General features: G+C 70.6%; 55 protein-coding genes (1 of these 55 cut by a window edge). 33 read left to right on the top strand and 22 right to left on the bottom strand.

Annotated elements, in window-relative coordinates; genetic code table 11:
- Positions 1-370 precede the first annotated feature (370 nt).
- Positions 371-1360, top strand: a complete 990-nt coding sequence (locus ABFX50_RS41915) for a calcium-binding protein (RefSeq protein ID WP_346154735.1) — start codon at positions 371-373, stop codon at positions 1358-1360.
- Between the two features lie 323 nt (positions 1361-1683).
- Here the strand turns inward: ABFX50_RS41915 and ABFX50_RS41910 are convergent, their stop codons facing one another.
- The 8 genes from ABFX50_RS41910 to ABFX50_RS41875 form a co-directional block, all read right to left on the bottom strand.
- A complete protein-coding gene (locus ABFX50_RS41910) occupies positions 1684-1896 on the bottom strand; it encodes a hypothetical protein (protein ID WP_183659781.1) in 213 nt (70 codons plus the stop codon).
- 10 nt (positions 1897-1906) lie between these two features.
- Positions 1907-2590, bottom strand: a complete 684-nt coding sequence (locus ABFX50_RS41905) for an HAD family hydrolase (protein ID WP_346154733.1) — start codon at positions 2588-2590, stop codon at positions 1907-1909.
- A gap of 333 nt (positions 2591-2923) precedes the next feature.
- On the bottom strand, positions 2924-3475 hold the full coding sequence (locus tag ABFX50_RS41900; protein ID WP_183659783.1) for a hypothetical protein: 552 nt from the start codon (positions 3473-3475) through the stop codon (positions 2924-2926).
- Positions 3472-4281: a hypothetical protein gene (locus ABFX50_RS41895; RefSeq protein ID WP_346154731.1), complete on the bottom strand. Its 810-nt coding sequence runs from the start codon at positions 4279-4281 to the stop codon at positions 3472-3474. The genes ABFX50_RS41900 and ABFX50_RS41895 overlap by 4 nt, the downstream gene beginning before the upstream one ends.
- Before the next feature lie 171 nt (positions 4282-4452).
- A complete protein-coding gene (locus ABFX50_RS41890) occupies positions 4453-4674 on the bottom strand; it encodes a helix-turn-helix domain-containing protein (protein WP_346154729.1) in 222 nt (73 codons plus the stop codon).
- Complete coding sequence (locus ABFX50_RS41885; RefSeq protein WP_346154727.1) at positions 4674-5171, bottom strand: DUF2975 domain-containing protein; 498 nt, start codon at positions 5169-5171, stop codon at positions 4674-4676. Before ABFX50_RS41885 ends, ABFX50_RS41890 begins: the two co-directional genes overlap by 1 nt.
- A gap of 129 nt (positions 5172-5300) precedes the next feature.
- On the bottom strand, positions 5301-6476 hold the full coding sequence (locus ABFX50_RS41880; RefSeq protein WP_346154725.1) for a cytochrome P450: 1176 nt from the start codon (positions 6474-6476) through the stop codon (positions 5301-5303).
- Positions 6477-6535: 59 nt separating this feature from the next.
- On the bottom strand, positions 6536-6697 hold the full coding sequence (locus tag ABFX50_RS41875; protein ID WP_183659787.1) for a hypothetical protein: 162 nt from the start codon (positions 6695-6697) through the stop codon (positions 6536-6538).
- Positions 6698-6784: 87 nt separating this feature from the next.
- Between ABFX50_RS41875 and ABFX50_RS41870 the strand changes: the two genes are divergently transcribed.
- From ABFX50_RS41870 to ABFX50_RS41855, 4 genes are all read left to right on the top strand, one after another.
- A complete protein-coding gene (locus ABFX50_RS41870; protein WP_346154723.1) occupies positions 6785-7030 on the top strand; it encodes a hypothetical protein in 246 nt (81 codons plus the stop codon).
- Between the two features lie 118 nt (positions 7031-7148).
- Positions 7149-7424 (top strand): hypothetical protein, encoded by a 276-nt coding sequence (locus ABFX50_RS41865; RefSeq protein WP_346154721.1) that lies wholly within the window; start codon positions 7149-7151, stop codon positions 7422-7424.
- 134 nt (positions 7425-7558) lie between these two features.
- Positions 7559-8806: a hypothetical protein gene (locus ABFX50_RS41860; RefSeq protein WP_346154719.1), complete on the top strand. Its 1248-nt coding sequence runs from the start codon at positions 7559-7561 to the stop codon at positions 8804-8806.
- Positions 8803-9468, top strand: a complete 666-nt coding sequence (locus tag ABFX50_RS41855; RefSeq protein WP_346121819.1) for a DUF2786 domain-containing protein — start codon at positions 8803-8805, stop codon at positions 9466-9468. Before ABFX50_RS41860 ends, ABFX50_RS41855 begins: the two co-directional genes overlap by 4 nt.
- A gap of 36 nt (positions 9469-9504) precedes the next feature.
- Here the strand turns inward: ABFX50_RS41855 and pgm are convergent, their stop codons facing one another.
- Positions 9505-11112: a phosphoglucomutase (alpha-D-glucose-1,6-bisphosphate-dependent) gene (pgm, locus tag ABFX50_RS41850; protein ID WP_183659791.1), complete on the bottom strand. Its 1608-nt coding sequence runs from the start codon at positions 11110-11112 to the stop codon at positions 9505-9507.
- 59 nt (positions 11113-11171) lie between these two features.
- On the opposite strand from pgm, the gene ABFX50_RS41845 reads away from it, so the two are divergent.
- Genes ABFX50_RS41845 through ABFX50_RS41810 form a run of 8 tightly spaced genes read left to right on the top strand, consistent with a single transcriptional unit; the run spans position 11172 to position 18253 of the window.
- A complete protein-coding gene (locus tag ABFX50_RS41845) occupies positions 11172-12161 on the top strand; it encodes an ABC transporter substrate-binding protein (RefSeq protein WP_346154716.1) in 990 nt (329 codons plus the stop codon).
- On the top strand, positions 12158-12979 hold the full coding sequence (locus ABFX50_RS41840; RefSeq protein ID WP_346154715.1) for an ABC transporter permease: 822 nt from the start codon (positions 12158-12160) through the stop codon (positions 12977-12979). The genes ABFX50_RS41845 and ABFX50_RS41840 overlap by 4 nt, the downstream gene beginning before the upstream one ends.
- Positions 12967-13641, top strand: coding sequence for an ABC transporter ATP-binding protein (locus tag ABFX50_RS41835; protein ID WP_346154714.1), 675 nt, complete (start codon positions 12967-12969; stop codon positions 13639-13641). Before ABFX50_RS41840 ends, ABFX50_RS41835 begins: the two co-directional genes overlap by 13 nt.
- Complete coding sequence (locus ABFX50_RS41830) at positions 13638-14588, top strand: ABC transporter substrate-binding protein (protein WP_346154712.1); 951 nt, start codon at positions 13638-13640, stop codon at positions 14586-14588. The genes ABFX50_RS41835 and ABFX50_RS41830 overlap by 4 nt, the downstream gene beginning before the upstream one ends.
- Positions 14588-15349 carry an LLM class flavin-dependent oxidoreductase gene (locus ABFX50_RS41825; protein ID WP_346154710.1) on the top strand — a complete coding sequence of 254 codons (762 nt, stop codon included), beginning with the start codon at positions 14588-14590 and terminating at the stop codon, positions 15347-15349. Before ABFX50_RS41830 ends, ABFX50_RS41825 begins: the two co-directional genes overlap by 1 nt.
- Positions 15339-16433, top strand: a complete 1095-nt coding sequence (locus ABFX50_RS41820; protein ID WP_346154708.1) for an LLM class flavin-dependent oxidoreductase — start codon at positions 15339-15341, stop codon at positions 16431-16433. The genes ABFX50_RS41825 and ABFX50_RS41820 overlap by 11 nt, the downstream gene beginning before the upstream one ends.
- Positions 16433-17311, top strand: a complete 879-nt coding sequence (locus ABFX50_RS41815; RefSeq protein ID WP_346154706.1) for an ABC transporter substrate-binding protein — start codon at positions 16433-16435, stop codon at positions 17309-17311. The genes ABFX50_RS41820 and ABFX50_RS41815 overlap by 1 nt, the downstream gene beginning before the upstream one ends.
- Before the next feature lie 45 nt (positions 17312-17356).
- The gene (locus ABFX50_RS41810) at positions 17357-18253 is read left to right on the top strand and encodes a TIGR03564 family F420-dependent LLM class oxidoreductase (protein WP_346154704.1); all 897 of its coding nucleotides are present in this window, start codon (positions 17357-17359) and stop codon (positions 18251-18253) included.
- Here the strand turns inward: ABFX50_RS41810 and ABFX50_RS41805 are convergent.
- The 6 genes from ABFX50_RS41805 to ABFX50_RS41780 form a co-directional block, all read right to left on the bottom strand.
- Positions 18250-18657 (bottom strand): VOC family protein, encoded by a 408-nt coding sequence (locus ABFX50_RS41805; RefSeq protein ID WP_346154702.1) that lies wholly within the window; start codon positions 18655-18657, stop codon positions 18250-18252. The genes ABFX50_RS41810 and ABFX50_RS41805 overlap by 4 nt on opposite strands.
- Positions 18654-19130 carry a helix-turn-helix transcriptional regulator gene (locus ABFX50_RS41800; protein ID WP_346154700.1) on the bottom strand — a complete coding sequence of 159 codons (477 nt, stop codon included), beginning with the start codon at positions 19128-19130 and terminating at the stop codon, positions 18654-18656. Before ABFX50_RS41800 ends, ABFX50_RS41805 begins: the two co-directional genes overlap by 4 nt.
- The gene (locus ABFX50_RS41795) at positions 19117-20256 is read right to left on the bottom strand and encodes a 4-hydroxybenzoate 3-monooxygenase (RefSeq protein ID WP_346154698.1); all 1140 of its coding nucleotides are present in this window, start codon (positions 20254-20256) and stop codon (positions 19117-19119) included. The genes ABFX50_RS41800 and ABFX50_RS41795 overlap by 14 nt, the downstream gene beginning before the upstream one ends.
- A gap of 62 nt (positions 20257-20318) precedes the next feature.
- Positions 20319-21059: an IclR family transcriptional regulator gene (locus ABFX50_RS41790; RefSeq protein WP_346154695.1), complete on the bottom strand. Its 741-nt coding sequence runs from the start codon at positions 21057-21059 to the stop codon at positions 20319-20321.
- A 9-nt stretch (positions 21060-21068) separates the two neighbouring features.
- Positions 21069-21704 carry a CoA transferase subunit B gene (locus ABFX50_RS41785; RefSeq protein WP_346154692.1) on the bottom strand — a complete coding sequence of 212 codons (636 nt, stop codon included), beginning with the start codon at positions 21702-21704 and terminating at the stop codon, positions 21069-21071.
- On the bottom strand, positions 21704-22456 hold the full coding sequence (locus ABFX50_RS41780) for a CoA transferase subunit A (RefSeq protein WP_346154690.1): 753 nt from the start codon (positions 22454-22456) through the stop codon (positions 21704-21706). The genes ABFX50_RS41785 and ABFX50_RS41780 overlap by 1 nt, the downstream gene beginning before the upstream one ends.
- A gap of 98 nt (positions 22457-22554) precedes the next feature.
- On the opposite strand from ABFX50_RS41780, the gene ABFX50_RS41775 reads away from it, so the two are divergent.
- Genes ABFX50_RS41775 through thrS form a run of 4 tightly spaced genes read left to right on the top strand, consistent with a single transcriptional unit; the run spans position 22555 to position 27184 of the window.
- Entirely contained in the window at positions 22555-23385 is an 831-nt protein-coding gene (locus tag ABFX50_RS41775) for a sulfotransferase family protein (protein WP_346154687.1), read from the top strand.
- The gene (locus ABFX50_RS41770; RefSeq protein ID WP_346154685.1) at positions 23382-24551 is read left to right on the top strand and encodes a glycosyltransferase; all 1170 of its coding nucleotides are present in this window, start codon (positions 23382-23384) and stop codon (positions 24549-24551) included. Before ABFX50_RS41775 ends, ABFX50_RS41770 begins: the two co-directional genes overlap by 4 nt.
- Positions 24552-24562: 11 nt before the next feature.
- The gene (locus ABFX50_RS41765; RefSeq protein WP_346154684.1) at positions 24563-25168 is read left to right on the top strand and encodes a glycoside hydrolase family 25 protein; all 606 of its coding nucleotides are present in this window, start codon (positions 24563-24565) and stop codon (positions 25166-25168) included.
- A 42-nt stretch (positions 25169-25210) separates the two neighbouring features.
- On the top strand, positions 25211-27184 hold the full coding sequence (gene thrS / locus ABFX50_RS41760) for a threonine--tRNA ligase (RefSeq protein ID WP_346154682.1): 1974 nt from the start codon (positions 25211-25213) through the stop codon (positions 27182-27184).
- A gap of 524 nt (positions 27185-27708) precedes the next feature.
- On the opposite strand, the gene ABFX50_RS41755 is transcribed toward thrS, so the two are convergent.
- Both ABFX50_RS41755 and ABFX50_RS41750 read right to left on the bottom strand, forming a co-directional pair.
- Positions 27709-28431 (bottom strand): PIG-L deacetylase family protein, encoded by a 723-nt coding sequence (locus tag ABFX50_RS41755; RefSeq protein WP_346154680.1) that lies wholly within the window; start codon positions 28429-28431, stop codon positions 27709-27711.
- A gap of 428 nt (positions 28432-28859) precedes the next feature.
- Positions 28860-29246, bottom strand: a complete 387-nt coding sequence (locus ABFX50_RS41750; protein ID WP_346154678.1) for an Asp23/Gls24 family envelope stress response protein — start codon at positions 29244-29246, stop codon at positions 28860-28862.
- A gap of 523 nt (positions 29247-29769) precedes the next feature.
- On the opposite strand from ABFX50_RS41750, the gene ABFX50_RS41745 reads away from it, so the two are divergent.
- Positions 29770-30522, top strand: a complete 753-nt coding sequence (locus ABFX50_RS41745) for a hypothetical protein (RefSeq protein WP_346154676.1) — start codon at positions 29770-29772, stop codon at positions 30520-30522.
- Positions 30523-30524: 2 nt separating this feature from the next.
- Positions 30525-31076, top strand: coding sequence for an HIT family protein (locus ABFX50_RS41740; RefSeq protein WP_183662204.1), 552 nt, complete (start codon positions 30525-30527; stop codon positions 31074-31076).
- 33 nt (positions 31077-31109) lie between these two features.
- Here ABFX50_RS41740 and ABFX50_RS41735 read toward each other — a convergent pair whose 3' ends face one another.
- The 5 genes from ABFX50_RS41735 to ABFX50_RS41715 all read right to left on the bottom strand — a co-directional run bounded on the left by ABFX50_RS41735 (position 31110) and on the right by ABFX50_RS41715 (position 38082).
- Positions 31110-33158 (bottom strand): hypothetical protein, encoded by a 2049-nt coding sequence (locus ABFX50_RS41735; RefSeq protein WP_346154673.1) that lies wholly within the window; start codon positions 33156-33158, stop codon positions 31110-31112.
- A 59-nt stretch (positions 33159-33217) separates the two neighbouring features.
- The gene (locus ABFX50_RS41730; protein ID WP_346154671.1) at positions 33218-33676 is read right to left on the bottom strand and encodes a GNAT family N-acetyltransferase; all 459 of its coding nucleotides are present in this window, start codon (positions 33674-33676) and stop codon (positions 33218-33220) included.
- Positions 33677-33686: 10 nt separating this feature from the next.
- Positions 33687-34190 (bottom strand): class I SAM-dependent methyltransferase, encoded by a 504-nt coding sequence (locus ABFX50_RS41725; RefSeq protein ID WP_346154669.1) that lies wholly within the window; start codon positions 34188-34190, stop codon positions 33687-33689.
- Positions 34191-34272: 82 nt separating this feature from the next.
- Complete coding sequence (locus ABFX50_RS41720; protein ID WP_346154667.1) at positions 34273-35832, bottom strand: glycoside hydrolase family 10-like protein; 1560 nt, start codon at positions 35830-35832, stop codon at positions 34273-34275.
- Positions 35833-35943: 111 nt separating this feature from the next.
- Positions 35944-38082 (bottom strand): elongation factor G-like protein EF-G2, encoded by a 2139-nt coding sequence (locus tag ABFX50_RS41715; RefSeq protein ID WP_346154665.1) that lies wholly within the window; start codon positions 38080-38082, stop codon positions 35944-35946.
- Positions 38083-38274: 192 nt separating this feature from the next.
- On the opposite strand from ABFX50_RS41715, the gene pgsA reads away from it, so the two are divergent.
- From pgsA to ruvB, 14 genes are all read left to right on the top strand, one after another.
- Positions 38275-38898, top strand: a complete 624-nt coding sequence (gene pgsA / locus ABFX50_RS41710) for a phosphatidylinositol phosphate synthase (RefSeq protein WP_346154663.1) — start codon at positions 38275-38277, stop codon at positions 38896-38898.
- Positions 38895-39791, top strand: a complete 897-nt coding sequence (locus ABFX50_RS41705; RefSeq protein WP_346154661.1) for a phosphatidylinositol mannoside acyltransferase — start codon at positions 38895-38897, stop codon at positions 39789-39791. The genes pgsA and ABFX50_RS41705 overlap by 4 nt, the downstream gene beginning before the upstream one ends.
- Positions 39788-40894: a glycosyltransferase family 4 protein gene (locus tag ABFX50_RS41700; protein ID WP_346154659.1), complete on the top strand. Its 1107-nt coding sequence runs from the start codon at positions 39788-39790 to the stop codon at positions 40892-40894. Before ABFX50_RS41705 ends, ABFX50_RS41700 begins: the two co-directional genes overlap by 4 nt.
- Positions 40891-41433 (top strand): hypothetical protein, encoded by a 543-nt coding sequence (locus tag ABFX50_RS41695; RefSeq protein ID WP_183662190.1) that lies wholly within the window; start codon positions 40891-40893, stop codon positions 41431-41433. The genes ABFX50_RS41700 and ABFX50_RS41695 overlap by 4 nt, the downstream gene beginning before the upstream one ends.
- A 63-nt stretch (positions 41434-41496) precedes the next feature.
- Positions 41497-42504 carry a DUF3048 domain-containing protein gene (locus ABFX50_RS41690; RefSeq protein ID WP_312896094.1) on the top strand — a complete coding sequence of 336 codons (1008 nt, stop codon included), beginning with the start codon at positions 41497-41499 and terminating at the stop codon, positions 42502-42504.
- A gap of 66 nt (positions 42505-42570) precedes the next feature.
- Entirely contained in the window at positions 42571-43506 is a 936-nt protein-coding gene (gene pdxS / locus ABFX50_RS41685; RefSeq protein ID WP_183662188.1) for a pyridoxal 5'-phosphate synthase lyase subunit PdxS, read from the top strand.
- 261 nt (positions 43507-43767) lie between these two features.
- The gene (locus tag ABFX50_RS41680; RefSeq protein WP_183662186.1) at positions 43768-45465 is read left to right on the top strand and encodes an alkaline phosphatase D family protein; all 1698 of its coding nucleotides are present in this window, start codon (positions 43768-43770) and stop codon (positions 45463-45465) included.
- A 139-nt stretch (positions 45466-45604) separates the two neighbouring features.
- A complete protein-coding gene (locus ABFX50_RS41675) occupies positions 45605-46357 on the top strand; it encodes an endonuclease/exonuclease/phosphatase family protein (RefSeq protein ID WP_346154656.1) in 753 nt (250 codons plus the stop codon).
- Between the two features lie 118 nt (positions 46358-46475).
- Positions 46476-47000: a pyridoxal 5'-phosphate synthase glutaminase subunit PdxT gene (pdxT, locus tag ABFX50_RS41670; protein WP_246453878.1), complete on the top strand. Its 525-nt coding sequence runs from the start codon at positions 46476-46478 to the stop codon at positions 46998-47000.
- Positions 47001-47003: 3 nt separating this feature from the next.
- Positions 47004-47756 carry a YebC/PmpR family DNA-binding transcriptional regulator gene (locus ABFX50_RS41665; RefSeq protein WP_183662180.1) on the top strand — a complete coding sequence of 251 codons (753 nt, stop codon included), beginning with the start codon at positions 47004-47006 and terminating at the stop codon, positions 47754-47756.
- A 126-nt stretch (positions 47757-47882) separates the two neighbouring features.
- Positions 47883-49028 (top strand): GNAT family N-acetyltransferase, encoded by a 1146-nt coding sequence (locus ABFX50_RS41660; RefSeq protein ID WP_346154653.1) that lies wholly within the window; start codon positions 47883-47885, stop codon positions 49026-49028.
- A gap of 110 nt (positions 49029-49138) precedes the next feature.
- Entirely contained in the window at positions 49139-49666 is a 528-nt protein-coding gene (gene ruvC, locus ABFX50_RS41655) for a crossover junction endodeoxyribonuclease RuvC (protein WP_183662176.1), read from the top strand.
- Positions 49663-50283 carry a Holliday junction branch migration protein RuvA gene (gene ruvA / locus ABFX50_RS41650; protein WP_183662174.1) on the top strand — a complete coding sequence of 207 codons (621 nt, stop codon included), beginning with the start codon at positions 49663-49665 and terminating at the stop codon, positions 50281-50283. Before ruvC ends, ruvA begins: the two co-directional genes overlap by 4 nt.
- 43 nt (positions 50284-50326) lie before the next feature.
- Positions 50327-51281, top strand: partial view of a Holliday junction branch migration DNA helicase RuvB gene (ruvB, locus tag ABFX50_RS41645; RefSeq protein WP_183662173.1) — the 5' portion only. The gene runs 62 nt beyond the window's last position; 955 of the gene's 1017 nt are visible here — the first part of the coding sequence; its start codon is at positions 50327-50329; the stop codon falls past the right edge of the window.

Raw genomic sequence — 51281 nt, 5'->3', positions numbered from 1 at the left:
CCGGAGAGCTACGAGGCCGGACTCCACCTCCGAGGCTCGATCATGTGGTTGAAGCTCCTCACCTCAGCCACATGATCCGAACTCCGAACAGCTCCTAAATGACGCAGTTGGCCGGCAGCTCGTTGAACTTGGGCCGCCATCGGCCTCCTCCAGTAGTTCCCCTGCGGCTGTCACGATTGCCGGTGTGGTGCGAATCCGAATTCGTTTAGCGATGATACGACTACTAACTGTGACTAAAGGGAATGCGGAAACGCCCACGCAACACCACATAGACGGCACCGGCCATCCGAAGGCAGTGGGAACCACCGGACCGAGAAAACCGGCCAGGCGGCTCGCCGCGGCTGGGTCCGTCGGCGTCCTCATGGCGGGGATGATCGCCTCGTCCGGGATCGCCGACGCCAGGACGCAACCACCGACGTGCTTCGGCGTGCCGGCCACGATCATCGCCGCGCCCAACTCACCCACCAACGGGACCGCGGCCCGGGATGTGATCGTCGGAACCGCCGGCCCGGACGTCATCGACGGCCGGCAGGGCAACGACCTGATCTGCGGCCTGGCCGGAGACGACATCCTCGCCGGCGGGCTCGGCAACGACAAGATCGACGGCGGCACCGGGGAGGACGGCCTGCACGGCGACATCTTCAGCCCGAGGGGACACGCCTCCGGTGGCGGCAACGACCAGATGTTCGGCGGCGACGGCAATGACCTCATGACCGGCGACAGCCGGGGACTCAGCGCATCCGGTGGCGGGAACGACCGCATGGACGGCGGCGCCGACGGCGGCACCGGCGAGGAACACCTGGTCGGCGACTCCGGCTCAACCGCCGGCGACGCCGCGGGCGCCGGGGACGACCTGCTCCTGGGTGGGCCCGGCAGCGAACTGCTCATCGGTGACAGCAACGCCGCCCGGAACGCGAGCGGGAACGGCGGTAACGACCTCCTGGACGCGGGCACTGACGGCGGATTCGCGGCGATCGGGGACCATAACATCAATGACCCGGCAGGCGGGAGGGCCACCGGCTCCGGCGGAGACAGGATCATCGGCGGTAGCGCGGACGACTTTCTCGTTGGCGACAGCACCGTGGTGGATGCCACCGTCACCAGCGCCGGCCACGATGTGATCTCCGGCCGTGGGGGCAACGACGCACTGTTCGGCGACAACACCGACTTCGATGTCACCAGGAGCGTCGGCACTGCAGGCGGCAACGACCTCCTCGACGGCGGCGACGGCGGCGACACGCTCAGGGCGGGCCCCCGCAACGACCTTCTCGACGGCGGCCCCGGTACCCCGGACGACTGCGATGGGGAGGCAGGGATCGACGCCGCAGCCCGCTGCGAGATCGTCTCGAACGTGCCGTAGGCGCGGTAGGCCGGGCCTGCGGATCGCTGCCGTTCGGGCGCCGGGGAAACGTCGATCGCCCGACGCCCCACGTGCTTGTTGATCGCGGGGACAGAAAACGCCCGTGCGGTGGCACCCCGACGAGGCTCGCCTGGGCGACGGAGACCGCGCCAGCGGGGGCACGTCCGTCTTGGGCGGCAGGGAATGCTGCTCGGGCGTGGAGAGCAGCCGGCTGTGCGGCACCGGGACATCCCGCCCCGCCGTGGCGGAATGCTCGGGTGCGGCCGAATCGTCACGCGGGTCTGGCGAGGTCGCGGCGGCGGGGACGAGGGGAGCGCGGGGCGTCAGGCGGTGGTGAGTTCGCCGAACAGTTCGAGGGCGGCCCGCCGTACCTCCACGGGGTCGAGGCCGTCCAGGACGCTCCTGGCGTGGTCGGTGTCCCTGGTGGTCGCGAGCGTGATCGCCACCGAGTGGGCGGCCGTACGGCTGAGCGATCCGGCGGGGGCGTTGTCGGCGAGTTCCTGGGCGCGGGCGGCGAGCTCGAGATTGTCGGTCATAGTCCGCACGTTATAGACGAACACGCCCTGTGACGTCCAGCTCCGCGAGATCGGAGATGACCACGTGCGCGCCGAGCTCCTTGAAGGCGAGCCCGGCCCTGTCGACCGCGACGATCAGTCCGAACCCGCCCTGACCCGCGGCCTCGATGCCCGGCAGCGTGTCGCCCACCACCGCGATCTCGGCGGGCGGGACGTCCAGCAGCCTGGCGCCCTCCTCGAAGGAGGCGGGCCCCGGCTGGTCGTGGCGGCCGGCGACGACGACGTCGAACAGGTGCATGAGGCCGGCCGCCGTCACTACCCTGTGGCAGTGCGTGCTGGCGGAGACCGCGGCCGTACGGCTGCCGCGGTGCCGCAGCTCGTGCAGGAGCCGGACGGCGGCGGGGAAGGCGGCCACGCCGTACCGCTCGATCTGGGCGAGGAAGACGCGGTCCTTGGCCTCGCCGAGAGCGGCCACCTCCTCCTCGGAGGGGTCGAGCCCCCGAGAGGCGAGGAAGGTGCGCGCCCCGTCGAGGCGCGTGCGGCCGTCGACGTGGCAGAGGTAGTCCTCACGCACGTCGAAGGGGGCCGAACGCCCGCGCAGGAAGGGGTCGAGGGCGCTCTTCCACGCTGCCGCGTGGACACGGGCCGTGTCCGTGACGACGCCGTCGGTGTCGAACACGACGGCCCTGATCCCGCTCAGGTCGATTGCTGGCACACCATAGACGCTACGCCTTGACATGCCGCGCGGGGAGTGGCCATGTCTTGAAGGTGCGCGTGCTGCTGGCCACCGTGGTCGTGATGACGCTCGGCGTGGTCGCGGTAGCCGTGCTGACCCTGCTCATCCTGACCTAGGGCTGCCTGAATGACCGCCGGCGTCCGCAGCGTGGTGAGGATGAGCGTTCCAGCGCCGCCCACTGCGTCACCGTTGAGGTGTCCACGAGGTCTCCGGTATCCGGTTCGTCCCGGTTGACCGACCATCTACCGGAGACCTCCTGGAACAACCAGCCCAGTCAGGACGTCCTGCAGACGTCACCGCGGGCCTTGGCCCCTACCTGTTGTTGTTCCCGCACCAGTCGACCCAGATGTGGCCGCTGCCGTTGTCGTGGACACGCCTGCCCAAGGGGCTGCGCTGCCAGGCGTCGGCGCCGTCGTTGACCCACGAGAAGACGTAGTCGCCGCGGCGCAGGTCCCAGTAGTCGCCGTTGCCGACGCAGGCGTAGGCGCTGCCCGACCAGGTGGCGTAGTCGTAGACGTTCACGTCGTCGTAGCGGCCAGGGAAGCCGTTGTTCCAGATCACGTCGACCCTGTTGTTCCAGCCTTCGGGCCAGCCGTCGTAGGCGTCACCGGGGTACAACAGGGCCTTGTTCCTGTCGTCGGACCAGACGTAGAAGTTGCCGTCCGCGTTCAGGGTTCGCACGGGCAGCCCCGACTGGATCTTCGCCACGCCGTCCGGGCGCTCAGGCTTCGCCGCAGTGCTGACGGGCTTTTCCGCTTCACTGGTGGGCACGGGTGCGGGGTCGGCATATGCGGCCGCCTGCGTGCCGGTTATCACGGCGGTGGCGGTCATGACGCCGAGCAGGACATCTCTCAGAATCTTCACGTTAAATTTCCCTTTCCCTGTTCACTGACGAGGGCACGCGCCTTGGGCAGCGCCGACTCACGCAGCCGCGCCGCGTTCTCGAATTCCTCCGGATAGCGCTTTTTCAGCGTCGCCGCGTTCGCGGCGTCCAGGTCGCGTGCCGTCTTGGACAATCCGGTGTCCACCGCGCAGCGCGCTTCGGCCGTCGCGGCCTTCTTGTCATGGCTGTCCGCGTCGGCTCCCTGCTGGGCGAGGAGCTGTTTACGGAGGGCGAGCGGAGTGGTGGCGGAGAATCCCGTTCGGCTCATGCACTCCGACCAGCGTTTCAGCGCGGCCCTGTAGGCAGGGTCCGCCTGGGTCTGGCCGATGCGCATGTTGCCGAGCGTCTGGATGACTCTGCTGGCCTTGAACCACCGGCCCTTGTCGCCGTAGAGCTCCTGCCAGGCCTGCGCCGCGCATCCGTTGGCGCTGTGGCCCACCGTGCCGCCGATGGGCAGCTCCGCCTCCAGGGCGGCGGCGCGGTCGCCGTGGAAGGCGGTGAGCCAGGCTCGCCGCCGGTCCTCGGGCAGAGCGCGGAAGTAGTTCTCCGACGGGGCGGCGGTCTTGCCGAGCTCCTGCCTCCGAGCCCTTCCGTACCCGTTCTCCCGCGCCCATTCCACGTCGTCGACGACGTAGGGGAACAATTCCATGTCCGGCGTCCAGCTTTTCGGCTGAGGCCAGTACTTCCAATTCTGCCGCGCCATGCAGGAGCCGATGAGAATCTGCTCCGCACGATGCAGAACATCCGTTTCCACCGGCGCGCCCGCACATCCCGACAGTGCGGCCACGCCTAAGAGGACACAGAATGCCCGTGACATGGACATGTGGAATCCCCCCGAGTTCCCGTTGCTGTGGGAAAGCCTAAACAGGGGGGCGGAGTTTATTAAGCGGAAAAACTGCCAACCATCAGCGGATCGGCGCCATGCCGTGCGCCGCCAGACGCCGGTCCGCTGCCGGCGTCACCCGTCCCGGGCGTCCTCGGCCTCCCAGCGCAGCAGATCTCCCGGCTGGCACTCGAGCACCTCGCAGAGCGCGGCGAGCGTCGTGAAGCGCACCGCCTTGGCGCGGCCGTTCTTGAGCACCGCCAGGTTGGCGGGCGTGATCCCGACGCGGTCGGCGAGCTCGCCCACGGACATCTTCCGCTTGGCCAGCATCACGTCGATGTCGACGGCGATCGGCATCAGATCACCTCTTCGAGCTCGGCCTGCATCTGCGCCGCCTCGACGTCGCGGGCGACGGCCTGGGCGAGCAGCATCCGCAGCACGAGCACGACCAGCGCGACCCCCAGGATCGCCAGGGCGGCCCCGCAGATCAGCAGGACGATGCCGGGGGCGACGGGCTCGCCCGGCGCCAGGAGCACCGCGAGCGCGAACATCAGGAGGGCGGCCGCCACGACCGCGCCGATCACGATGTGCACGTACCGGAAGGCGGCGTGGGAGAAGACGGTTCCGCGCCGCACCATCGTCACCAGCCGCCATACGCACACCAGGACGACCTGGGCCGTCACGACGCCCAGGACCACGATCGCGAGGAACGGGGTGCGCAGGTAGGCGTAGTCCGCGTTGAGCTCCTCCATGTCGATGGCGAGCAGCGGCACCATCACCGTCTGTACGAACACCGAGCCGGCCAGCAGCGCCACGAGCACGGCTCGCAGCGCGAGCACTGTCAGCTTTCCCATCGTCTCTCCTTCGATCGAGCAGCGATGGAAATATATCGACTTTCGATAGATGCAGCAAGCCGTCACCCGACACGACAAGACCGCCACCTCCTGCGAGGCGGCGGTCCGAGATTCGTGCGCGGGCGGAGCCTAGAAGGCGACCGGGAGCTCCTTCACGCCGTAGACGATCGCCAGTTCCCTGAAGGGCACCTCGTCGTACGGCACGGCCAGCCGCAGCGAGGGGAAGCGCCGCAGCAGCGCGGGGTAGGCGATCCGCATCTCCATCTGCGCGAGCGGAGCGCCGATGCAGCGGTGGATGCCGTGCCCGAAGGCCAGGTGGGAGGGGGCGTCACGAAGGGGGTCGACGCGGTCCATGTCGGCGCCGAGCGAGGGGTCGCGGTTGGCCGCGGTCAGCGAGCACAGCACCATCTCGCCCTTGGCGATCCGCTGGCCGCCCAGCTCCAGGTCCTCCCGGGCGAAGCGGGGGAAGGCCACCTGCACCACGGTCATGTAGCGCAGCAGCTCCTCCACCACCTTGGAGACGTGCTCGCCGCCCTCGCGGACCTTCGCCAGCTCGTCGGGGTTCTCCAGCAGCCACAGCGTGCCGAGGGCGAGCATGCTCGTGCTGGTGTCGTGCCCGCCGGTCAGCAGCCCGTCGGCGAACCCGGCCAGCTCCTTGTCGGAGATCTCGTCGCCGTGGTCGCGCACCAGCTGGCCGAGCAGTCCCTCGCCGGGGTTCTTGCGCTCCCTGACGGCCAGCTCGGTCAGGAAGGCCATCGACTCGTTCACCGCGTCCAGCGAGGCCTCGGGCCCTGCGGAGAAGTCGAACCTGTCGGTGCTGAGGCGCAGGAAGTCCGAGCGCTCGTCGTACGGCACGCCGAGCAGTTCGCACACCACGAGCGAGGGGATCGGCAGCGCGAACATCTCGACCAGGTCGACGGGGGAGCCCTTGCGCTCCATCGCGTCGAGGTGCTCCTCCACGATCGCCTCGATGCGCGGCTCCAGCCTGCGCAGCCGCCGCATCGTGAACTCGGGTGTCAGGTAGCGCCGCAGCCTGGTGTGCTCGGGTGGGTCACGGAAGCCGAGCCCGCCTGGGTCGTCCTGCGTGGCGCCCATGCCGATCACGTTGCCGAAGTCGTTGCTGAAGCGTCCCGTGTCGCCGAGGACGGCCCGCACGTCCTCGTAACGGGTGGCCAGCCACACGGTCTGCCCGCCGGGGATCTGCATGGGGAAGACCGGCTGCTCCGTGCGGATGCGGGCAAGCTCGGCGACCGGGTCGAAGCCCTCGCGCATGAACTGCACGAGCGGAAACTCGTTTTCAGACACGAGTGTCAGCGTAGGGGGAGGGGGCGCCGGTTATGAGAGTCGGTGGGATGAGATGTGCCTCATCCTGAGGGCGGAAGATCAGTCGGCCTGTCGAATCCCTCGGAGGCTCCGTACACCTCCTCGTCGTCAGGGTCCTGCTCCGGCTGGTTGGCCGGGTCGGATGCGGAGGGGGTGAACTCCTCCGCGAAGTCGGGCTCTTCCTCTGGCTCTTGTTGCGACATGGCAGGCCCCTACCCCCCGGACGCGGGCTCTCCCCATCCGTCCCATGGTTTTGCCCGCCTTTGGCGTCCGGCCTGTCACGGTGGAGTATGGACACGCCGGGTGAGGAACGGTGGCTCAGCGCGCTGCGCGACCGCGCGGCCGGTCTGGCCTTCCCCGAGTGGCAGCCGCGCGACGACGACTGGACGAGCCTCCACACCTCCTTCGACGAGGAGGGCGCCCCTCTGACGGAGGTGGCCGTCTACCGCGGCCACGAGCGCATCCACTTCCATCGCTACACCGGCGAGGATCTGACCGCCTTCTGGATCAGGCTGGTCAACCAGATCTCCGAGTGAACGGGCCGGCTGGATGCCTTATGGCAAAAGGGATATCGGCGGCGCGGCGGGGCGGTCACCTGCCCTGCTCATCCCCCGTCTTAGGATCGGCTCATCACCGCGCCGACCTGGGGGAACGATGGCTGACTTCGACCCGCCGACCGATCTGCTCGAGCTCAAGAGAGCCTTCAACGTCATAGACGCCCGCTGCGAGGAGATCTCCGCCGCCCTGCCGTCCAACGTCGCCGTCCTCGAGGGGAAGGCCGAGTTCGACATGGAGCGGCAGGCCGAACTGGTGGAGGCAAGGTCCGACCGCCTGCGCCTCGTGGAGGAGATCAACCGCCATCCGTGGTGGTCGGCCGTGGACGACAGGCACGCGGCGTGGAGGGCGCTGCACCAGGCCGCCCAGTCCTGACGAGCGCCGCGCCGTCCGGCCGATTTCTCCGGCCATGACTTTGATGATCCGACCAAAGGGAGGTATGCCCGACTGATAATCTCAACGATCTCGTTGATATACAGTCGGACATCAAGACTGACGGAAAGTGACTGATGCCTCTCTTCGAGCAAGCCGCCACTTTCGCGTCGGAGCACCCGGTCGGCACGGCGTTCATCTGTCTGCTGGCCCTGATCGCCCTGGCGCTTGCCTTCCTCATCCTTCGCGTCGCCCTTCGCGTCTGCACGCGCTTCTACCTGCAGGTCGTGGCTCCTCGTCCGATCGAGGACATCCTCACGATCGTCGCCGCCTCGATCGCCACCGGCGTCTCCGCACAGGGCATGTGGCGTTTCTCCGGCGACGTGCTGGGTCTCGACGGGCCGCTGCGGCTGCTGCTGTTCGCCTTCATCGAGGTCGCGATCGTGACCTCGGCCGTACGGGCGCGGCGCAACATGAGGGAGAACTTCTCGGCGGGCATCGACGGCATCGCCGTCTGGGCGCTGACCTGCCTGACGGCCGTGCTGTCGAGCATGGACGCGCGCAGCCTCGCCGAGGCGATCTTCAGGCTGGCCGCGCCGCTGGTGGCCGCCTGGCTGTGGGAGCGGGGCATGGCGATCGAACGGCACCGCATCCGCGGCACGGGCCGCATCAACTGGCGCTTCACGCCCGAGCGGGTGCTGGTGCGGATGGGGCTCGCCGAGGTGTCGGACCGTACGGCGAGCGAGGTCGACGCGCACCGCAGGCTCACCCGCGTGGCGCTGGCCGCCAAGAAGGCCAGGTCGCTGCGCGAGCAGGGGGCCTCGGAGCGCAAGTTGCGCGTGGCCATGGCGCGCCTCGACCGGGCGATGGACCAGGCCGTCGAGCACACGGGCCTGGCCGTCGACCCGGCCCGCCAGGAGGCCCTGCTGCAGCAGATCGGCGCGCTCTACAACACCGCCAAGCTGATCGACGCCGACCCGCGCGTGCCGTGGGAGAGCGAGGACCAGCTGGCGACGGACCACCACCACGTGCCCGCCAGGCCCGCACTGCCGCCCGCGCTGGCCCGCCTGGTGGAGGACGAGGACGAGGACATCGAGGTCCTCGACACCACCCCGCAGGTCATGGACACCGCCCAGCGCGCCGCGCTGATGCGGGCCGCCCGCGAGTACTGGGACAGGCAGATCGCCAAGCGGATCGTGCCCCGCACCGTCGACATCGCGCAGGAGATCGGCATCTCGCTGGCGACGGCGAGGGAGTACCGCGCGCTGTGGAAGCTCGAACCGCAGGCGCACGCGCTGATCGAGGCCCTCTACCAGGAACACGGCATCGTCGACACCGGCACCTTCCCCATCATCGCGGACGGCGACCGTATCCTCACCGGGTGAGCGACCCGGGGATGAGCCGCACCCTCGACAGGGTGCGGAAGCTGCTGGCCAAGGCCGAGGGCACCGACAACGAGCACGAGCGCGAGACGTTCATGGCGGCGGCCACGGCGCTGATGGCCAAGTACGGCATCTCGGCCGTCGCCGAGCCGTCGCCCAGGGGTCCCGGCAACAGGGTCGTCACGGTCGGAGATCCGTGGGCGAGGGAGAAGGCCCGCCTGGTGTACCTGGTGGCCGAGGCTCTGCGCTGCCGTCCGGTCCTCATCGGCAAGGGGGACGGCGGGCAGCGGGTGCACGTCTTCGGCTTCGCCGCCGACCTGGAGCGCGCCGACCTGCTGGCGACCTCGCTGCTGCTGCAGATGGCCTCGGGCCTGGCCAGGGTGCCCGCACCGCCCGAAGGGGTGCGGGCCTACCGGCGTTCGTGGATGCTCGGCTTCACCGACGAGGTCTACCGGCTGCTGTCGGCGGCCGAGTCGAAGGCGGCGGCCACCGGGACGCCCGGCACCGCGCTGGTGCTGGCCGACCGCAGGGCCGAGGTGGAGCAGGCGGTGGCCGAGGTCTACCCGAAGATCCGGCGCAGCGTGCCGAGGATGAGCGGCGACGGCTACCGCGACGGGGTCTCGGCCGCCCGCCGCGCCGACCTGGCCCGCCCCGCGGTGCGCTAGTCTGCTCCGGCCGTCGGCTCGCCCTTCTCCCGCCTGTCAGCTCAGCGCGGCCGAGACGACCGCCCTGGCCTCCTCCTGGACCTGGGCCAGGTGGTCGGCGCCCTTGAACGACTCGGCGTAGATCTTGTAGACGTCCTCGGTCCCCGAGGGCCTGGCCGCGAACCAGGCGCTCTCGGTGCACACCTTCACCCCGCCCAGGGCCGCCCCGTTGCCTGGAGCGCTGGTCAGCACGTCCGTGATGGGCTCGCCCGCGAGGGTGTCGGCCGTCACCTGCGAGGCCGACAGCTTGGCCAGCACCGCCTTCTCCTCCCGCGTGGCGGGCGCGTCGACGCGCGCGTAGGCGGGGGCGCCGAAGCGCGAGGTCAGCTCCTGGTAGCGGGCGCTGGGTGAGGCGCCGGTGACAGCGAGGATCTCCGAGGCCAGCAGCGCCAGGATGATGCCGTCCTTGTCGGTGCTCCACGCCGAGCCGTCGCGACGCAGGAACGAGGCGCCGGCGCTCTCCTCACCGCCGAACCCGAGAGAGCCGTCGAGCAGGCCGGAGACGAACCACTTGAACCCGACGGGCACCTCGTACAGCGGGCGGCCGAGGTCGGCGGCCACCCTGTCGATCATGCCGCTGCTGACCAGCGTCTTGCCGACGCCCGCTCCCGCCGGCCACGAGGGACGGTGGCCGTAGAGGTAGGAGATGGCCACGGCCAGGTAGTGGTTGGGGTTCATCAGCCCGCCGTCGGGCGTGACGACGCCGTGCCTGTCGGAGTCGGCGTCGTTGCCGGTGGAGATGTCGAAGCGGGCCTTGTTGTCGATCAGCGAGGCCATCGCGTAGGGGGAGGAGCAGTCCATGCGGATCTTGCCGTCCCAGTCGAGCGTCATGAAGCGCCAGGTGGGGTCCACGAGCGGGTTCACGACCGTGAGGTCGAGGCGGTGGCGGTCGGCGATCTCGCCCCAGTAGGCCACGCTGGCCCCGCCGAGCGGGTCGGCGCCGATGCGCACGCCGGCCGACCTGATCGCGTCGAGGTCGACCACGCTGGGCAGGTCGTCGACGTAGTGGCCGAGGAAGTCGTAGCGCTCGCCCATGGCCGGCGTGTAGGGAGCCCTGCGCACCTCCTTGAGCCCGCCCGCGATCAGCGCGTTGGCGCGGTCCTGGATCCAGGAGGTGGCGTCGGTGTCGGCAGGGCCGCCGTTGGGCGGGTTGTACTTGAAGCCGCCGTCGCCGGGCGGGTTGTGCGACGGGGTGACCACGACGCCGTCGGAGCCCGGGTGGGTGAGGATCGCGTGCGAGACGGCGGGCGTGGGGGTGTAGCCGTCGCGGCTGTCGACCAGCACGGTCACGTCGTTGGCGGCGAACACCTCCAGCGCGGAGATCTTCGCGGGCTCCGACAGCGCGTGCGTGTCGGCGCCGAGGAACAGCGGCCCCGTGATGCCCTGCGCGGCGCGGTACTCCACGATCGCCTGGCTCGTGGCCAGGATGTGGTCCTCGTTGAAGGCGGTGTTGAAGGACGAGCCTCGGTGCCCCGAGGTGCCGAACGCCACGCGCTGCGACACCTCGGAGGGGTCGGGGTGCAGCGCGTAGTACGCGGTCACCAGGCGGGCCACGTCGACCAGGTCGGATGGCTGGGCAGGCTGCCCGGCGCGCTCATGCGTCATGAGATCCACTCTACAGATCCGGCTTGACGCAGACTAAACCTACCTGAATTATAGGGAATATGAGTCCTCGCCTGGCGATCCTCGCGGTCGCGACGCTGTGCGCCCTGTCCGCCTGCTCCTCGCCCACCGCGACAGCGCAGGCGGGAGCCGTACTGAAGATCAAGGATCCGGGAAACGCCGGCCCCCTGGCGTACGCGAAGAAGAACGGAATCCTGGAGAAACGGCTGGCCCAGGTCGGTGCGAAGGTCGAGTGGGGCGGCACCTACGCCTCCTTCACCGCCACCGTCGACGCGGTCCGCTCCGGCTCGGTCAACGTGCTGGAGGGGGCGATCTCGCCCGCCCTCGGCTACCTGGCCAACGGCAGGGACATCAAGATCTTCTCCATCACCGACAGGGTCGTCGACCCGGCCGCGCCGAAGACCGACGGCCTGGTCGTGCCGGCCGACAGCCCCGTCAAGGACGTCAAGGAGCTGGTGGGCAAGCGGATCGCCGTCAACAAGGGCGGGCGAGGGGAGTACCTGCTGCTGCTCGCGCTGGAGCGGGCCGGCGTCAGGCCCGACCAGGTGACGCGGGTCTACCTCAACCCCGACCAGGCCGCCTCCGCCTTCGCCACCGGCAAGGTCGACGCCTGGTGGGCCATCGTGCGGGCCTACCCCGAGGCGGTCGCCAAGGGCGCCCGCGTGCTGGTGCACAGCAACGACCTGCCCGACCAGGACCTCAGCATCCAGGCCGCCAGGGTCGAACTGCTCGAGAAGCACCCTGAGGCGGTGCGGGTCTACCTCGACGTGCTGAGGGAGCTCACCGCGCAGGCCAAGACCGAGCCGGACGCGTTCCAGAACGTCTTCCTCGCCCAGGGGCCCACCGCCCTGTCGGGGGCGCGGCTGAAGGAGGAGCTGGACAAGTCGAGGTACGCGCTGCCGCCGCGACCCGCCACCGCCGCCGACCTGACCTACGTGAAGGACGTGGCGGGCGTCTTCCACAGGTACGGCGTGCTGCCCGCCTCGGTGAACCCCTCCGACGTCATCTTCGACCTGCGAGCGTCGTCGTGACGACCCTCACCTCGGCCGAGCTGGTGACGGGCCTGGAGGAGCCGAGGTTCCTCGGTGTCAGGCACCGGCGCCCTGCCCTCAGCGTGGCGATCAGGGCGTCGGTGCCGCTGCTCCTGCTGGCCGCCTGGTGGTACGGCTCGGCGAGCGGCGCCATCCCCTCCGACGTGCTGGCAGCCCCCTCCCAGGTCGTGGGGGCGCTCGGCGAGCTGGCCGCGACGGGACAGCTCACCGACTACCTGCTGGCATCGGCCCACCGAGCGGGTCTCGGGGTCCTGCTCGGCGGCGGGGCCGGCCTGCTCCTCGGCGTGGTCGCGGGGCTGTCCGCGCTCGGCGAGGAGCTGGTCGACCCGACCATGCAGATGAAGCGGGCCGTGCCCTTCCTCGCGCTGGTGCCGCTGTTCATCTCGTGGTTCGGCGTCGAGGAGAGCTTCAAGGTGGTGCTCATCGCGGTGGCCGCGGCAGGCCCGATGTACGCCTACACCTACCTCGGCGTCCGCGGCGTGGACCGCAAGCTGGTCGAGGCCGCCAGGGGCTTCGGGCTCAAAGGGCCCAGGCTGGCGCTCGGCGTCATCATCCCCACCGCGCTGCCGAGCATCCTCATGGCGCTGCGCGTCTCCCTGTCGGTCGCGCTGACCGGCCTCATCGCCGCCGAGCAGATCGGCGCCACCGAGGGCATCGGCTACCTCGTCACGCTCGCCCAGCAGTACTACCGCAGCGACTACATGGTCCTGTGCGTGGTCGTCTACGCCGTGCTCGGCCTGGTCATCGACCTGGCCATCCGCGGCGCGGAGAAGGCGAGCATGCCATGGCGGCGGTAAGCCTCAACGGCCTGACCAAGTCCTACGGCGCCAAGACCGTGCTGAGGGAGCTCGACCTCGACATCGCCAGGGGAGAGTTCTTCGCCTTGCTCGGGCCGAGCGGCACCGGCAAGACGACGCTGCTGAGGGTCCTGGCGGGGCTGGAGCTGCCTGACGCGGGCACCGTGCTGGCGCCGCCGCGCCGTACGACCGTCTACCAGGAGCCGCGCCTCGTGCAGGCCCGCAGGGTGCTGGCGAACGTGACGCTCGGACTGCCGCGCTCGGCCCGCGAGGCGGGCAGGGCGGCGCTGGCCGAGGTGGGCCTCGAAGGCTACGACGAGGCCTGGCCCTCGACGCTGTCGGGCGGCGAGGCGCAGCGGGTCGCGCTGGCCAGGGCGCTGGTCAGGCAGCCCGAGCTGCTCCTGCTCGACGAGCCCTTCGCCGCGCTCGACGCGCTGACCAGGCTCCAGATGCAGGAGCTGGTCGCCGAGCTGTGCGCCCGCCACAGGCCTGCCGTCGTGCTCGTCACCCACGACGTGGACGAGGCCGTACGGCTGGCCGACCGCGTCGCCGTCCTGCGGGAGGGCCGGCTGGCGGTGGACCGCCGCCTCGACCCGCCCGAGCTGCGCGACTACGCGGACTACCGCGCTCTGTTCCTCTCTCACCTTGGAGTGCACGTATGAAGATCTGGTACACCCGCTGCCCCGTGCCCACGGCCTCGGGTCTCGCCTACAACCTCGGCTGGCTGGAACAGGAGCTCGGCGACGTCGGCGTGCTGCAGGAGGCGCCGCCCGAGATCGCCAGGCACCACTTCGACCACGACCTGCTCGGCCTGTTCCGCGAGGGCGGCAACGTGCCCGCGCTGGCCGCCCGCTCGGAGGGCGCCCGCACGCGGCTGATCGGCCTCACCTGGATCGAGGAGTGGCAGTCGATCCTGGTCAGGCCCGACTCCGGCATCAGGGACGCGGCAGGGCTGCGCGGCGCCAGGTTCGCGCTGCCCGGCTGGGCGGCGAGCAGGGCCGAGAGCTTCCCCCGTGCGATGGCGCTGCACGGCGCGAAGGGCGCGCTGTCGCAGGCGGGGCTGACGCTCGACGACGTGCGGTTCGTGGACGTGCCCTCCGACGGCTGGTGGCCGGGGCTGGAGGCGCTCAGGCGGGGCGAGGTGGACGCCGTCTACGTGAAGGGCGCCCGAGCCGCCGAGCAGGCCGCCCAGCTCGGCCTGGCCGTGGCGGTGGCCCTCGACGCGCACCCCGACCCGCGCACCCGCGTGAACAACGGCACGCCGAGGCCCATCACCGTCCACGAGGACCTGCTCGCCGAGCGGCCCGAGGTGGTCATCGGCTTCCTCGTCCAGACCCTGCGCGCCGCCGAGTGGGCCGCCTCCAGCCTGGACGAGGTGCGGGCGATCCTCGGCAGGGAGACGCGCTCGGGAAGCGACGGCGTGGTCACCGCCTACAGGAACGACTTCCACACCGCGCTCCACCCCGACCTGTCCGGCGAGCGGCTCGACCTGCTGCGCGTCCAGAAGGACTTTCTACGCCTGCACGGCTTCCTCGCCTCCGACGTCGACCAGGGCGCGTGGCTGGCCCCAGAACCGCTGGCCGAGGCCCGCAAGAAGGTGGGGCTGTGATGGCGGAGTTCTTCGTCACGCTGCCCAGCAGGGGTGAGCGGCGCGGCAGCGGCGACCATCTCCTGCAGGTGGCGAGGGCGGCCGAGCTGGCCGGCTTCACCGGCGCGTACGCCCCCTTCGACCCCGATGGGGAGGAGACCCTCGTCGTCTCGGCGGGGCTGCTCAGGGCGACCAGGCACCTGCGGTTGCTGGCCGGCTTCCACCCCGCCGTCGCCACCCCCGTCTACGCGGCCAAGCTCAGCGCCTCCCTGCAGCGCTTCTCGGGCGACAGGCTCGACTGGCGGCTCGAGGTGGACCTCGACCCCGCCGTCGCGAGGGCCCACGGCGACTTCGTCGCGGGCAGCGACCGCTACGCCCGCGCGGACGAGTTCCTGACGGTTGCCAAGGGGGTCTGGCACGAGAGCGACCTCACCTTCGAGGGCCGCTTCTACCAGGTGCTGTCCGGCGGTTTCGGCCCTCCGCTCACGGGGCGGGCCTTCCCCCGCGTCCACCTGTCGGGGACCTCGCCCGAGGCGCTGGCGCTGTCGGCCCGGCACGCGGACGTGCACGTCTTCGAGCAGGGCGACGACCTCGCGCTCATGGAGCAGCTACCGGGGCTGGCCTTCGGGGTACGGCTGACCGCGCCCGAGCCCGAGGCGATCAGGGAGTACATCGACAAGGGCGTGGAGGTCTTCCACCTGGAGGCCACGCCGTACCTGGAGGAGACCTACCGTCTGGGCGAGCAGGTCCTCCCGCTGCTGGAGGCCGCACATGCCGGTTGAGCTCTACTGGAGGATCGGCACCCACGGCGACCAGCCGTCACTGCGCCGCCGCACCCCCACGAGAGGTGACTGGGCGCCCCTCGCGCCCGGCAACCTGGCGCCCGGCGTGCGCGACGACTACAGCTACCTCGAGCACATGGGCGACGTGGCGCGGGCCACGGAGGGGGCGGGGTTCGCCGGCGGGCTGCTGCCGTCCTTCCCCAACACCGACGACCCGTGGGCGGCCGCCGCCGCGCTGGGCCGTGAGACCTCCACCTACCGCTTCATGATCGCCTTTCAACCGGGCTTCCTGCACCCTGTGCAGGCCGCGCGGATGACCGCGACGCTGCAGCGGGCCACCGGAGGGCGGGTCGTCTACAACGTGATCTCCGGTGGGGGCGGCCCCGCCCAGCTGTGGTGGGGCGACAAGGTCGACCACGACGACCGCTACGCGCGCACCTCGGAGTTCCTCGACGTGCTCAGGGGCGTGTGGAGCGGGTCGCCGTACTCCTTCGAGGGACGCTTCTACCGGGTGGAGGGCGCGCGGCTGCCGTCCGCGCTGCTCGGCCAGCCCTTCCCCGAGATCTACTTCTCCGGCTCCTCGCCCGCGGCGATCGAGGCGGCGGGACGGCACGCCGACTACTACCTGTCGTGGCTCGAGCCCTTCCACGCGCTGGCGGAGAAGTTCGCGCAGGTGCGCGAGCACAGCGTCACCCCGCCGAAGTTCGCGGTACGGCTCGACGTGCTGGCCAGGCCGACGGAGGAGGAGGCGTGGGCGGAGATCGAGGAGGGCTGGAGCAACAGCTCCGTGCCGGCCGACGCCACCGGCGACTCCATCGGGTGGCAGCGCAGCCGCTCCTTCGTCACAGGGCCGGTCAACGGCCCCCGCGACCTCGAGGTCACCCCGAACGTCTGGGGCGGCTTCCACCTGCTGCGCGGCGGGCCCGCCTTCGGGCTGGTCGGCAGCTACGCCCAGGTCGCCGCCAGGCTCGACGAACTGATCGAGCTCGGCGTCGACTCATTCGTCCTGGCGGGAGTGCCTCACCTGGAAGAGGCCTACCGCGTCGGCGAGAACGTGATTCCCCTGGTGAAAGGACTGTCCTGATGACCGTGCGTGTCGGCTACTTCCCCTCGAACAACTCCCTCTGGGTGCTGCGCCACAGGGGCATCCTCGAAAGGAGCCTGCCCGACGTCGAGTGGGTGGACCTCAGGGACCTGCCCGCGGGCGACAGGCCCTCGCCCACCGAGGGGCTGCCCTCGGCCCATGGCGACCACCTGTTCGACGGCGGCTACGACTTCATCGGCACCGGGTCGACGCCCCCTGTCACCGCGCAGGGCAAGGGTCACGACATCGTCTACGCGGGCATCTCGGGCTCGAGGCACGAGAACGGCCGGCTGGTGGTGCGCTCAGACTCCGACATCCAGAGCGTCGCCGACCTCAAGGGCAGGAAGGTCGCGCTCGGCCACGGCTCCTGGCAGACCACGCTGCTGCTGTTCGCCCTCGACGACGCGGGGCTGGCCTGGAGCGACATCGTCCCTGTCGACGCCGGGGTCGACGCCGCCGGACTCCTCATCGACGGCGACGTCGACGCGTGGGTCGGCTCCTACCCCTCGCTCAGCGCGGTCGAGGAGCACACCAGGACGCTCGTCCAGACCGAGGGCCTGTTCAGCCACCGCTCGCTCTGGTTCACCAGGCGCGACTTCGCCACCGACCACCCCGACCAGCTGAAGGCCATCGTCGCGGCGCTCGACGAGTCCGACACCTGGATCACGCGGAACTATCGCGAGGCGGCGGAGCTGTTCGCCGCAGACGACGGCGGCAACGTCGAGGCGTGGGAGCACGCGCTGCGCAGGCGGCCGTGGGGCGTGCGGCCGGTGAGCCCGGAGTTCGTCGCCGAGCAGCAGCGCGCCGCCGACCTCTTCCACGAGGCGGGACTGATCTCCAAGAAGATCACCGTGGCGGACGCGGTCATCGAGATCTAGCGGGGTTAGACTCGCGGCAGCCAAACAGAATGGAGTTCGGTTGCGATGCGAGTCGGACTGTTCCTCAACGAGCCCCAAGGCCCCGACCCGATCGGGGAGCTGAGGGAGACCATCGCCCGAGCCGCCGATGACGGGTTCGCCTCGGCCTGGCAGTCCCACATCTTCGGCCTCGACGCGCTCACCGCGCTGGCCGTGGCGGGCAGCCAGGTCCCGGGCATCGAGCTCGGCACCGCGGTCGTCCCCACCTATCCCCGGCACCCGGCCGCCCTGGCCCAGCAGGCGCTGACCACCAACGCCGCCCTCGGCGGGCGCCTCGCGCTGGGCATCGGCCTGTCCCACCAGATCGTCATCGAGCACATGTTCGGCTACGACTTCTCGCGCCCCGCCAGGCACATGAAGGAGTACCTGGACATCCTGCTCCCGCTGGCCCGGGGGGAGAAGGCGGAGGTCACGGGCGAGACGCTCAAGGCCAACATCCAGCTCAGCACGCCCGGCACCGGCCTGCCCGTGCTGATCGCCGCCCTCGCCCCCCGGATGCTCGCCCTGGCCGGCGCGGTGGCCGACGGCACCGTCCTGTGGATGACGGGGCCGAGGACGGTGGCCGAGCACGTCGTGCCCGCGCTCACCGCCGCCGCGAGCGGGGCGGGCCGTCCGGCGCCGCCCATCGACTGCGCGCTGCCGGTCTGCGTCACCGACGACCCCGCCGCCGCGAAGGCGCGGGCCGCCGAGGTCTTCTCGGTGTACGGCGAGCTGCCCTCCTACCGGGCCATGCTGGACAGGGAGGGCGCGGCGACCCCCGGCGACGTGGCGATCGTGGGCGACGAGGAGGCGGTGCGGGCCCAGATCGACGGCCTGGCCAAGGCCGGGGTCACCGACTTCGTGGCGGCGGAGTTCTCCGGGAGGGAGCGCACCAGGGCGTTCCTCAAGGGCCTGCTCGGCTAGCTCCTGCGCTGCGTGAGGCTGAACCAGTTGCCCGAGTTGTCGCGGAAGACCGCCTCGATCCCGTAGGGGCGGTCGGCGGGCTCCTGCACGAACTCCACGCCCTTGGCCGACAGCTCCTCGAAGGTCTTGTGGCAGTCGTCGGTCGCCATGACGCCGGGGCCCATCGCCCCCTTCGAGACGACCGCGCGCATCTGCCCGGCGGTCTCCTCGTCGAAGTGCGGCGCGCCGATCGCGGACAGGACGATGGTGACGTCGGGCCGGCCCTTCGGCCCGACGGTCAGCCAGCGGTAGTCGCCGAGGCGCACGTCCTCGCGCTCCTCGAAGCCGAGAGAGCCGGTGTAGAAGGCCTTGGCCTCGTCCTGGTCCAGCACGTAGACGCAGGTGTGGGACATTCCATTGATCATGACGCTGCTCCTCTGTCGTCGTCCTCCTCCACGACAGTAGGGGCCGCTCCCGCGGCTCCGCTTCTTCCAGATTGCTCGAACGGCGGACGGGTGCACATCAGCACGAAGCAGCCGGGGATCGGGGGAGGGCCGCCCAGCCGTACGGACTCTTCCCTGAAGGCGCTCGGCGACATGCCGACCAGCGAGGTGAAGCGGGAGCTGAACGAGCCGAGGCTGGAGAAGCCGACCAGCACGCAGACCTCGGTGACGGTGAGGTTCGTGGCGCGCAGCAGGTCCTTGGCGCGCTCGATGCGACGCGAGGTCAGGTAGCGGGCCGGCGTCTCGCCGTAGACCCGCCTGAAGGAGCGGGCGAAGTGGAAGCGCGAGCAGCCCGCGGCCCCTGCCAGCGCGTCGAGGTCGAGCGGCTCGGCGTAGCGGCGATCGGCCAGGTCGCGGGCGCGGCGCAGGTGGGGCAGCAGATCAGCGGCCGTCATAGGCGAAGCCTACGTAGTTCTCCGCGAGAGTGGTGGATGCGGCGGCGGAGGAGACCACGTACTCCAGGTGCGAGAGCTGGAGCCGCCTGGCGAAGGCGTCGGCCGCGGGATCGGTGTGCAGCAGCGTGGTCATCCAGTAGGAGAAGTGCTCGGCCCTCCACACCTGCCGCAGCCGCGACTGCGAATAGCCGTCGAGCCCCCCGTCGGCGATCGCGCCCGCCAGCGCCGTGACGTCGGAGACGGCCAGGTTGAGCCCCTTGGCGCCGGTGGGAGGGACGATGTGGGCGGCGTCGCCCGCCAGGAACAGCCGCTCGTGCCGCATCGGCTCGGTGACGAAGCTGCGCATCGGCGTGACGGCCTTCTCCCTGATCGGGCCGTCCTTGAGCGTCCAGCCGTCGGTGGTGGCGAACCTGGTGCGCAGCTCGGCCCAGATCCGCTCGTCGGGCCAGTCGGACGGCTGGTCGGTCGGGTCGACCTGCAGGTAGAGGCGGCTGACCTGGGGGGAGCGCAGGCTGTGCAGGGCGAAGCCGCGCTCGTGGTGGCAGTAGATGAGCTCCTCGGTGGAGGGCGGCACGTCGGCCAGCACGCCGAGCCACGCGTACGGGTACTCCCGCTCGAACACCGTCGAGCCCCGCACCGCCGCCCGCGATACGCCGTGGAAGCCGTCGCACCCGGCGATCAGGTCGCAGTCGAGGGTGTGCAGCCGGCCGTTCTCGCGGTAGGTGACGCGCGGCGTGACCGGGTCGACCTCGACCACCTCGGCCCCGAACCGGATCCTGCCCTCCGGCGCGAGCGCGATGAGGTCCTTGACGATCTCGGTCTGGGCGTAGATCGTCACCGCCTTGCCGCCGGTGAGCTCGCTCAGCGCGATGCGGTGCCCCCGCCCGCCGAAGCGCAGCTCGAGCCCGTGGTGGGTGAGGCCCTCGCGGTCAAGCCTGTCGGCCGCGCCGCAGGCCCTCAGCACGTCCACGGTGCCCTGTTCCAGCATGCCCGCGCGCTGCCGCCGCTCGCAGTAGGCCCTGTCGCGGCTCTCCAGCACCACGGCGTCGATGCCGCGCCGCTCCAACAGACGGGACAGCAGCAGGCCCGCGGGGCCGGCGCCGATGATCGCTACCTGGGTACGCATGGCCTGATCCTCGTGCTCGGGCGCGCCGGCTCAGCCGCCGCTCTTCCGGTCAGTGGAACTCATCAGTAGTGACCGCTCACATCGCGCGACAGCGCCCGCGCCGTGGTGATCAGCGTGGGCACGACCGCCCGCAGATCGGCGCGCGGCCTGGTGACGATCGACAGCGCGGCGATCACCTCGCCACCCGCTCCGCGCACCGGCGCCGCCACAGAGCAGGTGCCGAGCGTCATCTCCTCGCGGGTGACCGCCACGCCCGTCCTGCGCACCTCGGCCAGGGCGGCCCTCAGCCTGACGGGATCGGTCACCGTGTGCCTGGTGAGCGCGGGCAGCCCCGAGGAGACCACCTCCTCCGTCACCTGCTCGGGGGCGAAGGCCAGCAGCACCCTGCCCACCCCCGTGGCGTGCAGCGGCAGCTCGCCGCCCACCCTGCTGACGATCGGCACGGAGGAGGGCCCGCGCAGCCGTTCGAGGTAGAGAGCCTTCAGGCCCCGCCGTACGGCCAGCTGCACGTTGGCGTGCGTGACCTCGTACAGGTCCTCCATGTACGGCAGCGCCAGCTCGCGCAGGTCGGCCGCGGCCGCGGCCTGGGCGCCGATGCGCCACAGCCTGATGCCGACCCTGTAGGCGCCGTCGGGCATCCGCTCGACGAAGCCGCCTCTGGTCAGCTCGCCGACCAGCCGGTGGCCCGTGGCCAGCGGCAGGTCGGCCCTGCGGCAGATCTCGGTCAGCGTCAGCCGCATCTCCCCGTGGGAGAAGGCGTCGAGGATCGCCATCACCTTGCCGGCGACGCTGGGAGGCGGCATGTCCGGATACTAACCCTCCAGCAGGAGCTCGGGCTCCGTCGCCGCCCTGACCTCCTCCTCGCTCACCCCCGGCGCGGCCTCCACCAGCACGAGGCCGTCGGGGGTCACGTCGAGCACGGCCAGGTCGGTGATGACCCGGTGCACGCAGGCCGCGCCCGTGAGGGGCAGCGAGCACTCCTTGACGATCTTCGGGGAGCCGTCGCGGGCGAGGTGCTCCATGACCACGATGACCCTGCGCGCGCCGTGGACCAGGTCCATCGCGCCGCCCATGCCTTTGATCATCTTTCCGGGCACCGCCCAGTTGGCCAGGTCGCCGCGGGCCGAGACCTGCATCCCGCCGAGCACCGCCACGTCGATGTGGCCTCCGCGGATCATGCCGAACGACAGGGAGGAGTCGAAGAACGACGCCCCGGGAAGGACGGTCACCGTCTCCTTGCCCGCGTTGATCAGGTCGGGGTCGACCTCGTCCTCGAGCGGGTAGGGGCCCACGCCCAGCACGCCGTTCTCGGAGTGGACGACCACGTGCACGTCCGGGGGGATGAACGCGGGGATCAGCGTGGGCAGCCCGATCCCCAGGTTGACGTAGGCGCCGTCGGTCAGCTCGGCCGCCGCCCTCGCCGCCATCTGCTCCCTGCTCCATGCCATCAGGCGCGCACCGTCCTCTTCTCCACGTGCTTGTCGGCGGCCTGCTCGGGGGTGAGCGCCACGACCCGCCGCACGAACACCCCTGGCAGGTGGACCTCGTCGGGGTCGAGCTCGCACAGCTCCTCGACCTCCGCGATCGTCACCCTTCCCGCCATCGCGGCCAGCGGGTTGAAGTTGCGCGCGCTCCTGTCGAAGACGAGGTTGCCGTACCGGTCGCCCTTGGCCGCCCTGACCAGCGCGAAGTCTGTGGTGATCGACTCCTCGAGCACGTGGGGGACGCCGCCGAACTCCCTCACCTCCTTGGCGGGGGAGGCCACCGCCACGCTCCCGTCGGGCGCGTAACGCCAGGGCAGCCCGCCCTCGGCCACCAGCGTGCCGACCCCTGCGGGCGTGTAGAAGGCGGGGATGCCGCAGCCGCCCGCCCGCAGCCGCTCGGCCAGCGTGCCCTGCGGCACCAGCTCCACCTCGATCTCGCCGCTGAGATAGCGCCTGGCCAGCTCCTTGTTCTCGCCGATGTAGGAGCCCGTCGCCCTGGCGATCCTGCCCTCGGCCAGCAGCAGCCCGAGGCCGCGCCCGTCGACGCCGCAGTTGTTCGACACCACGCGCAGGTCGCGCGAGCCCTTCTCGTGCAACGCGGCGATCAGCACCGAAGGCACCCCGCACAAACCGAACCCGCCTACCGCCAGCGACGCGCCGTCGCCCACGTCGGCGACCGCCTCGGCCGCCGACCCCACCACCTTGCCGACCCTCATGGGCTCACCGTCTCAGCCGCTACCGACAACGCCACTATGTGCTTCCGGTGAGCGGAAGCCCAGCTAATCCTCAGGTCGGGTTGTTAGCCTCCCTCGACATGAACTGGAGACGAAGGGTCAACAAAACCTTCGGAGACCTGACGGGCTTCCAGCTCACCAGGCTGCCCGTCGCCGCGCCCGAGCCGGAGCCCGAGGTGAGAGCGCCCGCCGATCCCGCCTCCGACCGGCTGCTGCGCGCGCCGGTGTTCCTCCTGTGCCCTGTCAGGTCGGGCTCCACGCTCCTGCGGGCCGTGCTCAACGCCCACTCGATGATCCACGCGCCGCACGAGCTGCACGTGCGCAGGCTGACCGTCGGGTACGGCACGACGCTGGCCGAACGGGCCATGGAGGCGCTCGGCCACAACAGAGCCGATCTGGAGCACCTGCTGTGGGACCGGGTCCTGCACCGCGAGCTGGTCAGGAGCGGCAAGCGCGTCGTCGTCGACAAGACGCCCGCCAACGCCTTCGCCTACCAGCGCATCGCCGCCTGCTGGCCCGACGCCCGCTACGTCTTCCTGCTGCGCCACCCCGCCTCCATCGCCCGCTCGTGGCAGGAGACCTCGGGCCGCTCGACCGAGGACGCCGTCACCGACTCGCTGCGCTACATGAAGGCCGTCGAACGCGCCAGGAAGGCGCTGCCGGGGCTGACCGTCCGCTACGAGGACTTCACCGCCGACCCCGCGGGCAAGGCCCGCGAGATCTGCTCCTTCCTCGACGTCCCCTTCGAGCCGGGCATGCTCGAGTACGGCGACGCCCCATGGGTCAAGGGCCTCGGCGACTGGAAGGACAAGATCCGCACGGGAACGGTCCAGAAGGGCCGCCCGCTGCCGCCGATCGACGAGGTGCCCGCCCCGCTGCGGACGCTCACCACCCGGTGGGGCTACACATGAAGATCCGCTACCTGCTCCTCCACGCGTACGGCACGGGCGGCACCATCCGCACCGTCCTGACCCAGGCGGGCTGGATGGCGGAGGCCGGTCACGACGTCGAGGTCGTCAGCGTGGTCAGGCGCCGTACCGCGACGGGCTTCGCGATCCCGAAGGGCGTGAAGCTCAGGGCCCTGGTCGACCAGCGCACGGGCATCGCCGAGCCGCGCCTGCACGCCAGGATGCTGCGCAAGCTGCGCGGCCACGTCGTGCCCAGGGGAGAGCCCGCCGCCGCCTACTTCACCCCCGAGGTCGAGGCCGCGGTCGCCCGCTGGCTGCGCGGCCTGTCGGAGGGCGTGCTCGTCACCACCAGGCCCGCGCTCAACCTGCTGGCCGCCCGGCACGCCTCGGGCAGGGTGGCCACGGTCGCCCAGGAGCACATGAACTTCGCCAGCCACCGGCAGGCTGTGCAGCGGGCGATCAGGCGCGCTTACGGCAGGTTCGACGCGGTCACCGTCCTCACCGAGACCGACAGGGCCGACTACGAGCGGGTCCTGCCGGGCTCGAGGATCGTGCGCGTCCCCAACGCCGTGCACCCCATGGAGCGCGCGCTCGCCGACCACACCTCCGCCACCGCGGTCGCGGCGGGCAGGCTCGTCCCGCAGAAGGGCTTCGACCTGCTCATCCCCGCCTTCCAGCGGGCCACGCAGGCCCATCAGGACTGGCGGCTGCGCATCTTCGGCACCGGGGTCAAACGGGCCGAGCTGGCGGCGATGGCGGAGGCGGCCGCGCCCAGGGTCGAGCTGATGGGCCGCTCCGACGCCTTCCACGAGGAGCTGGCCGCCTCCGCGCTCTACGTGCTCAGCTCCAGGTTCGAGGGGCTGCCCATGGTCATGATCGAGGCCATGGCGCACGGGCTGCCCGTCGTGGCCTTCGACTGCCCGACGGGCCCCGGCGAGGTCATCACCCACGACGTGGACGGCGTGCTGGTCCCGCCGCAGGACCTGGACGCCCTGACCAGGGCGATCACCGAACTGATCGAGGACGAGCCGAGACGCAGGAGGCTGGGGGCGCAGGCGGTGCGGACCGTCGAGGCCTACTCCATGCAGGCGGTTGCCCCGAAGTGGCTCGAGCTGTTCAATGATCTGCAGACGGCGCGGCGAGGGGCCGACCGGACGCCCCTTTCGTAGACTCCGGCAAGGTGGAACGGGTGTTGCACGGCATAGACGTGTCCAACTGGCAGGGAAACGTCGACTGGGGCAACCATGCCGACGACGGCGTCTCCTTCGCGTTCGCCAAGGCGACCGAGGGCGTGACCTACACCGACAAGTGGTTCGACCGCAACTGGCAGCGCATGCGCGAGAACTGGCTGGTGTGCGGGGCCTACCACTTCGCCAAACCCAAGGGCAACCCCGCCGACCAGGCCGGACACTTCCTGCGCACGATCCAGCAGGCGGGCGGGCTGCGCAGGGGCGACCTGGTCGCGCTCGACCTCGAGTCCCACGAAGGACTGCCCGCCGACGAGGTGGCCGCGTTCGCCAGGCGCTGGTGCAGGATCGTCGAGAGGCGCACGGGCATGCGTCCCTTCATCTACACCCACGCGTGGTTCGCCCGCGCGGGCAACTGCGCGGGCCTGGGCGAATACCCGCTCTGGATCGCCTCTCCCAGCAGGCCCAAGGGCGACCCCCTGGTGCCTTCCCCATGGCGCGACTGGAAGATCCACCAGTACGACAACAGCCCGATCGACCGCAACGTCTTCCACGGCAGCCGCGAGGACCTGACCAGGCTGGGTTACGACCCGCGATAGCATCGTTGTCCACCGACCAACGCCGCTATCCAAGGAGTCATCGTGTCAGCCGAGCTGCATATCACCCTCGCCGGAGCCGAGCGTGTGGTCGCGGCCGGCACGACGTACGGCGAGGCGCTGGAGGCCGACGGCCGCACCGTCGTGGCCGCCCGCGTCAACGGCGAACTGCGTGACCTGGCCTCCCACGCCGCCGACGGCGACGTGGTCGAGCCGGTCGAGATCTCCTCGCCCGACGGGCGCGCCATCCTTCGCCACTCCACCGCGCACGTCATGGCGCAGGCGGTGCAGGAGCTGTTCCCCGAGGCCAAGCTGGGCATCGGGCCGCCTGTCGACAACGGCTTCTACTACGACTTCGACGTCGAGCAGGCCTTCCACCCCGACGACCTCAAGCGCGTCGAGAAGCGCATGCGCGAGATCGTCAAGCAGGGTCAGCAGTTCTCCAGGCGCGAGGTCTCCGACGACGAGGCGCGCGCCGAACTGTCCGCCGAGCCGTACAAGTTGGAGCTGATCGGCCTCAAGGGCGGCGCCGCCGCCTCCGACGACGGCGCCGGCGTCGAGGTCGGCGAGGGCCAGCTGACCATCTACGACAACCTCGACCCCAAGAGCGGCGAGCTGTGCTGGAAGGACCTGTGCCGAGGGCCGCACCTGCCCTCCACCAGGGCCATCCCCGCCTTCAAGCTCATGCGCTCGGGCGGCGCCTACTGGCGCGGCAGCGAGAAGAACCCGCAGCTGCAGCGCATCTACGGCACCGCGTGGGAGAGCCGCGACAAGCAGGACGAATACCTCCATCTGCTGGAGGAGGCCGAGAAGCGCGACCACCGCAAGCTCGGCGCCGAGCTCGACCTGTTCAGCTTCCCGCCGGAGCTGGGCAGCGGGCTGCCGGTCTTCCATCCCAAGGGCGGAATCATCCGCAAGGAGATGGAGGACTACATGCGCAGGCGGCAGGGCGAGTCGGGCTACGAGTTCGTCAACACCCCGCACATCACCAAGTCGCAGCTGTTCGAGACCTCGGGTCACCTGCCGTGGTACGGCGAGGACATGTTCCCGCCCTTCGAGCTCGACAACACCGAGTACCGCGTCAAGCCGATGAACTGCCCCATGCACAACCTGATCTTCAGGGCGCGCGGGCGTTCCTACCGCGAGCTGCCCCTGCGGCTGTGCGAGTTCGGCTCGGTGTACCGCTACGAGAAGTCGGGCGTGGTCCACGGCCTGACCAGGGTGCGCGGCATGACGCAGGACGACTCCCACATCTACTGCACCAAGGAGCAGATGGGCGGGGAGATCAAGAGCCTGCTGGCCTTCGTGCTCAGCGTGCTGCGCGACTTCGGCCTGTCGGAGTTCTACCTGGAGCTGTCCAGCCGCGACGACTCCGACAAGTTCATCGGCGAGCAGGCCGACTGGGACGAGGCCACCGCGGCGCTGCGCCAGGCGGCCGAGGAGTCCGGGCTCCAGCTGGTCGACGACCCGGGAGGCGCGGCCTTCTACGGGCCGAAGATCTCGGTCCAGGCCAAGGACGCCATCGGGCGCACCTGGCAGCTGTCCACCATCCAGCTCGACTTCAACCAGCCCAAGCGCTTCGGGCTCGAGTACCAGGCGGCCGACGGCAGCAGGCAGACGCCCGTCATGATCCACAGGGCGCTGTTCGGCTCGATCGAGCGCTTCCTCGGCGTGCTGGTCGAGCACTACGCCGGCGCGTTCCCTCCGTGGCTCTCGCCTGTGCAGGTCGTCGGCATCCCGATCGCCGAGGCGCACACGCCCTACCTGCACGACGTGGCCAAGAAGCTGCGCGAGCGCGGCATCAGGGTCGAGGTCGACACCGCCGACGACCGCATGCAGAAGAAGATCCGCAACGCGCAGAAGGCCAAGGTGCCCTTCATGCTGCTCGCCGGTGACGACGACATCGCCAACGGCGCGGTCTCCTTCCGCTACCGCAGCGGAGAGCAGAAGAACGGCGTCCCCGTCGAGGACGCGATCGCCGAGATCGTCAACGCGGTGGAGCGCCGCGTCCAGGTCTGAGTGAGACGGCGGGCCCCGGCGCTCTTCGGGCGTCCGGGGCCCGCCGCTTTCTCCCGGTCGGCCCTCACCACCCGACCGACCCTGCGCCCGGCATCCGAGGAGCTTTGACGCCTCTGCCCGGCCCTGCTCGCGCGCTGTTCGCCCTGCCGGATCTTCTGTGCGGTGTGCGTTGCGCGCGGTTCGTCCTGCCGGGCCTGTCACGCGGGGTTCCTCTCGCGGTGGTCGCGCTGCCAGGCCTCTTGCGGGAGTGCCTTTCGCGGTGTCCCCCTTGCCGGGCCTTCTGCGCGGTCTTCCTCTCGAGGCCTGCACGTTGCGAGGCCTCTGGGCGGTCCTGCTCTCGCCGCCTGCGCCTCGCCAGCTTCCTGCGAGGTCCTCGCAGGTCGCGACCCCCACTGTCTTCGTCTCGCCGGCTCCTCCCCATGGACGTCGGAGGCCCCGGCCTGGCCTCTTCGCGCCCGGCCGTCCGGGTGGGTTTGGGTGGGGTTCTGGGGTCCCGCCGCACCGGGCGAGGCGGGCGGTGGGGGTCAGCGGGGGTAGAGGCGGAAGGTGACGGCTGGACGGCCGCCGAAGCTCTCCGCGGCGCCTTGGGCGATGGTCTGGAGGAAGTTCCTGCAGTAGGTCTCGGGGTCCTCGTCGGTCAACGCCTCGATGTAGCTGCGGTGCTCCAGGAGGGAGCGCACGCCGTCCTCCAGCGTGTCGGTGACGTCCACGGCGTGCGTGGGGTGCTGGTCGCCCGCCACCGCGACCCACCGCACGCCGTCCCATGGCTCGCCCCCCGCCTCGGGGAAGATCCACCGGTTGCCCGCGTCCCCTGCCGCGTCGACCGCCGCCCTGCCCACCGCGCGGTGATCGGGCGTGTTCCAGTGCACGCCGCCCCAGGTGTCGGCGAAGTTCAGCGTGATCAGCAACTCGGGACGGTGCCTGCGGATGGCCGCCGCCAGGTCGCGGCGCAGGTCGGTGCCGTACTCGATGACCCCGTCGGCGTGGTCGAGGAACTCCACCTCCGACACCCCGACGACGCTCGCGGAGGCGCGCTGCTCCTGCTCGCGCAGCGGCCCCGCCTTGGCGGGTTCGAGCGTGTCGATGCCCGCCTCGCCGCGGGTGACGATCAGGTACGCCACCTCACGGCCCTCGGCGGTCCACCTGGCGACCGCCGAGGCGCAGCCGTACTCCAGGTCGTCGGGATGCGCGACGATCGCCAGCGCCCGTCGCCAGTCCGTGGGCATGGGCTCCAGCTGCTCGGCCATCGTGTCCTCCATGATCTCGGTTCGGTACGGCCAGCGTAACCACTCCCGGACAACGCCTCCCATGGTCATCCGCACCCGCTCACGCCGAAGCGGGCAGCCCTGAGAACCTGCAGCCGCCCAGCTGACCCGCCCCCTTGAACCACCTGGAACCCCTTGGGACGCTGCCCTCGGACGCACCCCGTCTGGCCGGCCCCACCCTCGCGGACCTCCCACCCCTTCTGCCGGACCCACCCCAGGCCGGACTCAACCCCTCGGACCCGCCCTTGGGACCTGCCCTTGGGACCCGCCGCTGGCACCCGCCGGTGGATCCGCCTCCCGCCCCTGAGACGGCCCTTGGGACCCAGCCCTCGGAACCAGCCCTCGGAACTCTCAAGGATGGCCAAGGGTGTGGTCTCGCAGAGGGGGACCGTCTTCTGAGAGGCGCGCGGTTACACGGGCTCGTCTTCGGAGGCGGATTCCAGGTGGGTTTCGCCGGGGAGGCGGACGTCGTCGACGGTGACGTTCACCTCGGTCACCCGCATGCCCAGCATCCGGCTGACGGTCGTGGCGACGTTGGTCTTGACCTCGGCGGCCACCTCCATGACCACGTGCCCGTACTCCACGACGACCGCGACGTCCACCGCGACCTGCCGTTCGTGGATCTGCACGCTGACGCCCTGGTTGCGGTGGCGGGCGCCGCTCCCCGTCCCACCCTGGACGGGCTCGAGGGCCCGAGCCGGGTCCCCTCCCATGTCGGCCACGCCGGGCACGGAGAGGGCGGCGAGCGCGGCCACCTTCTCGACCACCTCGTCGGCGACCTTGATGCGTCCCTTCACGACGGCGGCGGTGGTGGTGGCGTCGGTCGCCTTGACCGGGCGAGAGCTCGACTCCCCACCGGAGCGCGCCGACCGAGCGGACGCCTCCGCGCCGATGCCGGAGGGGGACCTGGAACCGAGGTCGGATCCTGAGCCCCGGTGCGAAGCAGAGCCGGACTCGAGGTCCGAACCGGAGCGGCTACGGGAACGGGAGGCGGAACCGAAGTCCAACCCGGAGCCGAAGCGCGATCGGAAGCCGGAGCCGAGGTCAGAGCCGGAGTCCACCTCCGCGTGGGAGCCCACGCTGAGACCCGAACCCGAGCCCGAGCCCGAACCCGAGCCCGAGCCCGAGCCCGAACCTGAGCCCGAGCCCGAACCTGAGCCCGAGCCCGAGCCTGAGCCCGAACCTGAGCCCGAACCTGAGCCCGAGTCCGAATCTGAACGCGAGCCCGAGCCCGAGTCCGAATCTGAAGGCGAGTCCGAACCCGAGCCCGAACGCGAATCCGAACCGGTACCTGAACCCGCAGAGTCGGAGTCGGTGTCCATGGCCAGGATCGAGCCCGAGCTGAGGTCCGAATCGGAGGTGAAGGCCGAACCCGACCCCGCACCTGAGTCCAAGTCCGAGCCCAAACCTAGGTGCGAAGCCGAACTTGCACCCGAGCCCGACCCCAAGCCCGAGTCCGACCCCAAGCCCGAGGTCAAGCCCGAGCCCGAGTCCGACCTCAAGCCCGATCCCGAGTCCGACCTCAAGCCCGATCCCGAGTCCGATCCCGAGTTCGAGGTCAGGCCCGAGTCCGGGTCCGATTCGGGGTCGGAGTCGGTGGTCACGGCCGGGGTCGAGTCGGCGTCGAGATCCGAGTCGGGGGTGAAGGCCGGGCCGGTGTCCAGGTCCGCTCCGGTGTCGAGGTCGGGGGAGGGCTGCGCGCCTGAGCCGGACTCGAGGCGCGATTCCAGCGTCGAGTCGGAGTTGAGCACCGAGGCCGAGGAGGAGTCCCAACTCGAGGAGGAGTCCCAATTCGAGGACGCGTCCCAGTTCGAGGCAGGGTCCCAGTCCGAGGCCGAGGTGGAGGGTGGGTCGAGGGTGGGGTGGTCTTCCGCCGGTGGAGCTGCGGTCCAGGCCGACCCGAGGGACGGCGTGGCGCGCCACGCCGGGTTCGGCGGCAGGGGTGAGGGCGTCTCGGGAACCGAGGTCTCCTCAGCTATGGCTTCACTCATCGTCGTCTCCTTTGTGGCTGTTTGGGATTGTGCCGGATGTCCTCCCCGTTTGTCCGGTGACTCGGGGTCCTATGCTTGCTGAACATGCAGGAGAGTGAGCCGATGGAGCAGGCTGGGGCGGGGGCGCCGGACAACTTCCAGCGCCTGTGGACACCGCATCGCATGGCCTACATCAAGGGGGAGAACAAGCCGAGCGGCGAGGGAGCGGGCGACGGCTGCCCGTTCTGCGAGATCCCGAAGATGAGCGACGAGGAGGGTCTGATCGTCGCCAGGGGCTCGGCCGTGTTCGCGGTGCTGAACCTCTACCCCTACAACTCGGGGCACCTGATGGTCTGCCCCTACCGCCACGTCTCCGACTACGACGAGCTGGACGACGCCGAGATGGCCGAGCTGGGCGACTTCACCAGGCGGGCGCTGCGCTCGCTGCGCAAGGCCAGCGGCGCCCAGGGCTTCAACGTCGGCATGAACCTCGGCCACGTCGCCGGCGCGGGCATCGCCGCCCACCTCCACCAGCACGTGGTGCCCCGATGGGGCGGCGACACCAACTTCATGCCGGTGGTGGCGCACACCAAGGTCCTGCCGCAGCTCCTGCGCGACACCAGGACGATGCTGGCCGACGCCTGGCCCACGTCCTGACGAACCTGCCGCACAAGCTCGTCAGGGCGTGGATCACACCTTGACGAGCGGGCGCTCCTCGGCAGGGGCGTCGCCTGGGAGCGCGGCGATGCCCGCGGAGAGCACCAGTGGGATGGCCAGCGCCAGGGCCATGGACAGCACCGCGGCGCCCGAGTCGTTGACCAGCGTGCCGACCACGCCGCTGACCAGGGTGCCGATGAGCCCGGCCTTGAGCGCCGGTGAGTAGGTGAAGGCGGCGGGAAGGACCCCTGCGGTCGCCTGCTCGGGACGCATGACCGCGTAGACGAGGAAGGCCACCGCGGCGATCACCACGGGCATGAGGGTCGGGCTGAGCAGCGTGCTGAGCATCGCGACGAGCTTGCGCACGATCACGTCGATCGCCTCGCCGGTGAGCACCTGCCCGACGAACCTGCCCAGGTGCGACTGCTCCGAGGCGGGCCTGAGGTAGTTGGCGACCGCGAAGCCGGTCACGGCGACGCCGCCCGCCACGCAGAACAGGGCCAGCCGTACCAGCGAGATCCGCTTGCCGAGGATCAGCAGCGCCGTCACCGCGATGCCGGGCACGAAGGCGATCACACCGCCGAAGTCGCTGCCCATGCCCGAGCCGCCCAGCACCATCGCGAACGTGCCGAGCACGGCCACCACGGCGGCGCCCCACGGACGTGACAGCCGGTGGGCGATCACCGTGGAGGTCAGCAGCGTGCCGGTGGCCAGCAGCGCGAACGGGATGTTGCCCAGCCCGTAGTAGCGGGCGCCCTGTTCGGCGCTGAAGCCCATGAAGCTGTTGAGCTGCAACGTGGTGCCGGTCAGCAGGTCGGCGGCGAGCGTGGCGGCGCTGGCGCCGGCCACGACCGCGAGGGGGCCGAGGGGGCTGCGCCGCCACGGTCCTGCGAAGGCGAGGGCGGTGAGGACGACCAGCCAGGCCAGCATGCCGCCGAACAGCTCCGCCGCGCTCGACCACGGCAGCAGGTTCACCAGGATCGAGGTGATGGGCAGCGCCGCCAGCGCCACGGCGGCCAGCCGTACGGCACGCAGGCCCCTGCGGCGGCGCAGCAGCAGGAAGGCGACCGCGTAGAACAGGACCTGCAGCACCGCCAGGACGATGAAGAACAGGCCCTTGACCGACCGCATCGTCTGGGCGGTCTCGTCGGACTCGGCCATGCGCTCGAACGTCGCGCCGGGGTCGCCGATCTGCAGCGGCTGGCCGACCATGGCGTCGGGCACCGGCACGCCGAGCCTGGTCAGCACGGTCGTGGTGAGGTCGGGCAGGATCGAGATGTCGTCGCGGCGGGTGGAGGCCGCCCCCAGCTCGCGCCCGTGGGCCCCGGGCTCGCGCAGCGCGGCGACGCGCAGGTGCGGCACCGAGCCGTGGTCGGACATGCCGGCCAGCACGACGGTGGTGCTCTCCGGCAGGATGGCCAGCAGCGCGCCGGCCTTGGCGTCCGCCAGTCGCAGCGCGGCCCTGCGGTCCTGGGCCGACAGCTTGTCGGGCACCGTCGGCAGCTTGCCCTCGGCGGTGAAGTACGGCCTGATCAGGTCGTCGACGTCCATGGCGACGACGCGGCAGCGTTCGAGTTCCTGCTCCCGCATCTGGATGGGGGAGGCGTAGTAGGTGGCGACCGCGCCCCTGCGGTCGGCCAGCCCCAGCGCCGCCCCCGGCCCGATGGCGATCGAGCACTCGCCCGCCTTGGCCAGGGTCTCGCCCAGCAGGCCGGCGTTGCGCTGGTCGGCCACCTTGAGCAGGTAGTCGTAGTCGGGGATGACCGCGCCCTTGCCCTGCGGCTCGGGCAGCGGAGGAGGCCCGCAGCGGTATCCGGCCGCCGAGCGGGTGCCCGCCGAGACCGTCAGCCAGCCGTCGTAGGGGCAGGTGATGTTGCCGACCGTGCGCACCGACATCGATCCGATGGCGCTCGCGCCCGCCAGTTCCCACAGGTTCGGGGTGTCGGCCTGGGTCAGGTCGCTCCAGTGCAGGCCCGAGACGCCGATCAGAGCGATGCGCTCCTTGTCGTCGGCGTGCGCAGGGGCCCAGCCCAGCAGCATCTGGCTGACCAGTACGGCCAGCACCACCAGGGTCCGCCTCACCCGCGACTCCTCCACTAGCTCGACATCGTCGCAGGGCACGCTACACCGCGCCGTCGTCGTCAGGTGACGCGCTTTTGGTAGCAGAGAGAGTTGGGGACCAGGTGGTAGGGCGGATAGGCGGGAATGCGCGTGTAACCCTCGCGCTCGTACAGGCGCACCGCGTCGGGCTGCCTGTCGCCCGTCTGCAGCACCACCCGCTCGGCGCCCGCGCTCGCCGCGGCGCTCTCGGCCGCCTCCAGCAGCGCCACGGCGACGCCGTTGCCGCGGTGCCCCGGGGCGACGTACATGCGCTTGATCTCCAGCTCGCCGCCGAGCCGGCGCAGGGCGATGTGGCCGACCGCCAGGCCCTCCTCGGTGCGCGCGAGGCCGGTGTAGACGACGCTGTCGCGCGCGACGGAGAAGTCCTCGGGGAAGTCGAAGCCGGCCATGTCGGCGTAGCGCTCGTCCATCTCCCGCGACATCGCCGCGCGCAGGGCCTCGGCGGAGGGGTCGTCCCACTCGACGGTCTCGACGTTCACGCCGGCCAGCCTACGAGGCGCGCACGCACACCAGTCGCTCGCCCCCGCGCACGACGGTGGGAGTGAGGCCGTGCGAGGACAGCGTCCGGGTGAGGTCGGCGGCGAGGGCGCTCGCGCGCTCGGCCGAGGGCGGCTCGTAGAACAGCGAGAGCTCTCCGCCGTAGGCCAGCAGCGAGGAGATGAGGGCCAGCTCGCGGGCGGGGTCGCGGGTCCAGAAGAGGTTCACGTTGACCGCGAATATCTTGTCGAACCGCTCGCCGTCCAGCCGCAGCTCCTCCAGGGAGGCGCGCAGGATCCTGGCCCTGCCCGACTCGAGGTGGCGGGCGTTGCGGGCGCCGGCCCGTTCGACGGCGGTGGCCGAGCGGTCCACGGCTGTGATCGTTCCGGTGGTCAGCAGGTCGCAGACCAGGGACACCGCCACTCCGGGACCGCAGCCGATCTCCAGCAGGCGGTCGCAGGGCGCGACGGCCAGGGTCTCGACGGCCCATGACAGGCGCTGAGGTACGGCAGGCATACGTTCAGCCCTATCACGAGACGGGCCCCACGCGCCGACCTTGAGAAGGACGCGCGTGGGGCCGCCTGCCGTACGAAAGGGATCAGACGGGAGAGACGGTCGCCTCGGAGGGCGCGCTCTCGCGGGTGAGCGGGTCGAGCGAGGTGACCAGGTACCGTCCTGGCGCCTTGGTGGCGAAGGACGGACCGGAGACGACGGCCACCAGGTTGCGCGAGTCGGTCGCCGTGCAGGTCTCGCCCGAGGTGGGCACCTTGTAGACGGCGTAGGAGCGGGCGCCGGGGACCGCGTTCCACTTCAGGACCGAGCCCTGGGCCTTCAGGCCCGACGGCTTGGCGGGGGCCTCGCCCTTCTGGCCCTTGGGAAGGGGCAGCAGCGCGGGACGCGCGTAGTGCTCCTTGACCAGGCGGTCCATCACCTTCAGCGGGTTGGCGCCGATCTGCTTGGCGCTGAAGTAGACGTCGCCGTCGACCTGCTTGTAGGAGCGGTTGAGCTTCAGGTGCGCGGGCAGCTCACCGGCCTTGGTCCAGGCGGGCACGTCCGTGGCGCCGACCCGGTAGAGCGCCTGGCCGATGTACAGGCGCACGTCGGTGCCCTTGACCTCGTTGGCCCACCACGGCACCAGCGCCTTGTAGTCGGCGGCCTGGAAGCCGCGCGGCCAGTAGAGCTGCGGCATCACGTAGTCGACGGTGCCCGCCTTGATCCAGGCCCTGGCGTCGGCGTAGATCGAGTCGTAGGCCGACATGCCCGCCGTGGCCGAGCCGGACGGGTCCTGGGCCTTGTTGCGCCAGATGCCGAAGGGGCTGATGCCGAACTTGACGTCCTTCTTGGTGCCGTGGACGGCCTTGTGCACCTGGGCGACGAGCTTGTTGACGTTGGACCTGCGCCAGTCGGCCAGCTTGGCGCCGTCGCCGTAGCGCCTGAAGGCCGCGGTGTCGTTGAAGGCGCCGCCGCCGCCGGGGTAGGGGTAGAAGTAGTCGTCGAAGTGCACGCCGTCGATGTCGTAGCGCTTGACGACGTCGGTGACGACCTTCACCACGTGCTCGCGCACCTGCGGCAGGCCGGGGTTGTAGTAGAGCAGGTCGCCGTACTTCACCAGCCAGTCGGGGTGCTGACGGGCGGGGTGGGAGGCGGGCAGCCGCGCGGTGTTGGTGTCGTAGGCGGCCCTGTAGGGGTTGAACCAGGCGTGGAACTCCAGGTTCCTCTTGTGCGCTTCGGCGGTGAGGAAGGGCAGCGGGTCCCAGCCGGGGTCCTTGCCCGGTGTGCCGGTGAGGTACTGCGACCACGGCTCGTACGGCGACTTGTACAGCGCGTCGGAGGCCGGCCTGATCTGCACGAAGACCGCGTTGAGGTTGCGCTTGACCGCGTTGTCGAGGATGCGGACGTACTCGGCCCGCTGCTTGGCGGGGCTCAGCCCGGTGGCCGAAGGCCAGTCGATGTTCTTCACCGTGGCGATCCAGACCCCGCGCAGCTGGCGCTTGGGGTAGCGGGCGTCGGCCACGCAGTTCTCCGTGGCCTTGACGGGTGCGGCCACCCTGCCCTCGGGAGCGGCGGCTTCGGCTCCGGGGCCGCCGAAGGCGTAGGCGGCGGCGGTGGCGGCGATCGCGACGGCGGAGGCCGCAAGCAGAGGTCGTCCGTTACGCATAGTCCCCCAGTGTGACATCGCCTCTGGGGTGCTTCGACCAAAAAACGAAATGAATTTGTGATTCAAGTGTGACTCAGGGGGAGGGCGTTACCCTCCCCCTGTCGAGGGGCGTCAGTCCTCCGCTGTCACCTTGTCGGTCAGGTGGGAAGGCAGTGGTTCGTAGCGCAGGAACGTCCGCTGGAAGGTTCCCGTGCCGTGCGACATCGACCTGAGGTCTATCGCGTAGCGGGTGATCTCCAGCTGCGGCACCTCGGCCTTCACCAGTGTCCTGCCCGTCCCGACGGGCTCGGTGCCGAGCACCCTGCCTCTCCTGCTGGACAGATCGGACATCACCGCGCCGACGTGGTCGTCGGCCACCAGCACCGCGATCTCGTCGACCGGTTCGAGCAGCAGCGTCGCCACCTTGGCCGCGGCCTCCTTCAGCGCGAGCGAGCCCGCGATCTGGAAGGCCATGTCGGAGGAGTCGACCGAGTGGGCCTTGCCGTCGTAGAGCGTGACCCGCACGTCCACCATCGGGTATCCGGCCAGCACACCCCGCTCCATCTGGGTGCGCACGCCCTTCTCCACCGACGGGATGAACTGCCTGGGCACCACGCCGCCGACGATCTTGTCCACGAACTCGAAACCCCCGCCGGACGGCAGGGGCTCGACCTCCAGATGGCAGATGGCGTACTGGCCGTGACCGCCCGTCTGCTTGACGTTGCGGCCCATCGCCTGGCATCTGCCGCCGAAGGTCTCGCGCAGCGGCACCCTCAGGGGCACCCGCTCCACCTCCACGCCGTGGCGCTTGGCCAGCCGGTCGAGCAGGACGTCGGTGTGGGCCTCGCCCATGCACCACAGCACCAGCTGTCTGGTCTCGGCGTTGTTCTCCAGCCGCAGGGTCGGGTCCTCGGCGACCAGCCGCGCCAGGCCCTGTGACAGCTTGTCCTCGTCGGCCTTCGACCTGGCCCTGATCGCCACGGGCAGCAGCGGCTCGGGCATGGTCCACGCCGTCATGAGCAGCGGGCGTTCGGGCTCCGACAGCGTGTCGCCCGTCTCTGCCCTGGCCAGCTTCGCCACCGCCACGATGTCGCCGGGAGCGCCCTTGGCGATGGCGCGCTGCTGCTTGCCCAGCGGGCAGGTGAGCGTGCCGATGCGCTCGTCGACGTCGTGGTCCTCGTGGCCGCGGTCGGCCAGGCCGTGGCCCGACACATGGACGGTCATGTCGGGACGCAGCGTTCCCGAGAACACGCGCACCAGGCTGATCCTGCCCACGTACGGGTCGCTGGTCGTCTTGACCACCTCGGCCACCAGCGGCCCGTCGGGGTCGCAGGCCTTGACGGTCACCGGCTTGCCGTCGAGCGTGGTGATCTCGGGCAGCGGGTGCTCGAGCGGCGAGGGGAAGCCCTGGGTGATGCCCTCCAGGATCTCCTGCGCGCCCACGCCGAGGCCGCTGGCCAGCACGGGGTAGAAGTTGCCCCGCGCGACCGCCTTCTCCAGGTCGTCGATCAGCACCTTGGTGTCGATCGCCTCGCCCGACAGGTAGCGGTCCATGAGCGACTCGTCTTCGCTCTCCTGGATGATGCCCTCGATGAGGGCGCCCCTGTACTCCTCGATCCTGTCCTCGTACTCGGCGCCGGGCTCCCTCTCCGTGCGGGTGCCCGTGGCGTAGTTGTAGAACTTCTGCGACAGCAGCCCGATCAGCCCCGCCACGTGCCCGTTGGTCACGACGGGAAGGTAGAGGGGCGCGACGCCCTCGCCGAAGACGTCCTGGCACTCGGCGAGCGCCTGGTCGAAGTCGGCCCGCTGATGGTCGATCTTGGTGATGACCACCGCTCTCGGCATGCCGACCTGGCTGCACTCCTCCCACAGCATCCGGGTCAGCCCGTCCACGCCGTCGGTGGCGGAGACCACGAACAGGGCGGCGTCGGCGGCGCGCAGCCCGGCCCGCAGGTCGCCCACGAAGTCGGCGTAGCCAGGGGTGTCGAGAAGGTTGATCTTGATTCCGTTGTGGACCATGGGCGCGACCGACAGGTTCACCGAGCGCTGCTGGCGCACCTCGATCTCGTCGAAGTCGCTGACCGTGGTGCCGTCCTCCACGCGGCCCATGCGCTGGATGGTGCCGGTGGCCACGAGCAACTGCTCGACGAGGGTGGTCTTGCCCGCTCCCGAATGGCCGACCAGTACGACGTTGCGTATCGCGTCCGCCCTGTCGGCCGCTGGTGCCCTGCCCGCGGCTCCTATGGCCGCGCCGTGGTGCTTCTCAGCCACTTCGCCTCCGCTTCCGTGGGACGGGCTCGCGGGGGTACGGCGCGCGCCGTCCTGTTCGTCGTTCGGATGGGTATCTGGAGTCTGTCGGCGTCGCATCCAGCGGAGTCACCGCAAAGGACGCGGTTAGTTCACCAAATACCCGTGTGGCGAATATCACAAGGGGGCTGAGGCAAAGAAGTGCAAGGGGCCGAGATGGCCTACGATCAGAGCGCGATGCTCAAACTCCTGCGCCCGGCCATGACCCGGATACTCACCCCGCTGGGCAGGGCACTCGTCCAGCGCGGGATCGGCCCCAACGCCGTCACGGCGATCGGCACACTGGGCACGGTCATCTGCGCCCTGGTGTTCTACCCCGTGGGCCAGTTGTGGTGGGGCTCACTGGCGATCACGATCTTCGTCCTGTTCGACCTGCTCGACGGCGTCGTGGCCCGCATGGGCGGCGGCGGGGGCACCACGTGGGGCGCCTTCCTCGACTCCACGCTCGACCGCCTGGCCGACGCGGCCATCTTCTCCGGGCTCATCATCTACTTCTTCGTCCAGCGCGACCTGCTCATGGCGGCCGTCGCCCTGTTCTGCCTGGTGGCGGGGGCGCTGGTGTCCTACGTCAAGGCCAGGGCCGAGGGGCTCGGCCTCACCTGCGACGTCGGTCTGGCCGAGCGCCCCGAGCGGCTGGTCGTGGGCCTGGTGGCCGCGGGGCTGTCGGGGCTGGGCGTGCCGTACATCCTGCCCCTCGGCATGTGGCTGCTCGCCGCCGCCAGCGCGATCACGGTCGTGCAGCGGGTAGTACATGTCCATCGCCAGATTGGAGCGCGATGACCTCCCTTCAGGACCGCGTGGTCGCCGCGGGGTTCGCGGCAGGCTGGACGCTGCTGCCGTACCTGCCGAAGAAGGCGACCGCGGCCGCCTTCAGGGCCGTGGCCGACAGCGCGTGGCGCAGGCGGGGGCCGAGCGTGCGCCGTCTCGAGCACAACCTGGCCAGGGTCACGGGCCTGGGCGAGGACAGCGCCGAGCTGCGCGCGCTCAGTCGCGCGGGCATGCGCTCCTACCTGCGCTACTTCCACGAGATCTTCCTGCTGCCGAAGATGGACCGAGCCGAGGTCGTACGGCGCACGCACGTGACGGGCGCCGAGAACATCTTCGACACCGTGGCCGCGGGCAGGGGCGTCGTGCTGGCGCTGCCGCACATGGGCAACTGGGACCAGTCGGGCGCGTGGCTGACGGGCAGCGGCCACAGCTTCACCACCGTGGCCGAGCGCCTCAAGCCCGAGTCGCTCTACCGCCGCTACGTCGCCTTCCGCGAGAGCCTGGGCATGGAGGTGCTGCCGCTGACCGGTGGCGCGGGGCACAACTTCGGCACCCTGGCCCAGCGCGTGCGCAAGGGCGGCATCGTCTGCCTGCCCGCCGAGCGCGACCTGACCAAGAACGGCGTCAAGGTGGAGTTCTTCGGCGCCACCACCCAGGTGCCCGTCGGCCCCGCGCTGCTGGCGGTCAAGACGGGGGCGGCGCTGCTTCCCGCGATCCTGTGGTTCGAGGGCGACGACTGGGGGCTGCGCATCCACGAGGAGGTCCCGGTCCCCGCCGAGGGCACGCTCCAGGAGCGCACGGCCGCTGTGGCGCAGAGCCTGGTGACGGTGTTCGAGAAGGGCATCGCCGAACACCCCGAAGACTGGCACATGCTGCAGCGTCTGTGGCTGGAGGACCCCAAGTGAACGTCGGCATCGTCTGCCCCTACTCGTGGGACGTGCCGGGCGGGGTCAAGCAGCACATCGACGACCTGGCCCAGGCGCTCATCGCGCAGGGCCACCAGGTCTCGGTCATCGCGCCCGCCGGAGACGACGCCGAGCTTCCCCCCTACGTCACGGGGGCGGGCAGGGCGGTGCCGGTGCCCTACAACGGGTCGGTGGCCAGGATGTCGTTCGGCTTCATCTCGGCCGCGCGGGTGCGCCGCTGGATCCAGGAGGGCGACTTCGACGTCCTGCACATCCACGAGCCGCTGGTGCCCAGCCTCGGGGTGCTGGCCTGCTGGGCCGCCAAGGGCCCGATCGTGGCGACCTTCCACGCCTCCTTCACCCGTTCGCGGGCCATCGCGATCGCCGAGCCGATGCTGCGCAGCGCGCTGGAGAAGCTCAGCGGGCGCATCGCCGTCTCCGACGCCGCGCGCAAGAGCCTGGTCGAGCAGTTCGGCGGCGACACCGTGCTGATCCCCAACGGGGTGACCGTCAGCCGCTACACCGAGGCCGAGCCGTTGGCGGGCTTCGGCCCCGACGGCAGGACACTCGGCTTCCTCGGCCGCATGGACGAGCCGCGCAAGGGCCTGCCCGTGCTGCTCGAGGCGATGGAGCTGATCCCCGAGGCCAGACTGCTGATCGCGGGCCCGGGCGAGGTCAAGATCCCCAAGTCGATCCGCGACAGGGTCACGCTGCTCGGCATGGTGAGCGAGCAGGACAAGATCCGCGCCTACCACTCCGTCGACGTCTTCGTCGCGCCCAACACCGGCGGCGAGAGCTTCGGCATCGTGCTGGCCGAGGCCATGTCGGCGGGGGCCACCGTGCTGGCCAGCGACATCCCCGCCTTCCGCAGGGTGCTGGGGGAGGGGCAGGCGGGCGCGCTGTTCGCCAACGGCGACGCCGAAGCGCTCGCTGAGGAGGCCCGCAAGCTTCTCGCCGACCCCGAGCGCAGAGCCAAGCTGTCCGACGAGGCGCGCGTGGCGGTGCGCAAGTACGACTGGTCCACCGTCGCCCGCGACGTGGTCCGCGTCTACGAGACCGTCACCGCCAGCGCGGGCAGGGTGGAGGAAGACTCCCTCACATGAGCACCACCGTCATCGTCCTCATCGTCGGCATCCTCGTGGTGCTCGCCGCCGTCTACGTCTCCTGGCGGGCAGGCCGTCTCGACCGCCTGCACATCAGGCTCGAGCTGGCTCGCGAGGCCCTCGACGTCGCCCTGGTCAGGCGTTCGGCCGTCGTCCTCGAGCTCGCGGGCTCGCGCCTGCTCGACCCCGCCACCTCGCTGGTGCTGGCCGCCGCCGCCCACGAGGCCCGTACGGCGGGCCCCGACGAACGCGAACACGCCGAGAGTGACCTTTCCAGGGCGCTGCGCGCGGCGGTCGACCAGGAGCGCTTCAGGGAGAAGCTCTCCGAGTCGCCCGGCGGACGCTCCCTGCTGGAGGAGCTCGACGCCGCCGTCGCCAAGGTCGTCTACGCCCGCAGCTTCTTCAACAACGCCGTCGGAGTCACCCGCACCGCCCAGCGCCGCTGGCTGGCCCGCACCCTCCGCCTGGCAGGACGCACCGAGTTCCCGCAATTCTTCGAGATTGATGACAATCCGCCGGAGACCATGGCAACCGAATGACCCGATTTGGGGAGCCCGGTAAGCTTCGTTCCGTTTTCTTGGTCAAACGGAGGAGTTGGCAGGGTGCGGATACCCCGAATGATCGCGGTGACGCTGGCGGTGCTCGGCCCGGTCGTGGCCTGCTCCAGCGGTGGCGGCGCGGCGACGCCCTCGAAGGCTCCGCAGGCGGCCCCGGCCGACCCCTCCGCGGCGCCCGAGGAGAAGGGGCACCCGTTCACGGGCCTGCCGTACGAGGAGCTCAAGCCCGTCCTGGCGGTGAAGATCGAGAACACCGCGGCGGGCAAGCCCCAGCTCGGGCTCAAGAGCGCCGACATCGTCTACGTCGAGCAGGTCGAGGCGGGACTGACCCGACTGATGGCGGTCTTCTCCTCCAAGCTGCCCGCCAAGGTCGGCCCCGTGCGCAGCGCCCGCATCTCCGACCTGCACATCACGCCGCAGTTCGGCAAGCCCGCCTTCGCCTACTCGGGCGTCCAGACCAAGATGCTGCCGTTCGTGGCCGAGGCCTCGCTGTTCGACGTCGGCGACACCCGCAACCCCGGCGCGTTCTTCCGCCAGCCGGGCCGCTACGCCCCCTACAACCTGTTCGCCAACACCAGGCAGCTGCTGGCCAAGGCGCCCAAGGCGACCAAGGCCAAGGACATCGGCTTCACCTTCGGCGAGGCCCCTGCCGAGGGCGGGGTGGAGAAGAAGACGTGGACGGTCAAGTGGCCCGCCGCGACCTTCACCTTCGGCTGGTCCGAGACGAAGAAGCAGTGGCTGATCTGGCAGGACGGCAAGAAGAACATGGCCGCCGAGGGCGGGCAGCTCGGCGCGCCGACGATCGTCATCCAGTACACCAAGACCGAGCGCTCGGAGTTCCACGACAAGAACCAGAGCTACACGCCGCTGGTCCACACGGTGGGCAAGGGCTCGGCGATCGTGCTGCGCGAAGGCAAGGCCTACAAGGCCAGGTGGTCGAGGGAATCGGAAGAGGACGGCACGACGTTCACCACTGCGAGCGGCGAGCCGATGAACTTCGCCCCAGGCCAGGTCTGGGTCGCGCTCGCCAGCCGCAAGCCTGTCATTCCTTAACGTACAAAACCCGTGCTCGACCCTGACATGGTGGTGTGTCGGGAAACGGGGTGTTAAGGACCTACGATGGGCTTGAGAACTTACCGACCTGCCGTTGTGAGGAAGACCGTGTCTACCAGCCCCGTCACCGGAACCGCGCGCGTCAAGCGCGGCATGGCCGAGATGCTCAAGGGCGGCGTCATCATGGACGTCGTCAACGCCGAGCAGGCGAAGATCGCCGAGGACGCCGGGGCGGTCGCCGTCATGGCCCTTGAGCGTGTGCCCGCCGACATCAGGGCCCAGGGTGGCGTCTCCAGGATGAGCGACCCTGACATGATCGACGGCATCATCGGCGCCGTCTCCATCCCCGTCATGGCCAAGGCCCGCATCGGCCACTTCGTCGAGGCGCAGGTCCTGCAGTCGCTCGGCGTCGACTACATCGACGAGTCGGAGGTCCTCACCCCCGCCGACTACGCCAACCACATCGACAAGTTCCAGTTCACCGTGCCGTTCGTGTGCGGCGCGACGAACCTGGGCGAGGCGCTGCGCCGCATCACCGAGGGCGCGGCGATGATCCGCTCCAAGGGTGAGGCCGGCACCGGCGACGTCTCCAACGCCGTCACCCACATGCGCACGATCAGGGGCGAGCTCAAGCGTCTCGCCTCGCTGCCCGAGGACGAGCTCTACGTGGCGGCCAAGGAGCTGCAGGCGCCGTACGAGCTGGTCGTCGAGGTCGCCAAGACCGGCAAGCTGCCCGTCGTGCTGTTCACCGCGGGCGGCATCGCCACCCCGGCCGACGCCGCGATGATGATGCAGCTCGGCGCCGAGGGCGTGTTCGTCGGCTCCGGCATCTTCAAGTCGGGCGACCCCGCCAAGCGCGCGGCCGCGATCGTGAAGGCGACCACCTTCCACGACGACCCCGACGTCGTCGCCAAGGTCTCCCGCGGTCTGGGCGAGGCCATGGTCGGCATCAACGTCGACGAGATCCCCCAGCCCCACCGCCTGGCTGAGCGCGGCTGGTAGGAAGTTCCCGGAACAAGCGGCATCCCGTGAGGGGTGCCGCTTTTTCGTGCCTCTGGAGGCGTCCTCCCTCACCCGCACGCCGCCGGCCCGGCTCGGGCTCCGCCGGGCCAGGGGTGAACGAAGGACGGTCGGTAGGAAATCTCCGTCGATCATGTGACTGCTGATAAATTTCGCCGTTTGTGTGACAGGTGGTGTTAACCGCGGAGTCATGATCCTCCGCAAGGCTACGGGCGTCCCCCCTAGATCGCCCCGGGAGCACCCGTGTCCAAGCTCAACCGCCGCTCCTTCCTCGTCACCGGACTCGCGGCGGGCGCCACCGCCGCGCTGCCGGCCGCCGCCTCCGCCGACCCGCTGCCCGACCCCGCCGCCGACCCCTCCGCGGAGAGCGCGGCCACGCTCGCCTCGCGCGGGCTGCGCTCCGACCCGTTCACGCTCGGCGTGGCCTCGGGCGACCCGGACCACGGCGGCTTCGTGATCTGGACCCGCCTGGCCCAGCAGCCCCTGGCCGAGGACGGCATGGGCGGCATGCCGCAGCGCCCGTTCCCCGTCCTGTGGCAGGTCTACGCCGACGAGCGCTGCCGCAGGGTGGTCCGCGCGGGCGTGGCGATGGCCGCTCCCGAGTGGGGGCACAGCGTGCACGTCGAGGTCGAGAACCTCTCCTCCGACAGGGAGTACTGGTACCGCTTCCGCGTCGGCCCCTACGTCTCGCCGGTGGGCCGCGCCCGCACCGCCCCGCACCCGCTGGCGTACGGCGGGGCGCTGGCGATGGCGTTCGTCTCGTGCGCGCAGTACGAGCACGGCTTCTTCACCAGCTACCGCCGCCTGGCGGAGGAGAACCCCGACCTGGTCCTGCACCTGGGCGACTACCAGTACGAGTACACCAAGAACACCTACACCATCCCCGGCGGCAACGTCCGCCACCACGACGGCCCCGAGACCGAGACGCTGGCCAACTACCGTCAGCGCCACGCGCAGTACAAGGCCGACCCCGACCTCCAGGCCGCGCACGCCGCCGCCCCCTGGCTGGTCGTCTGGGACGACCACGAGATCGACAACAACTGGGCCGACGAGGTGCCGGAGAAGCCGGAGATCCCGCAGCCGAACTTCCTGCAGCGCCGCGAGGCCGCCTTCCGCGCCTACTACGAGAACATGCCGCTGCGCCGCACCTCCATTCCCCGGGGCATCGACATGCAGCTCTACCGGCGGATCCGGTGGGGGCGGATGGCGACCTTCCACATGCTCGACACCCGTCAGTACCGAGACGACCAGGGCTGCGGCGACGGTTACAGGGACTGCCCCGCGGCGGTCGACCCCGCGCGCTCCATCACCGGCGCCGAGCAGGAGGCGTGGCTGCTGGACGGCTTCCGCCACTCGCGCGCTCAGTGGGACATCATCGGCCAGCAGGTCTTCTTCGCCCAGCGTGACAACAACGCGGGCCCCGTGAAGGTCACCAGCCAGGACGCGTGGGACGGCTACGTCGCCTCCCGTCAGCGCATCACCCAGGGCTGGATCGACGCGGGCGTGCGCAACCCCGTCGTGCTGACCGGCGACGTGCACGCCCACTGGGCCAGCGACCTGAAGCTGGACTACGACGACCCGACGGGGCCCTCGGTCGGCTCCGAGCTGGTGGCCACCTCGATCAGCACCGGCGGGAACGGCGCGGACTCCGACCCCGCCAAGCACGCGTTCCTGAAGATCAACCCGCACCTGAAGTTCTACAACAACCAGCGGGGCTACGTCCTGACGAAGATCGAGAAGGAGCTGATGACGGCCGACTTCAGGGTCGTGCCCCAGGTGCAGACGCCGGGGTCGGCGGTGCACACCAAGGCCACCTTCGTCGTGGAGGACAGGGTGCCCGGCGTCCAGCAGACCTATCTCAGGCCCCTCGACCCGTCGCTCAGGTCCCTGCCCGACATCACCGCCGAGGAGACCGTCCGCCTGGAGACCGAGCGTCCGTAACGCCCATCTCGACTCACCGCAGGCGGCGCCCTCTCGGGGGGCCCCGCCTGCCGTCGTGTACGGCAGGCGGCGCCCTCCGCCCTCCCTGGCGCGAGTGGATATGGACCACACCTTCCAGGAAGTGGTTGCATAACGGTTCATGCTGGATCAAGCCGTCATCACGGTGATGACCTGGAACGTGTGCACCGGCACCAACGCCGCCTGCGAGCTGTACCGCAAGAGCCCGCAGGAGCTGGCGTGGCACATCAGCGACCATCTCCTCGGCGACCCCGACGTGATCTTCCTGCAGGAGTTCTGCACCGGCGCCACGGGCACGCTCGAGCAGTGGCTCGAATGGCGGACCGGACGGAGTTGGACCGTCAGGTCATGGGGCCTGACGACGGCGCAGGGCAGGCCGTACGACTGTCATCCCGACAGGAACGGCCGCCCGCGCGGCGCGCAGAGCGTCACGGTCGCGGTCGCCGACCACGCGGCCGCCTTCGAGACCGTGCCGCTGACCTCCCCGCCCTGGTTCGCCAGGCGCGCCGCGCTGTGCGCGACGATCCCCGCCGTCAAGGTGCGGGCCTGCGGAACCCACCTGTCGTCCGGCATGGCCAACGACGACGCCCAGCGCGGCGCGCCGTACCGGCACAAGCAGGTCAGGCAGCTGATGGCGGCCGCGCCGAAGGCGGGCCACACCAGCGTCTTCGGCGGTGACCTCAACCTCACACCCGGCAGGGTCGCCGCCTACGGCTCCTACGACGAGTGCGATCCGCGCATGCGGTGGACCTACGTGAAGAAGCGGAAGATCGACTACCTCTTCGCGCCGAAGGGCCGCGTGCTGAGGTGCTGGGTCGACAGGGAGGCAAGGGGCTCCGACCATCTGCCGATGGCGGTCAGGGTGGCCCTGTAGGAAGAGCACGGGCCGCCCTGGTGTTGAATCTAGGCGAAACCCGGACCACGAAGGAAGGACGACCGTGCCCAAGATCGGTGTACTCGCGCTCCAGGGAGACGTGCGCGAGCACGTCCACATGCTGGAGGAGGCGGGCGCGCAGGCCATCGCCGTGCGCAGGCCCGCCGAGCTCGACGCCGTGGAGGGACTGGTCATCCCCGGCGGGGAGTCCACCACGATCTGGAAGCTCGCCGAGATCTTCGACCTGCTCGAGCCGCTGCGCATGCGGATCAAGGACGGCATGCCCGCCTACGGCTCCTGCGCGGGCATGATCATGCTGGCCGACCGCATCCAGGACGGCATCGAGGGGCAGCAGACGATCGGCGGCATCGACATGGTGGTCAGGCGCAACGCCTTCGGCCGGCAGGTCGACTCGTTCGAGTCCGATCTGTCCTTCGCCGGCGCCGATGTGCATGCCGTCTTCATCCGCGCCCCCTGGGTGGAATCGGTGGGATCCGAGGTCGAAGTTCTGGCCACCGCGCCCCCGGGCGATAGGATCGTCGCGGTCCGCCAGGGGCCGCTGCTCGCGACATCGTTCCACCCCGAGCTGACCGGGGACACTCGCGTGCACGAATACTTCGTAAACATGGTGAGGGAGCTCTAGGTAATGTCCGGCCACTCCAAATGGGCGACGACGAAGCACAAGAAGGCCGCACTCGACGCCAAGCGCGGCAAGCTGTTCGCGAAGCTCATCAAGAACATCGAGGTGGCGGCCAGGACCGGTGGCCCTGATCCGGATGCCAACCCCACCCTCTTCGACGCCATCTTCAAGGCGAAGAAGAACTCCGTGCCCAACGACAACATCGAGCGGGCCCGCAAGCGCGGCGGCGGCCTCGAGGCCGGCGGCGCCGACTGGCAGACCATCATGTACGAGGGCTACGCCCCCGGCGGCGTCGCCGTGCTCATCGAGTGCCTCACCGACAACCGCAACCGCGCCGCCTCCGAGGTGCGCGTCGCGCTGACCCGCAACGGCGGCTCGCTGGCCGACCCCGGCTCGGTGTCGTACATGTTCAACCGCAAGGGCGTCGTGATCGTGCCCAAGAACGGGCTGTCCGAGGACGACGTGCTGGTCGCGGTGCTCGAGGCGGGCGCCGAGGAGGTCAACGACCTGGGCGAGTCGTTCGAGGTCGTCTCCGAGGCCGGCGACCTGGTGCCGGTGCGCAAGGCGCTGCAGGAGGCGGGCATCGACTACGACTCGGCCGAGTCGAGCTTCCTGCCGACCATGAACGTCCCGCTCGACGAGGACGGCGCGCGCAAGGTCTTCAGGCTCATCGACGCGCTCGAGGACAGCGACGACGTGCAGAACGTCTTCGCCAACTTCGACGTCTCCGACGAGGTCATGGAGAAGCTCGACGCCTGATCGACGCCCGCCCAGCCGACGACCGGTCCGCCGCCACGCGGGCCGGTCTTCTCGTTCGCGCGGGCGCGGCCCGCGGACGGAAACCGGAAGGCGGGCGATCCCGCGGCCGTTGTAGGTTGTCGCTTTGTGGAGATTCGTGATCTGACGTCCGACGACCTCGAAGCCGTCCTCGACACCCGCGTCCGCTCCTTCGGCCCGCTCGACGGCGACCCCGAGAGCTGGTTCGCCCTCGCGAGGGCGGCGCTCGAACAGGGGCGCTTCCTCGGCGTCTTCGACGGCTCCAGGCTGGCCGCCGCCGCCAGGCTGCCCGGGTTCACCCAGTGGTGGCACGGCAGGCCGCAGCCCATGGCGGGCGTCGCGGGCGTCGTCGTCAACCCCGAGGACAGAGGGCGCGGCGTCGGCAGGCAGCTCATGCGGGCCGTCCTGGCCAGGGCGGCCGAGCTGGGCGAGGCCGTCTCGGCGCTCTATCCGGCCACCACCCAGATCTACCGCTCGCTCGGCTGGGAGCACGCGGGCGCCGAGAACGCCGTCACGCTGTCGCCCGAGGCGCTGCGCACCATCAGGCCCACCGAGCCCGTCAAGATCCGCAGGATGGGGCCCGACGACGCCGCCGAGGTGATCGCCATCCTGGGCCGCGTCCACGCCGCCAACCGCGCCAGCGGCCCCATCTGCTGGGACGAGAGCTCGTGGCGGCGTTTCCTCGGCGCCAAGGACGACTTCCTCTACCTGGCCGACGACGGCTTCGTCGCCTACAGCTGGGAAGACGGCGACATCTCGGTCGACAACCTGGTCGCGGGCTCCGAGGCGACCGCCCGCGCCCTGTGGTCGCTGGTCGGCACCTCCTCCTCGATCGCCACGAAGGTCTCGGCCGTCGTCGCCCCCGACGACCCCGTGCTGTGGCTGCTTCGCGAGCGCACCAAGGAGGAGCTCAAGCAGGTCAGATGGATGTTCAGGGTCGTGGACGTGGCCGACGCCGTCGCCAGGCGCGGCTTCCCCTCCGTGCTCTCCGCCGACGCGCTGATCATGGTGGACGATCCCGAGCGGCCCGCCAACACCGGCACGTGGCGGCTGGAGGTCTCCGGCGGTTCGGGTACGGCGAGCGCGGCCGAGGGGGAGGGGGCGCGCTTCACCGTCAACGGGCTGTCGGCGCTGTACGCGGGGGTCCCGGTCTCGACGCTGCGCCTGTCCGGCATGCTCTCCGGCACCGACGAGTTCGACGAGGCGCTGGCCGCGGCGTTCGCGGGCCCCGCCCACATGATCGACTACTTCTGACCGTGACGCCCCGCCCCGCTCGCCTGCCGGGGCGTGTTCGCCGTGCGGCCCCCGCCCAACCAGGGTAGAGTTCCCTGCCGAACAGATGTTCGGCGAACGGGAGGGCGGCCGTGCGGGTGTTGGGTGTCGACCCAGGGCTTACCAGGTGCGGCATCGGCGCCGTCGAGGGCCGGCCGGGGGCTCCGCTCAAGCTCGTCGCGGTCGGCGTGGTCCGCACCTCGGCCGACGACGAGCTCGGCGCCAGGCTGGTCGGCATCGAGCGGGGCATCGAGCAGTGGCTCGACGAGGTACGGCCCGACGCGGTCGCCGTCGAGAGGGTCTTCGCCCAGCACAACGTCCGCACCGTGATGGGCACCGCCCAGGCGGCGGGCATCGCCCTGCTGTGCGCCTCCCGCCGCGGGCTGCCCGTCGCGCTGCACACGCCGTCGGAGGTCAAGGCGGCCATCACCGGCAGCGGCACCGCCGACAAGAAGCAGATCGGCACCATGGTCACCAGGCTGCTGCGGCTGGCCGAGATGCCCAAGCCGGCCGACGCGGCCGACGCTCTCGCGCTCGCCATCTGTCACGTGTGGCGGGGCGGCAGCCAGAACCGGCTGGCGGAGGCGCTGGCCAAGGCATCGAGAGGACGTGCGTCGTGATCGCGTCGGTTTCCGGGGTCGTGGCGGCCATCGCGCCCGACTCCGCCGTGATCGAGGTCGGCGGCGTGGGCGTGCTGGTGCACTGCACGCCCGGCACGCTGGCCACCCTGAGAGTGGGCGAGCACGGAAGGCTCGCGACCTCCCTGATCGTCAGGGAGGAGTCGCTGACCCTCTACGGCTTCGCGACCGACGACGAGCGCACGGTCTTCGGTCTGGTCCAGACGGCCAGCGGGGTGGGCCCGAAGCTGGCGCTCGCCATGCTGGCCGTCCACACTCCCAACTCGCTGAGGGTCGCCGTCGCCTCCGCCGACCTCAAGGCGCTGACCAGGATCCCCGGCATCGGCCAGAAGGGCGCGCAGCGCATCGTGCTGGAGCTGAAGGACAAGCTCGGCACGCCGGAGGAGGCGGTCAACGCCGCGCTCAACGGTCACGCGGCCAAGCCGCTGTGGCGCGAGCAGGTGCACTCGGGCCTGGTCGGGCTCGGCTACTCCACCAGAGACGCCGACGAGGCGATCGCGCTGGTGGAGCCGCAGGCCGACGCCGAGGTGGTGGCGGGCAGGGAGCCGCAGGTCGCCGTGCTGCTCAAGGCGGCGCTGCGGGTGCTGAGCATCCGATGAGCCACGGGCTTGCACGCGGCGCCTGGCGAGAGAGGGTAGGAGCGTGAGCATCGAGCGAGACCTGGTGTCGCCTGACGCCGAGGGCGACGAGCTGCAGATCGAGGCGGCCCTGCGGCCCAAGCGCCTGGCCGACTTCATCGGGCAGGGCCGGGTGCGCGAGCAGCTCTCGCTGGTCCTGGAGAGCGCGCTCAGGCGCAACAGGCCGCCCGACCACGTGCTGATGAGCGGCTCGCCGGGGCTCGGGAAGACCACGCTCGCCATGATCGTCGCAGCCGAGCTCGGCGCCCCGCTGCGCATCACCTCGGGGCCCGCGCTCGAGCGGGCGGGCGACCTGGCGGCGATCCTGTCGACCCTCACCGAGGGCGAGGTGCTGTTCATCGACGAGATCCACCGGATGGCGCGCCCCGCCGAGGAGATGCTCTACCTCGCCATGGAGGACTTCAGGGTCGACATCATCGTCGGCAAGGGCCCTGGCGCGACCGCGATCCCGCTGGAGATCGCGCCCTTCACCCTGGTGGGCGCCACGACCAGGGCGGGCCTGCTGCCCGCGCCGCTGCGCGACAGGTTCGGCTTCACCGCCCACATGGACTTTTACGAGGTCGCCGAGCTGGAGCAGGTGCTGCGGCGCTCCTCCAGGCTGCTCGGCGTCTCGCTGCCCGACGAGGGCGCCCACGAGATCGCCAGGCGCTCGCGCGGAACGCCCCGCATCGCCAACAGGCTGCTGCGCAGGGTGCGCGACTTCTCCGACGTCCGCTCCGACGGTGTCATCACCCGCGACATCGCCTCGGCCGCGCTCAACCTCTACGAGGTCGACGCCGAGGGGCTCGACCGGCTCGACAGGGCGGTGCTCGGGGTGCTGCTGCGCAAGTTCGGCGGCGGGCCCGTCGGCCTGTCGACGCTGGCCGTGGCCGTGGGGGAGGAGCCAGAGACAGTGGAGGTGGTGGCCGAGCCCTTCCTGGTGCGCCAGGGTCTGCTCGCCCGCACTCCGCGCGGGCGGG

This window comes from Nonomuraea recticatena (genome assembly GCF_039533245.1).
In the GTDB taxonomy this organism is placed as follows: domain Bacteria; phylum Actinomycetota; class Actinomycetes; order Streptosporangiales; family Streptosporangiaceae; genus Nonomuraea; species Nonomuraea roseola.
This window is presented reverse-complemented; position numbering and strand designations above follow the sequence as displayed.

What these genes read in the sequence shown, in the direction of transcription:
- ABFX50_RS41915 (WP_346154735.1), top strand. Translation starts at nt 371, where the DNA reads ATGATCGCCTCGTCCGGGATCGCCGACGCCAGGACGCAACCACCGACG.
- ABFX50_RS41910 (WP_183659781.1), bottom strand. Translation starts at nt 1,896, where the DNA reads ATGACCGACAATCTCGAGCTCGCCGCCCGCGCCCAGGAACTCGCCGAC.
- ABFX50_RS41890 (WP_346154729.1), bottom strand. Translation starts at nt 4,674, where the DNA reads ATGCCGATCGCCGTCGACATCGACGTGATGCTGGCCAAGCGGAAGATG.
- ABFX50_RS41885 (WP_346154727.1), bottom strand. Translation starts at nt 5,171, where the DNA reads ATGGGAAAGCTGACAGTGCTCGCGCTGCGAGCCGTGCTCGTGGCGCTG.
- ABFX50_RS41875 (WP_183659787.1), bottom strand. Translation starts at nt 6,697, where the DNA reads ATGTCGCAACAAGAGCCAGAGGAAGAGCCCGACTTCGCGGAGGAGTTC.
- ABFX50_RS41870 (WP_346154723.1), top strand. Translation starts at nt 6,785, where the DNA reads ATGGACACGCCGGGTGAGGAACGGTGGCTCAGCGCGCTGCGCGACCGC.
- ABFX50_RS41865 (WP_346154721.1), top strand. Translation starts at nt 7,149, where the DNA reads ATGGCTGACTTCGACCCGCCGACCGATCTGCTCGAGCTCAAGAGAGCC.
- ABFX50_RS41860 (WP_346154719.1), top strand. Translation starts at nt 7,559, where the DNA reads ATGCCTCTCTTCGAGCAAGCCGCCACTTTCGCGTCGGAGCACCCGGTC.
- pgm (WP_183659791.1), bottom strand. Translation starts at nt 11,112, where the DNA reads ATGACGCATGAGCGCGCCGGGCAGCCTGCCCAGCCATCCGACCTGGTC.
- ABFX50_RS41845 (WP_346154716.1), top strand. Translation starts at nt 11,172, where the DNA reads ATGAGTCCTCGCCTGGCGATCCTCGCGGTCGCGACGCTGTGCGCCCTG.
- ABFX50_RS41835 (WP_346154714.1), top strand. Translation starts at nt 12,967, where the DNA reads ATGGCGGCGGTAAGCCTCAACGGCCTGACCAAGTCCTACGGCGCCAAG.
- ABFX50_RS41830 (WP_346154712.1), top strand. Translation starts at nt 13,638, where the DNA reads ATGAAGATCTGGTACACCCGCTGCCCCGTGCCCACGGCCTCGGGTCTC.
- ABFX50_RS41825 (WP_346154710.1), top strand. Translation starts at nt 14,588, where the DNA reads ATGGCGGAGTTCTTCGTCACGCTGCCCAGCAGGGGTGAGCGGCGCGGC.
- ABFX50_RS41820 (WP_346154708.1), top strand. Translation starts at nt 15,339, where the DNA reads ATGCCGGTTGAGCTCTACTGGAGGATCGGCACCCACGGCGACCAGCCG.
- ABFX50_RS41815 (WP_346154706.1), top strand. Translation starts at nt 16,433, where the DNA reads ATGACCGTGCGTGTCGGCTACTTCCCCTCGAACAACTCCCTCTGGGTG.
- ABFX50_RS41810 (WP_346154704.1), top strand. Translation starts at nt 17,357, where the DNA reads ATGCGAGTCGGACTGTTCCTCAACGAGCCCCAAGGCCCCGACCCGATC.
- ABFX50_RS41805 (WP_346154702.1), bottom strand. Translation starts at nt 18,657, where the DNA reads ATGATCAATGGAATGTCCCACACCTGCGTCTACGTGCTGGACCAGGAC.
- ABFX50_RS41800 (WP_346154700.1), bottom strand. Translation starts at nt 19,130, where the DNA reads ATGACGGCCGCTGATCTGCTGCCCCACCTGCGCCGCGCCCGCGACCTG.
- ABFX50_RS41795 (WP_346154698.1), bottom strand. Translation starts at nt 20,256, where the DNA reads ATGCGTACCCAGGTAGCGATCATCGGCGCCGGCCCCGCGGGCCTGCTG.
- ABFX50_RS41790 (WP_346154695.1), bottom strand. Translation starts at nt 21,059, where the DNA reads ATGCCGCCTCCCAGCGTCGCCGGCAAGGTGATGGCGATCCTCGACGCC.
- ABFX50_RS41785 (WP_346154692.1), bottom strand. Translation starts at nt 21,704, where the DNA reads ATGGCATGGAGCAGGGAGCAGATGGCGGCGAGGGCGGCGGCCGAGCTG.
- ABFX50_RS41780 (WP_346154690.1), bottom strand. Translation starts at nt 22,456, where the DNA reads ATGAGGGTCGGCAAGGTGGTGGGGTCGGCGGCCGAGGCGGTCGCCGAC.
- ABFX50_RS41775 (WP_346154687.1), top strand. Translation starts at nt 22,555, where the DNA reads ATGAACTGGAGACGAAGGGTCAACAAAACCTTCGGAGACCTGACGGGC.
- ABFX50_RS41770 (WP_346154685.1), top strand. Translation starts at nt 23,382, where the DNA reads ATGAAGATCCGCTACCTGCTCCTCCACGCGTACGGCACGGGCGGCACC.
- ABFX50_RS41755 (WP_346154680.1), bottom strand. Translation starts at nt 28,431, where the DNA reads ATGGCCGAGCAGCTGGAGCCCATGCCCACGGACTGGCGACGGGCGCTG.
- ABFX50_RS41745 (WP_346154676.1), top strand. Translation starts at nt 29,770, where the DNA reads ATGGCCAGGATCGAGCCCGAGCTGAGGTCCGAATCGGAGGTGAAGGCC.
- ABFX50_RS41740 (WP_183662204.1), top strand. Translation starts at nt 30,525, where the DNA reads ATGCAGGAGAGTGAGCCGATGGAGCAGGCTGGGGCGGGGGCGCCGGAC.
- ABFX50_RS41725 (WP_346154669.1), bottom strand. Translation starts at nt 34,190, where the DNA reads ATGCCTGCCGTACCTCAGCGCCTGTCATGGGCCGTCGAGACCCTGGCC.
- ABFX50_RS41720 (WP_346154667.1), bottom strand. Translation starts at nt 35,832, where the DNA reads ATGCGTAACGGACGACCTCTGCTTGCGGCCTCCGCCGTCGCGATCGCC.
- pgsA (WP_346154663.1), top strand. Translation starts at nt 38,275, where the DNA reads ATGGCCTACGATCAGAGCGCGATGCTCAAACTCCTGCGCCCGGCCATG.
- ABFX50_RS41705 (WP_346154661.1), top strand. Translation starts at nt 38,895, where the DNA reads ATGACCTCCCTTCAGGACCGCGTGGTCGCCGCGGGGTTCGCGGCAGGC.
- ABFX50_RS41695 (WP_183662190.1), top strand. Translation starts at nt 40,891, where the DNA reads ATGAGCACCACCGTCATCGTCCTCATCGTCGGCATCCTCGTGGTGCTC.
- pdxS (WP_183662188.1), top strand. Translation starts at nt 42,571, where the DNA reads ATGGGCTTGAGAACTTACCGACCTGCCGTTGTGAGGAAGACCGTGTCT.
- ABFX50_RS41675 (WP_346154656.1), top strand. Translation starts at nt 45,605, where the DNA reads ATGCTGGATCAAGCCGTCATCACGGTGATGACCTGGAACGTGTGCACC.
- pdxT (WP_246453878.1), top strand. Translation starts at nt 46,476, where the DNA reads ATGCTGGAGGAGGCGGGCGCGCAGGCCATCGCCGTGCGCAGGCCCGCC.
- ABFX50_RS41665 (WP_183662180.1), top strand. Translation starts at nt 47,004, where the DNA reads ATGTCCGGCCACTCCAAATGGGCGACGACGAAGCACAAGAAGGCCGCA.